A 57671-nucleotide genomic window follows, 5' to 3' on the forward strand; every position below is an offset into this window, starting at 1 on the left:
AATTTCTTGTTCCAGTTCGTGTAACTGTTTTTTCTTGCCGGCACTCATGGCGATGCGTCTTGCTAACGAGCCTTGCAGCGAGCGCACAATATCGATATTGCTCGGCACGCCTTCTGAGCGATATCCCGCACGGACATTTTTGTATTGCACCAGCTTATCCAGCTGATTTTTCTTCAGATTTGGCAGTTCCAAATCTTCAAACAGCAGATCTAAATATTCATCTTTGGAAATCGAAAATACAAATTCATCTTCGCCTTCACCATCCTGGCTGGCTTCGCCCTGACCAGAGCCGCCGCCTTGTCCACCCAAAGGACGTTTGATCCGATCACCCGGGCTGAACTGATCGTTGCCAGGATGGATCATTTCGCGATGGCCGCCTTTGCCCTGATGAAAAAATGGCTCAGTGATATCACGGCCAGGAATCGTCACCGACTCGCCACTGTCGATATCGGTGACGCTGCGTTTACTGATCGCATCGGAAACCGCTTGTTTAATCTGATGCTTATAACGCCGGATGAACCGTTGCCGGTTCACCGCGCTTTTGTTTTTGCCGTTCAGGCGTCGATCGATAAAATGCGCCATAAAACCTCCGGCTGACCCTTAGCATCACTGCGATTTCCGTACCCGCAAGTACCACTCAGACAACAAGCGGACCTGTTTGCGCGTATAGCCTTTTTCCATCATCCGATCGACAAAATCATCATGTTTTTTCTGATCGTCGGTCGAGGTTTTGGCATTAAACGAAATCACCGGCAGCAACTCTTCGGTACTGGAGAACATCTTTTTCTCGATCACAGTGCGCAGTTTTTCGTAGCTGGTCCAGGTTGGGTTTTTGCCATTGTTTTTGGCTTTGGCCCGCAGCACAAAATTCACAATTTCATTGCGAAAATCTTTCGGATTGCTGATGCCGGCTGGTTTTTCGATTTTCTCCAGTTCTGCATTAAGTGCGGAGCGGTCAAACAACTGACCGGTTTCCGGATCGCGGTATTCCTGATCCTGGATCCAAAAATCGGCATAAATTACATAGCGATCAAAGATGTTCTGGCCATATTCAGAGTAAGATTCAAGATAAGCGGTCTGAATTTCCTTGCCGATAAACTCGACATATTTCGGAATGAGATAACCTTTTAAGTGCTCCAGATACCTCTCGGCGACATCGGCGGCGAATTGTTCGCGTTCAATTTGTTGCTCCAGCACATAAAATAAATGCACCGGGTTGGCCGCAACTTCCGTGCTGTCGAAGTTAAACACCCGCGATAAAATTTTAAAGGCAAAACGGGTGGAGAGTCCGGTCATGCCTTCGTCGACGCCAGCGTAATCACGATATTCCTGATAGGATTTCGCTTTGGGGTCGGTGTCTTTTAAGCTCTCGCCGTCATAGACCCGCATTTTTGAATACAGACTGGAGTTTTCCGGTAGTTTCAACCGCGACAGCACCGCAAATTGCGCCAACGAGGTTAAAGTACCAGGAGCGCAAGGGGATACTTTTAACTCACTGTGTTCCAGTAGTTTTTCGTAAATTTTTACTTCTTCCGACACGCGCAGGCAATAAGGCACTTTTACGATATAAACCCGGTCTAAAAAGGCTTCATTGTTTTTGTTGTTGCGAAAGGTTTGCCATTCCGATTCATTGCTGTGCGCCAGAATAATGCCTTCAAACGGCAGCGCCGCCAGGCCTTCAGTGCCGTTGTAGTTGCCTTCCTGCGTTGCAGTCAGCAGTGGATGCAGCACTTTAATCGGTGCTTTAAACATTTCCACGAATTCCATCATGCCCTGATTGGCACGGCATAACGCGCCGGAATAGCTATAGGCATCGGGGTCATTCTGGGCGAAATGTTCGAGCTGCCGGATATCGACTTTACCCACCAGCGAGGCAATATCCTGATTGTTTTCATCACCAGGTTCGGTTTTGGCAATGGCAATCTGATCCAGAATGGATGGATATTTTTTGACCACTTTAAATGCGCTGATATCGCCGTTAAATTCATGCAACCGTTTGCTGGCCCAAGGCGACATAATGGTTTTTAAGTAGCGTTTTGGAATGCCGTATTCTTGCTCCAGAATATTGCCATCTTCATTTAAGTCAAACAGGCACAGTGGGCTGTCATACACCGGTGAGCCTTTGAGATAATAGATCGGCACTTGCTGCATCAGCGATTTCAGCTTTTCTGCCAGTGATGATTTACCACCACCGACCGGCCCCAGCAAATAGAGGATTTGTTTGCGCTCTTCCAGGCCTTGTGCCGAATGTTTTAGGTAGGCGACAATTTGTTCAATGGCGTCTTCCATGCCATAAAACTCAGAAAATGCCGGATAACGGGCAATCACCCGATTGGAGAATAAACGACTTTGTTTTGGATCCTGAGCGGTATCAATAAACTCGGGAGAACCAATCGCCATCAATAGCCGCTCGGCCGCGCTGGCGTAACAACTTTTGTCACCTTTACACAGCGTCAGGAATTCAGAAATACTGTATTCCTCTTCCCGCGCGGCTTCGTAACGTGACTTGTAGTGCTCAAAAATACCCATATGCACCTCCGCAACCTTGTCATAAAAACATGAGACTGAACCGGTGTTATGTTTAAAGGTTAGACAGTAAAATCTGGCTTCGCCCAGCTAATTGACAGAATTTTATGAAATTTTCGACAAACGGCGATCTGAGACAGCCTGAAGCGCAAGTGGCTTCGTCGACAGCGCAACAAGCTTAGTTGAAGCGAGGGCAAGGGGAGTAAAAACAACAAACCCGGCATAGGGCCGGGTTTGCAAAGCTGGCAACTAAAAGTTACTCAGCCAACAACGACTTTAAAGTCGCCAATTACTTGGCAAAGTTTGCCGCAGCAAAGTTCCAGTTTACCAGCGCCCAGAAGGCGTTCAGGTACGTTGGACGGGCATTACGGAAATCGATGTAATAAGCGTGTTCCCACAGATCCACAGTCAGGACTGGTGTCACTGAACTGTCGGTCAACGGTGTACCGGCGTTGCTGGTGTTGACGATGTCTAAAGTACCATCGGCTTTTTTCACTAACCAGGTCCAGCTTGAACCGAAGTTGTTGACTGCTTTGTCGTTAAAAGCGGTCTGGAACGCCGCGAAAGAACCCCACTTGGCGTTGATAGCTTCTGCTAAAGCACCCGTTGGTTCGCCACCGGCATTGGGTGCCAGGCAGTGCCAGTAAAAAGTGTGGTTCCAGATTTGCGCGGCATTGTTGAATACCGGGCCTTCTGATGCTTTGATAATATCTTCCAGCGATTTGCCAGCGTGCGCAGTGCCTTCAATCAAAGAATTCAGTTTCACGACGTAAGCGTTGTGGTGCTTGCCATGGTGGTAGTCCAGAGTTTCTGGGGAGATATGTGGTAATAACGCATCTTTTGCGAACGGTAATGCTGGTAATTCAAAGGCCATTTCTAATTCTCCACTGACGTTGTTTATGGTGTCTGCATCGCGTAGCCTACAAAACCTGACTAAAATACTCAAGTTATACCTGAGTACCAAACCGGCTTTAACGCCCGTGATGTTGGTTTTATGCTAGGTTTTATTTTTGGGGCAGATCTTGAAAACTCAAGTGGCTGACCTCAAATCCTCTGGTAAAATGATTTAACTTTTTTTGTGCTGTAAGGCAGAGGCTCACCATGGAAACGATCGACAAAATTAAACAACAACTGACAGATAACCCAATTATTCTGTTTATGAAAGGTTCACCAAAATTTCCAAGCTGTGGTTTTTCAGCGCAGGCTTCACAAGCGCTGATCGCTTGTGGTGAACAATTCGCTTATGTCGACATTCTGCAAAACCCGGATATTCGTGCTGAACTGCCAAAATACGCCAACTGGCCAACCTTTCCACAATTGTGGGTAGAAGGTGAATTGGTCGGTGGTTGTGACATTATGCTGGAAATGTTTCAACGTGGTGAATTGCAGCCGCTGATTAAAGAAACTGCTGCGAAATTCAAAAAACCTGAAGATACGCAGCCTGCTGAATAAATCACGCAGTGGTACGCAACAAATGAAAAAAGCAGCCAAGGCTGCTTTTTTGCTATTTAAATCATGTATTTGATCTTCATAAAGCGAGTAAACCGACAGTGCTGATCATTCCGCAGCGATGTCTTCCGGCTCATCATTGACGGTGCCAAGGAAGGGCGGAGGCCAGCCGCCTAAATTTTGCCAGCGATTGACGATATGGCAAAACAGTTCTGCAGTGCGTTCGGTATCATATAAGGCGCTGTGGGCTTCTTTGTTGTCAAAAGCAATACCAGCCGCCTGACAAGCTTTTGCCAGCACGGTTTGACCTAACGCCAGCGCTGCCAACGTGGTGGTATCAAAAGATACAAAAGCATGAAAAGGCGAACGTTTAATGCTGTTACGCTCAACGGCAGCGTTTAAAAAACCTTGGTCAAAAGCCGAATTGTGCGCCACCATCACCGCGCGTTGACAGCCGGCATCTTTTTGCGCTTTTCGCACTGCTTTAAAAATCTCGGTCAGTGCTTCGCGTTCAGACACGGCACCCCGCAGTGGATTAAATGGGTCAATGCCGTTAAAAGCTAATGAGCTAGGATTTAATATTGCGCCTTCAAAGGGCTCAACATGGAAGTGCAGGGTTTGGGCGATCTGCAGTTGACCTGAATCATCCATCGTCAGCAAGGTAGCGGCAATTTCTAATAAGGCGTCGGTTTGAGCGTTAAATCCGGCAGTTTCGACGTCGATGACGACGGGATAATAACCACGGAACCGTTGAGAAAGTAATGTTGACGCTTGAGTCATGGGTAAACCTGCAGGCCAGTCGGGCGGGCAGTATGCCAAAAAAAAACAGTTTCGTCTTGTCGCGGCACAGCCTTTGCAAGAAAAAATAATCAGAGTCTGCAGCCGACATTTATGTCAAGTTCCCGACCGATAAGTCCTAAAGACTGCCAGAATAGTTAGATAGCGTCAGCACTCCCCTGGTTGCGACGCAGGAGGCCCAATGAAATTTAAGCAAACTCTGTTATTGGGTTTAGTGCTGGTGGCAACAGCCAGCCAGGCGCGCATGAATATCCGGCAATATGCTGCCACGATCGAACAGGCGAATTGGGCCGTGACCAATGCCAGCGCCTTAAAATGTGAACTCAGTCACAACATTCCAAATTTTGGCGAAGCGCGATTTAGTAGCCTCGCCAACAAAGAACTGAATCTGTTATTTGAATTAAAAATGACGCGGTTACCAGACGATTATGGCCTGGCCAAAGTGATGTCGGTACCGCCGCAGTGGCGTGCTGGTGAAATTGCCAAACCCATTGCAGACTTGGCCATCCTGAAACAATTTGACGGTGGATTACCAAAAAAAGAAGCCTGGACTTTGTTAACCGAGCTGGAACAAGGATTTAGTCCAACCTTTTATTTTTCCGACTGGCACAGCCCCTTTGATCAGGTGGCGGCGGCCATCAATCCACTGCGTTTTTCCGAGCCATTCCAGAAATTTAATCAATGTATGACGGGGTTGTTGCGGTTTACCTTTGAAGATATTGCGATGACGGTGCTGAACTATCAATCCAACAGCGACGAGTTAACCCGCGAGTCGCAAGCCAGATTGGATCAAATTGCTGAATATCTGAAACACGATAAAGCGCTGGCTGGAGTAACGATTGATACGTTTACCGACAGCTATGGCGGGCGTTGGATTAACGAAGAGTTGTCACGCAAGCGTGCTGCAACTTTAAAAGCGTTTTTTGTCAGCGCCGGGGTGGATGAAAAACTGGTCAAAACCGAAGGCTTCGGCGAAAAACGCCACGTCGCGCCGAATGAAACCAGCCGTGGTCGTGGCACCAACCGCCGCGCTGTGGTGCAACTGGCGAAGTTGTAAATCGCCTTGGCGCGTTATGATTGCTCGAATCGTCGAGGTGACACCAAGGCTGCTAATTCCACCGGTAGCGGTGTTGGTTCACCACAAAGCTCAGCGGCGAGCTGTTCGGCAAGTATAGGCGCGAACAATAAACCGCGGGCACCAAGTCCGCCAAATACCACGGCTTTATTGGCAAGGGAGCCAGCCAGCGGTAAATGATCGGGGATGGTTGCCCGCACGCCGGCTTTGGCGGATATGACTTCGGCATCGTTAAACCAGGCCGGTTGCTGCAAAACCTTATTCACCAGCGCCAAATTAGCTGCGTTATCTTCTTCCAGTTCAATCGCTTGCTGACGACTACGGTCAAAAGTCGCACCCACACAATGTTCGGCTTGTCCGCTAAAGGCTACTGCCGCAGGTGTGATATAGCCTTGATGACAGATAACCGTTTGTAGTCCCGCCATACCTTCGCTGTGCAGATGACTGACTTGTCCGCGCACCAGATTCACCGGCAGCTTTGAGGCCATCGGTAGTGTTGCGAGTGCCGCACCGGTTGCCAGGCAAAGCTGCTTGCTTTGATGTAAACCTTGGCTGGTCTTGAGTTGCCACAAGCCGCTGCTCTGTTCAAAGGCTGCATCGTGCAGTTCACAATCAAAACTCACCGTAAAACCAGCTTGTTGCAGTAAGTACGTTAATGCCGACTGACAAAACAGCTGCGGTGCAATCCAGCCGCCTTGCGGAAAAAACAATCCTGGAAATGGCAGCGTCACGCCTGCAACTTCGCTGGCTTGCTGTTGGGTCAAAGGTTGCAGCAACGTTTCGGTAAAGACCGGTTGCTGGCTGATTTTCTGCTGCCGTAAGGCAAGTTGATCGGTGCAGGCTAAGGTCAACACACCACAGAAATCATGTGGAAATTCAAAGTTTTGCTTATGTAGGCGTTGGTAAAAACGACGTGCAAAACCAAAAGCATGGGCATGCAATGCCGACACCGCACTAAAAGTACTTTGTAATTGCGGGTATAAGGCGCCCTGGCGGTTGTGCGAAGCGCCGTTGGCGATCTCTTTATCTTTACAAATCAAATGCACTTTTTGACCGCGGTTGACCAGCGCCAATGCCAGGCAAATTGAAGCCAGGCCACCACCGGCGATGAAAATATCTGCGGCTGTTCCCGTGGCTGGCACGGCTGCAGCTGCTGACGCTGGCGCGGCGAAAGTCCCGACACTCATTTCGCGCTTGCGACCATAACCTTTGATTTTTTTGACCTGAAAACCAACTTCACTCAAACCACGGCGCACCAAACCGGCACTGGTAAAAGTGGCTACAGTACAGCCTGGTTTACTCAAGCGCGCCATTTGGCTGAACAATTCCGGTTGCCACATTTGTGGGTTTTTACTGGGCGCAAAGCCATCGAGGAACCAGGCATCTGCCTGATTGCGCAACGACAATTGCGGCATTGAGTCATGCACATCACCCAACCACAAGTCGAGGATCACTTTGCCGTCGTTAAGCTGTAATCGATGGCAACCCGGCAGCGCGGACGGGTATTGCGCCAATAGTTCTGCTGCCAGTGGCGCCAGGGTTGGCCATTGTGTTAACGCCAAAGTTAAATCGGCATGGGTAATTGGATATTTTTCAAAGCTGCTGAAATACAAACGCTGGCAGCGCATGGCGGGAGAGGCGGCCAAAGCTTGTCGAAAATTGTGCCAGGCCAGTAAAAAATTTAGACCGGTGCCAAAACCGGTTTCAATAATATGGAAAAATTCGGCAGGATGTTGCAACCAGCGTTCGGGCAAGCCATTTTGCCGTAAAAACACATATTGGGTTTCTTCCAGGCCACTTTCATTGGAAAAATAGACATCACCAAACAAGTCGGAAACCGGCGTGCCTTGGTCGTTGTAGTGAATTTGCGCGGATTGAATGGCTTGCATGAAATGGCTCTGGCGAAAAAAAATCGGCACAGTTTAACCTGATTGTCATTTGGATAGATAATAGTGTACAACTGTGCGCTGAAATTGGACCAGTTGCTACGGAAAAGTCCGTACAATGGCTTTCATTAACATATAGCATCGTAGTTTGCAGATCTCAGGAGTCAGAATGAAAAGAGCAGTAATCACCGGATTGGGCATTGTATCCAGCATCGGTAACAATCAGGCTGAAGTGTTAGCCTCGTTAAAAGCTGGCCGCTCAGGTATTACCTATTCACAGGAGTTTGCTGATCTGGGATTGCGTTCGCAAGTCTGGGGCAATATCAAATTAGACCCGAGCGAACTGATTGATCGCAAAGCCTTTCGTTTTATGGCCGATGCCGCAGCCTTTTCTTACATCGCGATGCAACAAGCGATTGAAGATGCCGGTTTAACCACCGAACAAGTGTCGCATCCGCGCACCGGTCTGGTCGTTGGCTCTGGTGGTGCATCTTCCAAAGTACAGGTGGAAGCGGCCGATATTCTGCGCGAAAAAGGCGTAAAGCGCGTTGGCCCTTATGCCGTACCAAAAACCATGGCCAGTACTTGTTCCGCTTGTCTGGCAACGCCGTTCCAGATTAAAGGCGTCAACTATTCCATTAGTTCGGCCTGTGCTACCAGTGCCCATTGTATTGGCCACGCCGTAGAGCTGATTCAGCTTGGCAAACAGGACATTATTTTCGCCGGTGGTGGTGAAGAAGTGCACTGGACCTTAGCGATGGAATTTGATGCGATGGGCGCGTTATCGACCAAATACAACGAAACGCCGGAACTGGCTTCCCGCACTTATGACGCCAACCGTGATGGTTTTGTCATTTCCGGTGGTGGCGGTATTCTGGTGATTGAAGAGCTGGAACATGCTTTGGCCCGTGGCGCAAAAATCTACGGCGAAGTGGTTGGTTATGGTGCTACTTCAGACGGTTACGACATGGTGGCACCCAGTGGAGAAGGCGCAGTGCGTTGTATGCAAATGGCAATGCAGGGCGTAGGCGCGACCATTGATTACGTGAACACCCACGGTACCAGTACCCCGGTTGGCGATGTGAAAGAACTTGGCGCTATTCAACAAGTGTTTGCCGGTAAATCACCAGCGATCAGCGCGACCAAAGCGATGACCGGTCATGCCTTAGGCGCTGCCGGTGTGCACGAAGCGATTTATTCATTGCTGATGATGGAGCACGGTTTTATCGCGCCATCGATTAATATCGGTGAACTGGACGCAGCTGCTGAAGGTTTGAATATCATCACAAAGCCAACAGAAGCTAAGCTGGAAACTGTAATGTCAAACAGCTTTGGTTTTGGCGGCACCAATGCCACTTTAGTGATGCAAAAGTATAAAAAAGCATAATAAAAAAGTATAAAAAGTATTGCGGTTAATTTTAACCGATACGAGTTGCACTTTAACAATGCCACCAAGCGGTGGCTTTGTTATTTCTGGCAGTCTAGAATGCGGTCACTTTTGGCGAACAGGGCCTGAAATGAAAATTTACGCTGATGAAAATATGCCGTACGTGCAACAGTTTTTCGCTGATTTGGGCACTGTGCAGTTGGTCGATGGCCGGCAGCTCACTGCAGCACAGGTTGCCGATGCTGATGTGTTGCTGGTGCGCTCAGTCACCCAGGTAAACGCCAAATTATTGTCGCAAAACAATTGCTTAAAATTTGTTGGAACTGCAACTATTGGTGTTGATCATATTGATCAGGCTTATTTAACCAGTCGTGAAATCAGCTTTAGCAGCGCACCAGGTTGCAACGCCCAGTCAGTGGTGGAGTATGTGCTCAGCAGCTTGTTTTTACTGGCCGAGCAACAGCAAAAACCATTACAGCAATGGACGGTGGGTGTGATTGGCGTGGGTCAGATTGGCTCGCGGTTGGTCAAAACATTGCAGGCGCTTGAAGTGAAAGTGTTGCAATCTGATCCGCTACGCGCTGCCAATGAGCCTGATTTTCCACATCTGGATGTTGCCGATTTACTGACGCAAGTCGACGCCGTTAGTTTCCATGTGCCTTTGGTCAAATCAGGCGATTACCCAACATTAAAACTGATCAATCAGCAAAATCTGCAGCAGCTGCCTGCCCATGTCGCCATTATCAACGCCTCGCGCGGTGAAGTGACCTGCAATCAGGCGCTCTTGAACGAAGCAAAAAACGGCATCAAACGACCTTTGGTGCTGGATGTCTGGGACAACGAGCCGAATGTACTGCTGGAGCTGGTTCCTTATACCCGGATCGCCACGGCGCATATCGCCGGTCATAGCATTGAAGGTAAAGCGCGCGGAACGGAAATGTTGTATCAGGCGCTGTGTAAAACACTGAAAATGGAGCCAAAACATCAGTTGCATGATTTTTGCCCGGTTCCAGTGATGGAAAAGCTGCAAATTTCTGCAAATTTTAGACTTTCAGATGTCCAAAATGTCTGCCGTATGTTATATGATGTTCGCCGTGATGACGCTTTATTCAGATTTCATCTGCAAGGTCATGGCTTTGACTGGCTCAGAAAACATTATCCGCCACGGCGGGAATTTAGTTCGTTGCAAGTGCAGCTGGATAATCCAGCTGTCGCAATACCAGAATTTTTAAATAACTTAGGTTTTAGGTTTTAGGTTTTAGCAGCCAGCATTAGGGGAAACAAACTATGGCGCAGCAATTCGACGTCGCAATTTTAGGTGCAACTGGTTTAGTCGGTCAGCATCTGATTGAAATTCTTGAACAACGTGATTTTCCGGTAAAACGGTTAATCCCTTTAGCAAGTAGTCGTTCTGCTGGCGGGTTTGTCACCTTTAAGGGAAAAAAAGTCGAAGTGCTGGATGCCGATAAGTTTGATTGGTCCGAAGCGCAAATTGGTTTGTTTTCCGCCGGTGGCAGTATTTCTGCTATTTATGCACCAAAAGCCGCTGAAGCTGGTTGTGTGGTGATCGACAACACCTCGCATTATCGCTACGAAGCCGATATTCCATTGGTAGTACCGGAAGTGAATCCACAGGCGATTGCCGACTACCGCAACCGCAATATCATTGCCAATCCAAATTGTTCGACCATCCAGATGCTGGTGGCGTTAAAGCCTATTCACGACGCTGTTGGCATTAGCCGGATCAACGTTTGTACATATCAATCGGTAAGCGGTGCCGGGCAGCAAGGCATCGAAGCACTGGCCAAAGAAACGGCGCAGTTACTCAATGGCCGGCCGGTGGAAGGCGACGGCAAGTTCAGCCGTCAGATCGCGTTTAACGTGATCCCGCAAATTGATGTGTTTATGGACAACGGCTACACCAAAGAAGAAATGAAAATGCACTGGGAAACCCAGAAAATCATGGGCGACGACAGTATTAGCGTCAACGCCACTGCGGTGCGGGTACCGGTGTTTTATGGTCATGCCGAAGCGGTGCATCTGGAAACCCGTCATCCAATCAGCGTTGAGCAAGTCAAAGCGCTGCTGGCCAATGCGCCAGGTGTAGTATTGCTGGAAGATAACGCCGATTTCCCAACTCAGGTTGGTAATGCGCAAGGTCAGGACGATGTGTTTGTTGGCCGTATTCGCCAGGATATTTCGCACGAAAACGGCATCAACCTGTGGGTGGTGGCTGATAACGTGCGTAAAGGCGCCGCGACCAACAGTATTCAGATCGCTGAACATTTAATCCGCGATTATCTGTAAATTACATCTGCGAAGTTACTGCGGTAAGTCACACCACAACTGAACAAGAAAGGCTCCTGCGGGAGCCTTTTTACTTACGGTTCTTTTCTCGTATGATCCTCATCCATATCGTTTTCCTCCATCGGGCCGCTTAAGATTCGCGCAAAGTCGCAGATAACCAGTGAAATAGCGGGCTTTCTGCGGGCGGTTCGTCGCATTGACTGCTGATCTGGTTTAGAATTCAGAACAAAGTGACTGTGCAATGTGGAACATTGTTTGCAGGAGCACCTTATCAAAAGTGTAAAAGTGATGGCACCGCAGTTTACTGGTGACCAATTGACACCAAAGCGGTTAGGGAATTTTGAATGCATCAACTGCGATTATTAATCCTGTTGCTGATTGTCAATTTTATGACGGTTGCAGTGGCGGATACCACCGCCAAATTGCGTGGACCGAAAGAGTTTGACGCGCCAGCAGTCACCCGGCTGGGTCCGTTGTCGGCCCGCGACACTTTATGGCGTTTGGCCGAACAAGCAAGGCCCGATCCCCGGCTGAATATGTATCAAGTGATGCATGCGCTTTACTTAAAAAATCCTGATGCCTTCCTCGAACAAAATTTTAATCATCTTAAACCAGGCTCTTACCTGGAAATCCCGACGATCCGCGAAATTCTTGCGATCAATGCGGTAGAAGCACAACGCAAATCTGAAAACGACGACCGGGTCTGGGCGGAGAAAATTCGTGGTGTTGCCAATGCCAAACCGGATGAAAAAGCTGCCCGTCAGCAAGATGTCGCCAAAGCCACCAAACAGATCACCGAAGAATTAAGTCGGGTTGAATCACAGCAAACCGAGCAAATGAGCGACATTCGCAATCGACTTGGCGCATCGATGGCCAATGTTGAAACCATCGTCGTCGAAAATACGCAGCTGAAAAAACAACTGGATACCGTGGTTGAAGAACTGACGCTGGTGAAAAGTAAACTGGATAAAGACAGCGAAATTCAAACCCAGTTGCAGCAGCTATTGTTACAACAAACCGAACTTTTAGAGCAACAGCGCGAACAAATCAGAAAAGCCGAAGAAGGGTTTAATTTTGCCGAAACCTGGCAAAAACTTGCCTCTAGTCCGGTCGGCTGGGCGATTGCGGCCTCGTTGCCTGCCATTATGTTACTGCTGATTATCGTGTCCTTTATTCGTCGCCGTGGCCAAAAAGCCGCCGCTGTGGTGTCTGCTGCGACAGCATCGCCAACCGTTGATCCGAACTATCGCTCACCGTTGCCGCCACTCGATGACAGTCTGGACTTTGATGAAAGCAGCCTGATTAACCTCGACGATTCATTACTGAATGACAGTTTAAATTCCGGCATTCGGCTGGATGACGACAACTTTGTGCCCAAACCAGCCAAATCGATGGCGGCGACCGACTTTGCTGACGATTTACTGGATGATAATTTTGATCCGCCAAGCCGCAAAGCCAGTTCTGAATTTGATCTGGATGATTTACTTGATGATCCGCTGGATGAGCCGGTTGCCACACCACGCACCGAATTTGATGCCAATAACATCCTGTCCGGTGACGATTTATCATCGTTGTTTGATAATCTGGAAGAAGAACCGGCCTTTACTGCCAAAGAAGATTTTGATCCGAAAAATATACTGTCTGACAATGACTTAAGTTCGTTGTTCGACAACTTGGATGAAGCTGAAGATCCGGATGACATTTTCGCTCAGGCGCTGGCTGCGCAGCAGAGCGAAGCTGCTGACATTGAAAAAGCCAATGATGCCGATGACTTACAATCTAATCAGCCACTGGCCGCTGATGCATTGCAAAACGCCGCAGCACAAGCCGACGAATTTGATGAATTGCTGGAAGAAATCGAATTAGATATTCCAGCCGATGCCGACGATATGATGTCGTTGGACGAAGAGTTTGATATCGATGCGTTAATGGCTTCGACCCAAGCGGTACAGCAAAGCACGGCAGCGCCGGTTGCTGCACCAACAACAACGTCAACAGCAGCACCCATGCAAATGGACGACGATGATTTTGATATTGATTCGTTGTTGGCGGCGAATGCCGAACCCACTAAGGTGCAAAAAGTGGCGGCGATGGAGAGTGCTGAGCCAAATCTGACTGCTGCCGACTTTGTTGCCGATATGCCTGAAAGCGAACCGGCCAGTACCTTTGACAGCTCAGAGTTGGATGCTTTTGCTGAATCGCTGGCCGAAGAAACGCTGGCTGAATCTGAAGTGACCGAACTTAGTGATGACGATTTGGCGTTAGTTGCTGCCGAGTTTGCACTGGAAGATGAACATATCACCGAAGCGGTTGAGCCGGATGAAGCGGATCTGGCCAGCGAACTTGACGATATTCTGTCGGAAGTGGCTGAAATCCGCGCGCAGAGCCAGTTACATGCTGCGACATTGGCTGAGCTATCGTTGCCGGGATCTGCGCTGGCGCAAGCCGCTGAAGATTTCGAAGAAGCACAAATTTCGGTGGCTGATGTCAGTTCAATGTTGCAAGACAATGATGATGACGAGCCAGATTTTGTAGCATCAGCATCAGAACTGCAGACGCCGGCAGAGTTTTCGGAATTGACCGACAATGACGAAATTCTGCTGGATGATTTTGAACCTACTGCGTCGAAAACTGCCTCTGCCGGGCCTGAAGATCTGAGTGAGTTTGTCACCCTTGATGACCACGACGCCGCTAAAACTCCGATGCCGGATTTAGAAGAGCTGGACGACAATTCGGTCAGTCGGCTCTATGAATCATTGTCGTCGGTAGAAAGACCGAGCAAAGTATTGGATGAATATCCGGAACTTGAATTGTCGGATGATCTGCTGAGTGATAGTGATGCCGATATTATTTTCCCGGACGATGATCTGACGGACGAAGCGGCTTTACTTGATACCGCCTTTGCCAGCGTTGTTGACGCAGATAGCGCTGTGGTCGGCAATGCACTGGCGACCGACCCAACGATATTATCTGAGCTTCATGCACTGGAACATACCAATTTTGATGAAATGTTATCTGAACTGGACCAGTTTGAAACAGCCTCGGTAGCGCCGGAGCAAGATCTGCAGTCAGCAAAACGCGTGCTGGCAGAGCTTGATGCGTCGCAGTATACGCAACAAAATACCGAGGTTGCCGCTGCCGATCATGATATTCCGGATTATGTGCATATCGACAAGTTGCTAGCGGCTTCGGAAGATGACGAACTGGAACCGGTCAATAAAGGTGTGCTTAATATTGATGTCGGGCTGGCTGATTTTGAAGATTTAATTTCCGCCGACGAAATGGGTGATGTTGATCACGCCGATGCTGGTTACGCCGGACGACTCGATTTAGTCAGGGCCTATAACGAAATTGGTGATGCCGACAGCGCCGGGCAACTAATTAAAGAGATCCTGGCATCCGATGCGCCCGCGCACGTGAAGCAAGAAGCGTTAACGCTGCAGCAAAGCTAGTCAGCTGTTGCGATAGATGAGCTTGTTAAGCTTGTCGCGGTGGATCAGCGCGGCACAGTCACAGCTTGAAAAACAGCACGGTCTTGCTGCACCCGTTGGGATTTGCCAGCTGCTTTGTTATACTCGCGCCGGTTTAACGAGGAGTGGGCATGCGCATCGCATTGGGAATTGAATATGACGGCACCGGTTTTTTTGGCTGGCAGCGTCAGCGGGAAGTGAACAGCATTCAGGGCGAGCTGGAAAAAGCGCTGAGCCAGGTCGCCAACGAACCCATCGAAATTTTCTGTGCCGGTCGCACTGACGCCGGCGTGCATGGCACAGGCCAGGTCATTCATTTTGACAGCAGCGCCGTGCGGGATATGCGTGGCTGGATCATGGGTGCTAATTCCAATCTGCCGACCGGCATTGCCGTGCGCTGGGCCAAACCGGTCAGCGAAGAGTTCCATGCCCGTTTTTCTGCGACGGCTCGCCGTTATCGTTATGTCATTTACAACCGCAAATACCGTCCGGCCATTTTGGGCCAGGGCTTAAGTCATTATCATCAGGATTTAGACGTCAGCCTGATGCAACAGGCCGCGCCTTTGCTATTGGGTGAACATGATTTTTCGTCATTCCGCGCTATTCAGTGTCAATCCAACACGCCATTTCGCAATCTGATGCATTTACAAATTGAACGCTATCAGGACTTTATTGTCATTGATATCAAGGCTAATGCCTTTTTACATCATATGGTGCGCAACATTACCGGTAGTTTGCTGGAAATCGGCATGAAAAAACGTCCGCCACAGTGGCTGGGTGAATTGCTGGCGGCCAAAGATCGGACTTTAGCAGCGGCGACGGCCAAAGCGGAAGGGCTGTATTTGGTGGCTGTTGATTATCCGGCGCAGTTTGAAATTCCGACCTCGCCTATGGGGCCGTTGTTTTTGCCGGATTAAACCCGTCATCCTTGAGGATTCGGGGTTGTTGGCCGCCTTCACTCGCCCCAGTCACATAGACTGCTATGCTCCTGGGGTCTCGCTCAGTTGCCGCCTACCCGAATCTTCAATGATTTTGGGTATAAACCCTGGTCGTATGCTCTGGACTGACCTGTTTCAAGGCGACAGCTAAGACCAGTTTTTTATGTTCGGCTGCGCACCTTTATGTTTTAATAACCGCCGTTTGGCATGTTTTCGCTGAATTTTGCCTAAGTTCAGGCTATTTGTGCGCGAAAATCGTCCAGTGTAGACAAAGGAATCCTTATGAGTTGGTTAGAAAAAATCCTGCCCAGAACCTCGTCGTCAGCGCGTCGTAATATCCCGGAAGGGGTCTGGACTAAATGTACGTCCTGTGAAGCGGTGTTGTACAAAGCAGATCTGGATCGCCAGCTTGGCGTTTGCCCAAAATGCGATAACCATATGCGCATCAACGCCCGCGAGCGTCTGGCCAGTTTTCTTGATACCAATACCGGTGTTGAACTGGCTGCCGAGCTCGAGCCGCAGGATATTCTGAAATTTAAAGACAGTAAAAAATATAAAGACCGGATTGTCGCAGCACAAAAAGAAACCGGCGAAAAAGATGCCATGGTGGTGATGCGCGGTTCTCTCAAAGGCATGCCGATTGTGGTCGCCAGCTTTGAATTTAATTTTATGGGTGGCTCAATGGCGTCCGTCGTGGGTGCCAAATTTGTCAAAGGCGTTGAGTTTGCGCTGGAACACAAAGTGCCCTTCGTTTGTTTCTCCGCTTCTGGCGGCGCGCGGATGCAAGAAGCCTTGTTGTCCTTGATGCAAATGGCCAAAACCAGTGCCGCTTTGGCCAAACTGAGTGAAGCCGGTCTGCCGTATATTTCGGTGTTGACGGATCCGACCATGGGTGGTGTTTCAGCCAGTTTAGCCATGTTGGGTGATGTAAATATCGGCGAGCCAAATGCGCTGATTGGTTTTGCCGGTCCGCGAGTGATTGAACAAACCGTGCGGGAAAAACTGCCGGAAGGTTTCCAGCGCAGCGAATTCCTGCTGGATCATGGTGCCATTGATATGATTGTTGACCGCCGCCAAATGCGCGATACAATTGCGCGATTAGTTGCAAAATTCATGCGACTGCCTTCTCCGGTGTCGGAGAATCGCGTCGCCTAAGGCGTTATGAACTCTTCTGCGTTAACAACAAGCCAATCGTGTCAGACCCTGACCGATTGGCTTGCGTTTATTGAACAAAGCCGTCCTATTGATCAAATTGAACTGGGCCTGACGCGGGTGCAAACCGTCGCAGCGCGCGGTGCATTACAGCAGTTACCCGGCATCAAAATTCTGCTGGCCGGCACCAACGGCAAAGGCTCCAGCGCCCGTTGTCTGGAACAACTGTTGCTGGCGCAAGGTTATTCGGTTGGCGTGTACACTTCCCCGCATTTACTGCAATTTAATGAACGGCTGCGCCTGAATGGCGTCGATGCTGCCGATGCGTTATGGGTGGCCGGACTGCGTGAAGTCGACCAACTGCGCGCTGAGGTGCCGCTGACTTATTTTGAATTCACTACACTTGCGGCTTTTGCCATGCTCAAGCAGCAACAGCCGGATGTTTGCATTATTGAAGTCGGTCTGGGCGGGCGTTTAGACGCCACCAACATTATTGAACCGGATGCCTGTGTCATTACGACCATCGACTTAGATCATCAGGATTGGCTTGGCAACGATCGCGAAAGTATCGGCCGCGAAAAAGCCGGTATTTTCCGCCAAGAGCGCTTGGCCATAGTTGGTGATTTAGATGTACCGCAGTCGATATTGGCCGAAGCTGTACGGCTATCGGTGCCGCTGCGTCTGGTCAATCGTGATTATCAGTATCAGCTGGCCGAAGATGGCTTGTCATGGCAGTGGCAGGGGAAAAGCACCCGGCTGACCGATTTACCGCTGGTAAAGTTGCCGCTGCAGAATATCGCCACCTGCCTGGCATGTCTGGAAGCGCTGCAGTTATTGCCGCCGCCAGCCAAGATTGCTACAGTGTTGGCTGAGCTAACTTTAGCCGGACGGATGCAATGGCTGCAACAGCAACCGGCTATTTTACTGGATGTGGCGCATAATCCGCAGTCGGCGGCTTACCTCGCATCACAACTTGCTTTGCTTGCACCCCGTTATCAGCGCATTCATGTGTTGGTGGGCATGCTCAAAGATAAAGACATGCGACAAAGTCTGGCCGATTTTGCCGGACTGGTTAGTACCTGGCATTGCGCCGGTTTACCGCCGCCGCGTGGTGCCACTGGTGAATTACTGGCAGCTCAGTTACCGGATGGGGCAAATGTTGTTTGCTACCCCGATGTAGCAACAGCCTGGGCTACTTTGAGTACAGATCTTCACGACACTGATTTAGTGTTGATTTTTGGTTCATTTGTCACTGTGTCGCAGTTTTTAGCACACTGGCAACAGGGAAACGTATGACCGAAGTATTTAAAAACCGGCTGATTGGCAGTGCCATTTTGATTGTAGCTGCCATTGTGTTTTTACCGGATTTATTAGATGGCCAGAAACAAGTGGTCAAAGATGATTTTAAAGCAGTGCCGGAGCGTCCTGAATTTGCCGCTGTCGCGCAGCAACAGGTGTTTGCACAGGATCAGCATGATGCCAGTCGTCAACAGGCGATGACGGTACCAACCGACACCAGCCCGGCCTTAGACGACCCGTCAGCTGCCGGCAGTACGACTGATCCACAACCCGGGGCTGTGACTGATCCAACTGTAACCGATCCAGCTTTGATTGATAAAGAAGCGATCGATAAAGCAGCGACCGATCCTGCACCAACCGACACATTGCCGGATCAAACTTATGCTTCTGTCGATACCGACAGTGCTGCGGCGAAACCTGTAACCACAACTGCAACAGCCAGTCCCGCTGTGACGGAAGCCAAGCCTGTCGCCGAGAAAGTGGTGGTTCCGCCAAAGCCGTTAACAGAAGCGGCCTGGGTGGTGAAAGTGGGGTCATTTGGTAAAGAGCAAAATGCCAATGCGTTAGTCAGCAAATTACGGCAGGCTGGTTTTGCCACCTTCAGCCGGAAAATCACCAATGGTCAGGGCCAAACCATGATTAGCGTGCTGGTGGGGCCGGATCTGAAAAAAGAGCAACTTGAACGTAGCCTGCCACAACTACAACAACTGGCTGCGGTGAAGAACTTAAAGGTGATGGCCTTTTCACCGGTTGAAAATAATTAGCCTAACCGGCGCGCCTTTTGGTAGAATGCGCGCCGTCATCGAGCAGCCTTTGGAAGCACATGGTCTGGGTTGATTATGCCATTCTGGCAATAATTGGATTATCGACTGTCATCAGTCTGGTCCGCGGTTTTGTAAAAGAAGCCATTTCACTGATCGTCTGGATCACAGCGTTTTTCGTTGCCAGTCATTATTATCCCTATCTCGCCCCCTTTTTCTCCAATATTGAAAATTTACTGATCAGAAATGCAGTCGCCATTGGCTTGCTGTTTGTCAGCGCGCTATTGCTTGGCGGACTGATTAACTATCTGGTTGGCAAGCTGGTTCACTCCACGGGGTTAAGCGGCACCGACCGTTTGCTTGGTGTGTTGTTTGGCGCCTTGCGTGGGGTGTTGGTGGTCAGCGCTGTGTTGTTTTTTCTGGACGCTTTTACGCCTTCAGCTGGATCAGACTGGTGGAAAGCCTCAGTTCTGATCCCCGAATTCGACTTTATTATTGAATGGTTTTTCAGTTACCTGAAAGACAACTCGAGTTTTATGCAACAGGCATCCGTGCTGACGAGGTAAGGTTCCATGTGTGGTATTGTTGGTATCGTAGGTAAATATCCGGTCAATCAGGCCTTGTACGACGGTTTAACCGTGTTACAACATCGTGGTCAGGATGCGGCAGGGATCGTCACCGTCGACCAGGACCGGCTGCGGCTGCGCAAGGCGAATGGCCTGGTGAAAGATGTATTTGAAGAGCGCCATATGGAGCGGTTGTCGGGCAATATTGGCATCGGCCATGTCCGTTATCCAACGGCGGGTTCTTCCAGCACCGCTGAAGCTCAACCGTTTTATGTCAACAGTCCTTTTGGTCTGGCACTGGCGCACAATGGTAATTTAACCAACGCCGAACAAGTCAAAGCAGAATTGTTTAAAGTGGCTCGTCGTCACGTTAATACCAGTTCTGATTCTGAAGTATTACTCAATGCCCTGGCGCACGAACTACAGGGTGACGGCTCGATGCAATTGATGCCGGAAGCAATTTTCCGCGCCGTGACCAATTTGCACCGCAAAGTGCGTGGTGGTTATGCCGTGGTCGCGCTGATTATCGGCCATGGTTTAGTGGCTTTTCGCGACCCGCATGGCATTCGGCCACTGGTGATGGGGAAACGTGAAACGGCACTGGGCACCGAATATATGGTGGCTTCAGAAAGCGTGGCACTTGATGCTGACGGTTTCACCGTGCTGCGGGACGTGTCCCCGGGCGAAGCAGTGTATATCACCGAAAATGGTGAGTTATACAGCCAGCAATGTGCGGAAAACCCAACCTACACCCCATGTATTTTTGAATACGTTTATTTTGCCCGCCCTGATTCGACCATTGATAACGTGTCGGTGTATGCATCACGGGTCGCGATGGGTAAAAAACTGGGCGAAAAAATCAAAAAAGAATGGGCACATCTGGATATCGATGTGGTTATTCCAATTCCTGAAACCAGTAACGACGCGGCGCTGCAAATTGCCACCGAACTGGGTTTACCTTATCGCCAGGGTTATGTGAAAAACCGTTACATCGGCCGGACCTTTATTATGCCGGGCCAGGGCGAGCGGAAAAAGTCGGTGAAGCGTAAACTCAATGCCATCTGGCAAGAGTTTAAAGGCAAAAACGTGTTGCTGGTGGACGATTCAATCGTGCGCGGCACCACCTCAGAGCAAATCATTGATATGGCGCGTGAAGCTGGCGCCAATAAAGTGTATTTCGCTTCTGCGGCGCCGGAAATCCGCTTCCCGAACGTGTATGGTATTGATATGCCGTCGGCCAACGAGCTGATTGCGCATGGTCATGATGTGGAAAGCATTTGTAAAATCATTGGCGCTGACGGTTTGATTTTCCAATCGTTGCCAGATTTAGTCGAAGCCGTACGCAGTCAGAATCCCGATATCAAAAAGTTTGAAACTTCAGTGTTCGACGGCGTTTATGTCACCAATGACATTACCCAGGAATACCTGAATAAACTGGATGCTTCGCGTAACGATGCCAAAAAAGGCAATAAAACAGCGTTAATGGCCGGAAATCTGGAAACCTATAACGAAGGGAACTGAGTTCTGGCAAGATACTTCAGATCAAACATCAGATAAAACATCAGATAAAACAAGGGGAGCTGCTGCTCCCTTTGCTATTTTTAACACAGACCTTCTGCTGATCCAGGCAAGACTGTCGTCAGTGCGTAAACACCGGCTGGAACCCTGAGCTCCATAAAATAGCGGTAGACGCTAATACACACACCAATAAAATCAGGCCACAAGTGACGACCGAGCTGGCGTAAATAAAACCCCGCTCTTCCGGGATGTGCATCAAAATTGGCACACCGACGTACAGCAGATAGACCGAATAAGACAAACCCGCCAGCCCAACCAGCATCACAAACCACAGTTCCGGATACAAGGCGGCGATCCCCACCATAAATAATGGCGTGGACGTATAGGAAGCCAGTTCCAGGGTTTGGGTGTACGTTGGTTCCGAGCCAAAGGTATGTGCCATCCAGTGCGCTAAATAACCCAGCGCAAACACACCGAGGATCAGCGCAAAATACATGGCGGTACCGAGCATCAACGCGCTGTCGGACGTTAAGTGAATGGGTTCACCCACGCCAATGCTCCAGCCAATATGAACGGCAGAGACGTAAGCGCAAATGGAAGGGATAAGAGCAACGAGCATGATGTGAATTAAACTGTAGCGTAAACTTTCGTGACGAGCGTCAATGGTATGCCATTCTTCTTTCGGGTGGGCATACAGCCCCCATAAATGGTTTAGTATCATTTTTATTATCCTTGTCGACTGCTGTACTGATGGTGTCTGAGCGACAACGTAACACTCATGATTAAGTTATGACCAACAGAACAGCACTCGTCAAGTATTGACTGAGTTCAGGGCTAAATAGCCAGCTTTAAACCGGGCATCCGCTGTTTACACCGGACAGCCGCTATGAAATTTAAAGTCCTCATCGGCCGTGGAAATCAGCTCTGCTTCCAGCTTGCCAAAGAAGTCCACTCTGGGTTTGATATCAGTTTTGGACATCACCTGCGCTAGCTCCAGATAATCGGCAAAATGGCGGGCTTCGGAGCGCAGCAACGAGACGTAAAAAGCGCCGAGTTCAACATCCACCAGCTCGGCCAGTTTGGCAAAACGTTCGCAAGAACGGGCTTCAATATAGGCGCCACAAATCAGCTTATCGATCAGGATTTGCGGCTCATGGGTTTTGCAGCTTTGGACCAATGTTTTGGCATAACGACTGGCGGTGATATTTTCATAAGGAATGCCCCGTTGCTGCATGATTTCCAGCACCTGGCAAAAATGATGTAACTCTTCGCGGATCAGTAATACCATCCGGTCAATGATCAGATTGGAATGGGCAAAATCAGAACGGCCAATAATGCTTTTATTTAGTTTCTCTGCTTGTTTTAAGCTTTGCACATCACCGTTAAACCGATATGCGAAATCTTCAAAGGGTTTCAGCCAGTGCAACAACGTGGCGGAGCTTTCCTGATCGCAGGCATACCGGCGTAGCAAGTACATCGCCGTTTGTGCTGCTTTTAGCTCACAAATCAGATGGTCCTGCAGCAGAACGGCCAAACGTTCCGCTTTTACTGCTTCTTCCAGCCAGCGGGATGGGGTTTCGCATTGTAAAAAGCCGAGGATTGGCGTCAGTAGGTCATTGTTTTTCATCAGTTACTCCATACTGCAATGCGGAATTTGTTGCTAAACTGGCAAGGTGTTAAAGCTGTGGCTCGGTGGCCAATGCGCAAAAATGCAGAGTCCACTCATGTTCGGTAATCGCGAGATAAGAGCTTTGTTGATACCAATCACCGACCACATAACGATAAGCTGGCTGGCCATCGAGCCCCTGAAATTCGTGGACTGCTGGTCTATGTGTGTGGCCATGAATTAAATACTGCACCTGGTATTCATGCATCACTTTGGGCACTTCATCCGGTGTGACATCCATGATCATGGCAGTTTTTTGCTGTTTATCCTGCTTGCTGATGCGCCGTGCTTTACGCGCCAGATGCTGGCGATACCACAAAGGTGTGGATAAAATCAGCCATTGCCACCAGGGCTGGTCCCACCAGGATCGGAATTTCTGATACTGAAAGTCCAGCGTGCAGAGGCTGTCGCCATGCATCAACAGCGCTTTTTTACCATACAAATCAGCGATGTGATAAGGCGGTAATAACTCGAATCCGGCGCGCTTGGCAAAGGTTTTTTTCAGCAGGAAATCGCGGTTGCCGTGACAGAAGTACAGCAGTACGCCTTGGGATTTTAAAGCGCTCAACGCATCCGCGACCTGAGTCAGTAGGGGGGCAGGGTTGTCATCACCAATCCAGACTTCAAATAAATCGCCGAGAATATACAAGGCATCGGCGTTAACGGCTGTGTTGTTCAGAAAATCGAGAAACGCCGCGGTAATATCCGGGCGTTCCTGACTTAAATGCAAATCCGCGATAACAAGGGTTAAGCCCTTAGCCATGCAGTTCTGCTTTTTCGATCACCACGTTTTCTACCGGCACATCGGCGTGGCCAAATTTACGACCGGTAGCAACTGCGCGGATTTTATCGACCACGTCCATGCCTTCAACGACTTCAGCAAACACACAGTAGCCCCAGCCTGAAGAATTTTCTGAGGTGAAGTTCAGGAAGCTGTTGTCAGCGATATTGATAAAAAATTGGCAGGTTGCAGAATGTGGGTCATTGGTGCGGGCCATTGCCACTGTGCCTTTTTTGTTTGGCACTTTGTTGTTGGCTTCGTTTTTAATCTGACCTTTGGTTTCTTTTTGTTCCATGTCTGGGGTAAAACCGCCGCCCTGGATCATAAAACCGTCAATCACCCGGTGAAAAATGGTGTTGTCGTAAAAACCGTCTTTGACATAACTTTTGAAGTTTTCCACGGTAAGCGGGGCTTTGTCGGCAAATAACTGTAATTTAATCACGCCGAAATTGGTGTGTAAGCTGACCATCATTCAATCCTTCTGTAGGGGCTATAAAATTTGGCGCTAGTTTAGCGCAACCGTGGCTGAACACAAAGCCAGATCGAGCGCCAACAGACCGTAGCCGCGCTTAAACACCGGTGTTACACTATCGCTTTTTCGCTGTCAGCGTTTATCCGAGGAAATCATGTTACAGATTTACAATACCCTGAGCCGTCAAAAAGAGACGTTTGTGCCAATGCAACCAGGCAAAGTCGGCCTTTATGTCTGTGGTATTACAATTTATGATTTCTGTCACGTTGGCCATGCCCGTACTTATGTGGCTTTTGACGTTATCAACCGCTATTTGCGCTTTTCCGGTTATGACGTCACTTATGTGCGCAATATCACCGATGTTGACGACAAAATTATCCGCCGCGCCAATGAAAATGGTGAAAGCTGTGATGCATTAACGGCCCGCTACACCGAAGCCATGCATGCTGATTTTAACGCGCTGAGTTTATTACCTGCCGATATCGAGCCACGGGTCACCACCCATATGGCTGAAATCATTGAATTAATTCAAACGCTGCTTGAGAAAAAGCATGCCTATGTCGCCGTCGATGGTGATGTGCTGTTTGATGTAAGCACCTATGAGAAATACGGTCAGTTGAGCCAACAAAATCTGGATATGCTGCAAGCAGGCGCCCGGGTGGAAGTGGATCAAAGCAAAGACGATCCGCTGGATTTTGTGTTGTGGAAAATGGCCAAACCAGGCGAGCCGAGCTGGGAATCGCCATGGGGCGCGGGTCGTCCGGGCTGGCATATCGAATGTTCGGCGATGAGTGCCAAGCATTTAGGTGCGCATTTTGATATTCATGGCGGTGGTTCTGACCTGCAGTTCCCGCATCATGAAAACGAAATTGCCCAGTCATGCTGCGCGCATGGAACCAAGTACGTCAATACCTGGATCCACACCGGTATGGTGCAGGTCGACAAAGAAAAAATGTCCAAATCTTTAGGCAATTTTTTTACCGTCAAAGACGTATTGGCCGAATATAACCGCGAATCAGTGCGTTATTTCCTGATTTCCAGCCAGTATCGCAGTCAGCTCAATTACAGCGCTGAGAACCTGCAGCAAGCGCATGCGGCTTTAGGGCGTCTTTACACCGCACTGCGTGGCGTGACACCAGCAACTGAAGTTGCACTCGACAGCGTTTATGTGGCGCAGTTTAACCAAGCGATGGATGATGATTTTAATACGGCGCTGGCACTGCCGGTATTATTTGAACTGGCGCGTGAAATTAACAAAGAAAAAGAGCAGAACCCGGCGAAAGCCTCAGAACTGGCCGCTGTGCTGGTGAAACTGGGTGAAGTGCTGGGTATTTTGCAAGGCGATGCTGAAACTTTCCTGCAGGCCGGCGGTTCTGATGACGATGTGGCAGAAATTGAAGCTTTGATTGTCAAACGCAATCAAGCCAGATTAAACAAGGATTGGGCGGCTGCTGATGAAGCGCGTGCCGCACTGACTGCCAAAGGCATTGTGGTCGAAGATAAAAACGGTGTCACCAGCTGGCGTCGTGGCTAATCGACTATTGCTAACTTAGCAAAAGTAAAAAACAAAAACGCGGCTGGACCGCGTTTTTTTATGGCTGTTGTGTTTAAAACAGCCGATCACAACCAAGGCTTAGCTTAAATCGTGAAACTGCTCGCAAGCTTCCAGCGTGTTTTCAATCAAACAGGCGACGGTCATCGGGCCAACGCCACCAGGTACTGGCGTGATAAAACGAGCATGTTCAACCGCTTTAGTAAACTCGACATCACCGACTAACTTGCCGGAATCCAATCGGTTAATACCAACATCGACCACCAGCGCACCTGGTTTTACCCAATCGCCCGGAATAAATTCTGGTTTACCAACAGCCACCACTAATAAATCTGCGCGGCGCACTTGCTGCTCCAGGTTCTTGGTGAATTTGTGGCAGATGGTGGTGGTGCAACCGGCTAATAACAGCTCCAGCGCCATTGGACGGCCGACAATGTTGGAAGCGCCTACCACGACAGCGTCCATACCGCGGATTTGCACTCCGGTGCTCTGCAGCAGCTTAATAATGCCTTTGGGTGTACAAGGACGTAGTGCCGGCATCCTTTGTGCTAAACGGCCAATATTGTAAGGGTGGAAACCGTCGACGTCTTTCAACGGATTAATCCGTTCCAGGATGGCGGAAGCGTCTAAACCAGCTGGTAACGGCAATTGCACCAGAATACCATCGATGCTGGTATCGGCATTAAGCTCGTCAATCAAATCGAAGAGTTGCTGTTGTTTGGTGTCAGCAGGTAGGTCATAAGAAAAGGAAGCAAAACCGACTTCTTCACAGGCTTTGCGTTTGCTGCCAACATACACTTGCGACGCCGGATCGGCACCGACTAACACGACCGCTAGGCCAGGTGCCCGTTTTCCTGCTGCCAGTCGTTGCTGAACTCGCAGTGCCACTTGTCCGCGGGTCGCCTGAGCAACTGCTTTACCGTCAATAATTTGTGCTGCCATCAAGCGCCTCTGATCCAAATCTGAAAAGTTGCCGTATTTTCTCACAGCAGGCCACAATGCGCCAAGTACAATGGTTGGCGCGGCGGAAATTTCTGTAAAATCAGTGAAATTGCATGCTTTTGCAGCGGAAAACCGCCAGAAGGTTCAAATTATAGGCAAACAGTTTTTTTCACTAAAAAAACGTTTGACGCATACGGGGTCGGGTTGTAATATTGCGCCCCGTTGCACTAGTGTAACGTAGTCGGTGATTAGCGCAGCTTGGTAGCGCACTTGGTTTGGGTCCAAGGGGTCGCAAGTTCGAATCTTGCATCACCGACCATCTTTAAGTTGGTATGCGCTCTGTGACTGCACTTGTTGCGTCCGTAGCTCAGCTGGATAGAGCAACGGCCTTCTAAGCCGTGGGTCATAGGTTCGAGTCCTATCGGACGCGCCACTCACTTAAAGATATGTTTGAATTGAGACCGTGGTGGCTGTAGCTCAGTTGGTAGAGCCCCGGATTGTGATTCCGGTTGTCGTGGGTTCGAGCCCCATCAGCCACCCCATTCAATTCAGGACTTCGGTCCAAATAAGTTCTACGAAATCAAAGAGTTCATAGTCGGTGATTAGCGCAGCTTGGTAGCGCACTTGGTTTGGGTCCAAGGGGTCGCAAGTTCGAATCTTGCATCACCGACCATTCTCCCTCAAAAAGTTTCTGTTCAAATTTACGCTCAACTCATCGTTCTATCCTAATTACAGCTATTTTCTTAGTACTTCTTCAATTCGATGCAACTGCCGAAACAAATTGCTTTATCGCCGCTAAACCCTGGCTGGTGCCTGATCCCGGCTCGTGCTCATCGTCACTGAATTCGTAATAATCTCGACCCGCAGATCGGTTTTTGCAACACTGCAACAAGCGAAGATAATGCCGGAGTTCAGTTCTGTTGCAGTTAGCTTTGCAGTATTTTCAATGATCTGTTCGACCTTGCCGCTAATCAGACGGCATTTGCACATGCCACAGCCACCGGCCTTACACCCATGCGGAATGTTCACACCGTGCAGCAGCGCGCTTTGCAGCACCGTCTGGTTAGGTGAAATATCGATGATTTGATGGGCTAATTGCATGCGATAGCGGGGTGCGGGCGCGAACCAAGACTTGAACATTGTTGTGACATCCTGTCCCGAATTTATTAATTAGCATAGTCGACAAAAAAGGAAAAACCAGTGTTTTGGTAACGCCGACAGTCGGGCATAACAAAAGCCGGCGCTATGGCCGGCTAGTCATCTTAAACGCTTTGATATTGCTAGGGCTATAGATCCCGCTTAAGCAGCTTGTTCAGTCTTGCTTGCTGGTTTGGCATCAAACAGCGACTTATCAGCAGCCAGATCGATTGGATCAAAATCATCAACATTAATCACATGCAATCGACCTGCTTCAGCAATCCGCAGTTTCTCAGCTTCAGCCTGACTCAATACACCAAGCTCCAGACCCAGATCAGCCACTTCACCTAAACGATAGAATGGCAGACGTTTATTCGCAGCATGCACCACTTTATCAAACAGCGGTTCGGCGGCCAGAATGTCAGTCAGCGCTTTTTCCAGCAGACCTAACTGATTGTTTGGCTCCTGCGTCAGATACAAGTGGCTACCAAGCCGTGTGCGGGCTTCACAAGGCGTTTGCATGATGCGTGCAACCTTGTGGTCCAGCGCGTCACTTGGACGGCGCAGCAAGCGGCCCCAAGGGAATACCACACGTTTCAGCACATTCGCCACAATCCGGTTCGGGAAGTTGTCGAACAGTTCATCCAGCGCCAGCTGTGCTTTGGCCAGATTGTCTTCACAGCCCCATTGCACCAGCGGTAAATCCTGCACCTGACGACCTTCATCGTGGTACTTTTTCAAAATGGTCGACGTTAAATACAGCATCGACAGGATATCTCCAAGGCGGGCAGAAATCCGCTCACGGCGTTTTAAGTCACCACCCATGGTCGCCATCGCAATATCTGACATCAACGCCAGAGAAGCACTGAAGCGATTCATCTGCTTGTAGTAACTGGCCGTTTCATCTTTAACCGGTGCATGCGAGAACGCGGCGTTGGTTAAAGACAACCAGAAGGTACGGAAGAAGTTACTGATGCTAAAACCGATATGGCCAAATAAAGCGCGGTCAAAGGCGGTGACTGCAGCGCGTTCGTCATCTAGCTGGGCAGCTTGCAGTTCAGCAAGTACATATGGATGACAACGAATAGCACCCTGACCGTAGATAATCATGTTGCGGGTCAGAATGTTAGCGCCTTCAACAGTAATCGCCACCGGCGCACCCTGATAACCACGGGCTAAATAGTTGTTCGGGCCCATACAGATGCCTTTACCACCATGCACGTCCATCGCATCAATCACCGCCTGACGCATCCGTTCAGTCATGTGATATTTGGTGATAGCAGAAATCACCGACGGTTTTTCGCCTAAATCAATCGAGCCAACGGACATCGTTGTTGAAGCGTCGGCCATATAAGCGTATCCGCCAATCCGCGCCATTGCTTCTTCCACGCCTTCCATTTTGCCGATTGGCAATTTGAACTGACGACGAATACGGGCATAAGCACCGGTCGCCATCGCCGCAGCTTTAATACCGCCGGTACTGTTCGAAGGCAGGGTAATAGCGCGGCCCACCGATAAACATTCCACCAGCATCCGCCAGCCTTGACCAGCCATTTTTGGACCGCCAATGATGTAATCAAGCGGCACAAAAATATCGTCGCCCTGAGTCGGACCATTCTGAAATGGTACGTTTAACGGGAAGTGACGACGGCCGATTTTCACGCCAGGTGTGCTGACCGGGATCAACGCACAGGTAATACCTAAATCGGTTTTATCACCCAGCAGATTGTCCGGATCCTGCAACTTAAACGCTAAGCCAAGCACGGTAGCAATCGGCGCCAGCGTGATATAACGTTTGTTCCAGGTCAGACGCATACCGAGAATTTCTTCACCTTGCCATTGGCCTTTACAGACAATACCAAAATCCGGGATGGCGCCGGCATCAGAACCGGCTTCCGGTGACGTCAGGGCAAAACATGGCACTTCTAAACCTTTGGCCAAACGCGGCAGGTAATGGTCCTGCTGCTCTTTGGTGCCATAGTGCTGCAGCAATTCGCCTGGGCCAAGCGAGTTAGGTACGCCAACGACGCTCGATAACACCATGCTTTTGCTGGTTAATTTTTGCAGTACACAAGATTGAGCGAAAGCTGAAAATTCCAGGCCGCCATACTGCTTTTTGATGATCATGGCAAAGAAGCCCTGATCTTTTAAATATTGATACACTTCCGGCGCTAAATCGGCGCGGTCATGCGTGGTGTGCCAGTCATCAACCATCGCCAACAGCGTTTCGACCGGGCCATCCAGGAAGGCTTGTTCTTCGGCGCTCAGGCGTGGTTTTGGAAAATTGTGCAGCTTATGCCAATCCGGGTTGCCACGAAATAAATCACCTTCCCACCAGGTGGTACCGGCATCGATGGCTTCTTTTTCCGTGGTGGACATTTCCGGCATAATTTTGCGGTACAGTTTTAACAGCGGTTTGGTGATATGTTGCTGGCGAATGCTGGCAATATTCAAAGGAATGGTGATAGCGGCAAAAATCAGCCAGCTAACAATGCCAACAGTTCCGGCGAAAGTGCCGGCGACTAATAAAGCGGCGATAGCGCCGGTAAACAAGGTAAGGCTGGCCCGGTGATAGGCCAAAATGCCGATTGCAAACAGCAACGCAGCGATAAAGATTAACACATCCATAATTATCTCCAGATAAGAGGTCTGACCACTAACGGGTTTAGCCTAAAGTGGATCGGCCGAAGATGCAAGTGATTCCTGCTTCAGTGTAGTTGATTCAGTGTCAACTTTTCTGGTTAGACCTGCGCAATGTCGGTTTTACAGGCAAAATGGCTGGTTTGGGGTTGTGGATATCCGCTGAACATTGCTAACCTCTGGATCTAATAAATAGGAATATCCAATCAAATAAATATATGTGTGAACTGCTGGGGATGTCGGCGAATGTGCCGACCGATATTTGTTTTAGCTTTAAAGGTCTGAAGGAGCGGGGCGGTAATACCGGTCCGCATAAAGACGGCTGGGGCATTGCTTTTTATCAGGGCAAAGGTGTCACCACCTTTAAAGACGCCCAGGCCAGTCATCAGTCAGAAGTCGCGAAGTTGGTCACCGATTACCCGATAAAAAGTAATGTGGTGGTCGGGCATGTACGTCAGGCCAATCGCGGCCGGGTAGCGCTGGAAAATACCCATCCGTTCACGCGGGAATTATGGGGACGTTATTGGACATACGCTCACAATGGCCAGCTAAAAGACTATAAATCCTTGCCACAAGGCCGCTTTAAAGCAGTGGGCACCACCGATAGCGAATCAGCTTTTTGTTTTATTTTGTCGGAGCTGGCCGCACGTTACCCCGATAAACCACCCGCCCGTAAGCAGCTGTTTCGCTTGATTAAAAAGCTCTCTGATCGATTAAAACAGCAGGGCGTGTTTAACTTGTTGTTATCGGATGGCGAATATTTATTTTGTTATTGCAGCACTAAATTGCACTGGATCACCCGCCGGGCGCCGTTTGGCACTGCGCAGTTATCCGATGTGGATGTCGATATCGATTTCAGTCAGGAAACCACCCCCAATGACGTGGTTACAATCGTCGCGACCTTGCCACTAACCACCAACGAGCGGTGGCAAGCAATGGCACCAGGCGAAGCTTGTTTGTTTAAGGCTGGTGAAAAGGTTGAACTGCTGTAAGTTCAACCTGTGTTGACGTGGATCTGGGTTTTGAATAGCTAAACGCAGAACTACTGCGGCTGATAGGTGCTCAGCTGCACATCAAATTGTTCAACATCATCTTCTGATTGCCACAATCGAACCAGCAGATAATCCAGCTCCGGTGCCAGCCAGGCATAGACCTGTTTATCCGGGCCCTGGCCATAACGCTCAATGCGGATGGCTTTGACCTTGCCATAAGGCAATGACAACCACTCTTCAGTCGCCACTTTGTATTTGTAAGTGCGGGTTTCACCATGACGGTTCAACACGTCGTAGACAAAATCAGTTTTACCCTGTTGGATATCCAACACAATCTGGCCGTGGAAACTGAGCATGTCCAGCCATTGCTCATTCCATGGAATTTGTTTGACGACCTGCTTTTTTTCGGTTTTTAACTGTTTCTGCGCCCAATCGAGGCTCAGTTCATAATGACGACTTGGGCCAGTGCCTGAGCGTTGCATCAGATAATGACTTGGTTTGAGCCGCCCTTGTTCAATCACAAACCGCGAACGCTCTTTGCGTTCATCTTTAAAGACTAACCAGCTGATTTTGCTGTTATAACCAAGTTCATAACCGACACCATCCCGTTTTAAATAACGTGAAGCTTCGCCATGTTTTTTACCGGATCGGAAGATTTGATAACTGGCTTCAAATGGCTTAAAGCCAACGGCTGCATCGGTGGCTACAGGGGCGATAGGTTTAGTTGTTGCTTCTGTTGCAACAGTAGTCGTTTGCGCGGCAACCATCTGCGAAATGGCAAGGCAAAAAAATGACGCCATCAGGCGCCATTTATGAATTGTCGTGATCATCATCGTCGGCATATCCATGGTCTGATAAAATCTGGCCATCCAACAATGCCTTATCTGCCTGCTGTTGTAAACGTCCCTGACAAAACCAACGTACCACTAGCGGGTAAATGCGGTGTTCCTGATCGTGTACACGCCCGGCTATTTCTGTTGCATCGTCACCGGCAAAAATAGGCACTTTGGCCTGTAATACCACAGGTCCACCATCGAGCTCTGCTGTTACAAAATGCACGCTGCAGCCATGCTGGGTGTCGCCGGCATCCAATGCGCGCTGATGCGTATGCAAACCCTGATATTTTGGCAATAACGAAGGGTGAATATTTAATAAACGTCCCTGATAATGGCCGACAAATTCAGGCGTTAAGATGCGCATAAAACCGGCCAATACCACTAAATCAGGCTGAAAACTATCGATGCTCTGCAGCAATGCCGCATCATAACTTTGCCGATCCGGGTACGCTTTATGGTCGAGTACCACAGCCGGAATATCCGCTTCTGCGGCGCGCTGCAAGCCAAAAACCCCGGTTTTATTGGAAATGACGGCGCTGATGCGACCGGCAATAAAGCCAGCCGCACAAGCATCGATGATGGCCTGCAGATTTGAGCCACTGCCTGAAATCAGTACAACGATTGATTTCATAAGGAATTAAGCATTCACGCCAGGGATCACAACCTGTGCTTCGCCTTCAGCAGCTGCTTGAATTTCACCCAGGTGCCAGGCAGTTTCGCCAGCGTCCTGCAGGAATTTCAGTGCCGGAGCCAGATTGTCAGCACTCACCACCACAATCATTCCCACGCCACAGTTAAAAGTGCGGTACATTTCGTGACGGGTGACGTTGCCTTGTTGCTGTAACCAGTCAAACACGGCTGGCCACTGGTAACTTTGTTCATTACAAACAGCTTTGGTCTGTTCAGGTAAGACCCGCGGGATATTTTCCCAGAAACCACCGCCAGTGATATGACACAGCGCGTGTACCGGAACCGCTTTAATCAGTGCCAGCAGGTTTTTCACATAAATGCGCGTCGGCGCCATTAAATGGTCGGCCAGGGTTTTGCCTTCCAGCATCACGTCTGGAGTTTGACCGCTGACTTCGATAATTTTACGAATAAGAGAGAAACCGTTGGAGTGCGGGCCTGAAGAAGCCAGCGCGATGATCTGATCACCAGCTTTGACTTTAGAACCGTCGATGATGTCGGCTTTTTCAACCACACCAACGCAGAAACCGGCGATGTCGTAGTCGCCTGCATGGTACATGCCCGGCATTTCAGCGGTTTCGCCGCCAACCAGGGCACAACCAGATTGTTCACAACCATCAGCGATGCCATTGACCACACTGGCCGCTACATCAACATCTAATTTGCCGGTGGCATAATAATCGAGGAAAAACAATGGCTCAGCACCCTGAACCACGATATCGTTGACGCACATAGCGACTAAATCGATGCCAACGCTGTCGTGGCGATTTAAGTCGATGGCCAGTCTTAACTTGGTACCGACGCCGTCAGTGCCCGATACCAGAACTGGTTCTTTATAACCGGCTGGGATTTGACACATAGCGCCAAAACCACCGAGGCCACCAATTACTTCTTTGCGGGTGGTACGTTTAACAGCACCTTTGATCCGGTCGACTAAAGCCTCACCAGCATCAATATCTACGCCTGCATCTTTGTAACTTAACGAAGTTTTTTGTTCGCTCACGGTAATCCTCGATGGCAAAATGAATACGGGTCAAAAAATCCGCCGCATTTTACCCTGTTCTGGCGTCAGACAAAAGGATTAAGGCTCGGCTGATGCAGTTTACTTTATGGTATGACCTGATCGCATGACATTATTGCATCACGTTGCTCATCGCCTGACTGATATATTCACGCACACTTAAATGGACGTCTTTGGTGATTTTGTGAAAGCACAACGATGCCAGCGGAAACTCGCGGTTGTTGTAGTTCAGACTGACATAAGGTGCAGTTTCATCGGCTTTTTGATGGATCCATTCGCCACCAACCACACTGATAAAAATCTGTCCGAGATAAGCGGCGTAAATATTACACAAGGTAAACATATGCTCGTCACTGAAGCGTTGTTGACGATTGACTTCATGTAGCCGGCTTAAAATGGTATCGACCAGCGACAAGCTTTCCAAATTGAAATCAAGGTTGATTTGGTATTCTTCTGAGGCAAACTGCACTGCATCGGCAGCACATTGCTGCATTAAATTATTAAGTTCTGGTTGAGTGCTCATAGCGGACTTCCTGTTTTGCCATGGATGGCAAGGATCAATTGACGGAGTTGCCGGCTACCCGGCCCTAATTTTTCTTCTTTAGGTGTTAACAGTGACATTGGTGCCAGTCGCTCCGAGCTTTGGGTCAGTGGCAACCGGCGCAAAACGCCTTCTGCAATCAGGTTTTTTACCAGATGTTCGGGCAACCAGCAAAAGCCAATACCACTTTTGATGATTTCAATCGCCTCATAAAAGTTACTAACGGTCCAGCGCTGCTCGGCTTTGAGCCAGCCGCCCGGGCCTTCCATTGGTTTGCTGGCGGTATCGCGGATCACAATTTGTAGATGTTGACTCAGTTCATCTAAATCCAGCTGTTTATGCTGCGCCAGTGCGTGCGCGGCACCAATCACCGGAATAAGATGAGCCACACAAATCGGCTCGCCCAAATAACCGCGTGGGATGACCCCTGTTGCGGCAATGACTAAATCAGCTTTACCTTCCAGAATGACTTCGGTGGTGCCGGTGATCACGGTGTCGATAATTTGGATCCGGCTGCCGCGACTCAGCGGATGAAATTGCGCCAAGGCCTGGTATAAAAATTCTTTTGGGTACACCAGCTCGACCGCAATGCGGATTTCCGGTTCCCAACCCATATCAATACTGGCGGCAAGTAGCTCTAAGTCTTCAATTTGCTGGGTCAGAATACGGGAGCGGCGTAGCATCACATCACCGGCTTCGGTTAAAAAGGCTTTGCGGCCAATTACCTGCAGCAGTTCGACACCAAGTTGGTTTTGCAGTTTTGCCACTGCATGATTCAGGCTGGACTGGCTTTTATTGAGTAAATCGGCCGCCTGAGAATAACCGCCGGCATCGACTACGGCCTGCAAAATGCGCCATTGCTCCAGAGTCGATTTTGGCCGGTACGGCATAATTCTCCTTCTGCCAATCAGGCAGTTGCAATAATTACCGCCCGCAATGGGGCCGGATAACCTTCGATGGTTTTACTATGATCAGTCGGGTCGAGAAAATCAACCAGACTTTCATTTTCCATCCAGTTGGTTTTACGTTGTTCATCGAGTGAAGTCTGATTTAAATCAACCACTTTGGCATCATTAAACCCAACGCGTTGCAACCAGCCCAATAAGGCGTCACAACTTGGAATAAACCAGACATTGCGCATTTTGGCATAACGTTCACCCGGCACCAGCACGGTAGTGGCATCGCCTTCGACCACCAAAGTTTCCAGTACCAGCTGGCCACCAGGGCGCAATTGGTTTTTCAGTTGCTGTAAAAAGTCGATCGGTGATTTACGGTGATAGAGCACACCCATCGAAAATACCGTGTCAAAGGCTTTTAACTCCGGCATCTCGTCGATACCAATCGGAATTAAATGCACCTTTGGATCCGGATTAAAATGCTTAATGGCTTCAAATTGGGCGTAAAACAACTGACTTGGATCAATGCCAACCACAAATTCGGCACCAGCGCCGCGCATCCGCCATAAGTGATAACCGCTGCCACAACCGACATCTAACACCAGCCGATGCTGCAATGGCGCCAAATGAGGTAACACCCGATCCCATTTCCAGTCCGAACGCCATTCGGTGTCAATCTGTAATCCGTGTAGCGTAAAAGGGCCTTTGCGCCACGGCATCAGTTGTTTCAGCAACACTTCTAATCGCTGTTTGGCGCCTGCCGACAGTTCATCGGCATGACCAAAACTAACCTGTTCGGTCAATTCGATGGCGGTGGTTTGAGTTTTTGGTAAGTGAGCCAGGACTTTTTGCCACTGCTTAAAATCGCCGTGCAGTGCTTCTTTGCGCCAGTTGGCCAATTGCGCCGGCAACACTTCTAACCATTGATGCAAAGCGTTTTGGGCGATTTCGCCGTAAAACTTATTAAATTCAAGCATCTGATGGCTCCGGTTCTTTAATCGCGACCATGGAGCAAAAATTAAAACACTGGAACCAAACCACACTGCTGCTAAAACCGGCCTGCCGGAAGCGCTGTTGATGTTCCTCAATAGTATCCGGCAACATCACATTTTCCAGCGCACTGCGTTTTTGGCTGATTTCCAGTTCACTGTAGCCATTGGCGCGTTTAAAATCATGATGTAAATCAATCAGTAATTCATGCGTTTGTGGGTTATCCAGCACAATTTTTTCTGACAGAATAAAGATACCACCCGGTTTTAATCCCTGATAAATCCGCGCCACCAGTTCATCCCGATGTTGCTTTGGCAAAAATTGCAGGGTGAAATTGCTCACCACAATAGCCGCGTTATTAATTTCCACGTCACGGATGTCAGCAAGTAACACTTCGAGTGGCACGTCCGAGCGAAATGATTGTAGGTGGCGCTGACAACGCTCAACCATCGCCGGGCTGTTATCAATCGCGATAATCCGGCTTCCGGCATCCGTCAGTTGGCGGCGCATGGCGAGACTGGCAGCGCCTAACGAACAGCCTAAGTCATAATAACGGCTTGCAGGCTGCTGGTACTTTTGCGTCAGTTTGCCGATGGTTTGCACTATGGTTTGATAACCCGGCACCGAGCGCTGGATCATGTCCGGAAAGACTTCAGCGACCGTGGCGTCAAAGCAGAAATCCTGGATCTGAGCCAAAGGCTCGGCGTAAATAAAATCTTTTTGCATAATAAAATCAGGGCTGAGCGGCAATAATGCGTTAGTTTAACCGATTTCATCGCAGCATCGTAACCCTGTCGCCTGATTATCCGTTGGGTTGGCAGCCTAAAGTTAAAATAGCTGCAGCTGTGGTTTTGGTGATGCAACGGTCGAGACAGGCCATGGAGCTAAGACTGGATGGGATATGCCGGATAGTTGTAAAAAATCAGCCGCAAACTGCCGCGCTAGTAAGGGTGCTTGCGCATTGTCCGGCGTGTGAAAAAATGCGTAAGGGGTGCAACCTTGACTGCACCACTGCTGCATTTTCTGCAACCAGGGCTGATAAAATGGCCGGTTTGCTGCGAGATCGTCCAGTCCAATAAAGCGAAACACCGGCTGAAGAGTGAGCGCTATGGCATGTACGGGTAGCCGTGGCTTTTTCTGCTGCGCATCGATCAGTGCGGCGGTATCCGCAGGCACCGAGAACAAAGCTCTGCTATCGAGACATAACCGCTCCGTGTGAGTGGCTCGAAGTTGCTGATGTAACGCCTGTTGCTGCTGTGCTTTATCGAAAAACGCCGGATGGCGCACTTCCAGAGCACAGGGGTAGTCGGCTCGTATTTGTTGCAGTAATGACGACAGATAAGGGAGCTGTGCCGGGCCAAAACTCGCCGGCAGCTGCAGATGAATAAAACCAATTTTGTGTTGTAGCGGCCGGATCAACCTCAGCCAGTTTTCCAGTTCCGCTGGTTCAGCAAACTGATGGCTGACTGACTTTGGCACTTTAAAGTTAAAGCGGAATGTTTCAGGACTTTGCTGATCCCAGCGGGCGATCATTTGTGGTGATGGCGCGGCATAAAATGTAGTGTTTCCTTCAACAGCATTGAAAAACCGACCATACTGGGATAAAAAAGTGGCAGGCTGACTGTCATTGCTAAAAAGGCTGTCGCGCCAGCGTGGATTCGCCCACATCGGGCAGCCGAGATAGTACATTGTTGTTCCTTGAAAAATTGTTCCTTGGATAGTTGCCCCCTGAAAAGGTGTCGACTGCAAGGTAGCAAATTGTGACCGCCGCTGATAGCTGGCTTTCATCCATTGCAGAAAGAGTATCACAATGAAGTTATGGCGTGTGTTGATGACCTGGTTTGTAGTGGGCTGCATGTTCTTCAGCGCTGGTTTTGTTGCCTTGGCCGCAGATCCGCAGTTGCCGCCAACAAAGCTGAAAATTGCGATTAGCAACGATACCTACCCATATACCTATTTGGACAAACAGGAACAACCCGGTGGCCTGGTGGTCGATTGGTGGCGGACTTTAGCCAAAGCGCAAAATATTGAGATTGAGTTTCAGGCCGTCGACTGGGCGAATATCATGGAATTATTGGATTCCGGCCAAGTCGACATTATCGGTGGCATGGCGGTGACTGCCGAGCGGCAGCAAAAATACCTGATGGGGAGTTTGGTGACGGATGTGCACAGTAATGTGTTTTTACATCGTGACTTAGTGCACGTCAACACGCTGGCACAGCTAGCTCCGCACATTGTCGGAGTGGTGAAAAACTCCGGCAATATTGCAGCTATCAACAGCAAACAGCCGGGTTTGACGCTGAAAACCTACGAAAATACCACCGCGATGTATGATGCAGCGCTGGCCGGTCAGATTAAAGCTTTTGTCACCATGGACCGGCTCACCCCCCGTTATCCGGAATTCGAACGGCTGAATCAGCTGTATCCGGTGTTTAAAAAGTTACCCTTGCATAAACTTGAACTCACTTATGGTTTGCGCAAATCGGACGAGCAACTTGCATCGAAACTGGCGCAGTGGGCAAAGCAATTACCTGCTGATTTAACCGACAAGCTCCAACGACGTTGGCTGAGCGGCGCCAGTACCGATGATTCTTTGCTGCTGTCATTGTCGGTGGGCAATCAGCCGCTAATGGGCGTATCCCCAAGCGGGCAGCCACAAGGGTTGTTAGTCGATTTGTGGACCTTGTGGTCGGAAAAAACCGCGACCCCAATTGCGATAGTGCCGGATATCAGTAGTTCCGGCATTAAAAGCCTCAGCCAGGGGCGGGTCGATATTCATATGGGCTATCCGCTGCAACCGTCGTCCGGCACCGATTTGCAATCGGCCTATCAGGTTTATAACTTCAGCTCGTCTTTTTATTACCCAAAAAATATGCCGGTGTCCAGCCTGGCCGATGTCAAACTACCGGTGGGGATTTTTACTTCAGCCGGCTATTATCAGCAACTGCGCAACGATTTTCCCAATCTGGTATTGCAACAGGTGAATACGCTGGATGAAATGTTGTTTGCGGTTGAGCGCAGACAAATTGCCGGATTTTTTGGCTCAGATTTAGTGATGCAGCACCGCTTGTTGCTTACCCAGAGTGACACCTATAAAGCGCTTGATTATCCAAGGTTTAATAGCCCGTTATATGCTTTGGTGCGTGAAGGGAACACCATGCTGGCCAATAAAATTGCCCAAGGTTTTGCCGCTTTGACTCAGGATCAACTGGAGGCCGTTGAAAAACGCTGGATTAACCAAAGTGACTTTGCCTATTTTGCCAAGTTTCGGCAGCAAGTTCCTTTAACCACCGCCGAAAAAGATTGGCTAAGCCAGCACCCGCAATTAAAAGTAGGGGTACTCGCCGATTGGGCGCCAATGGAATTTATTGATGAGAATGGCCAGTTCAGCGGCGTCACGCAGGATGTACTACATAAGTTAAATCAACGGCTGGGAACCAATTTTGTCGCGGTGCCGTTTCAGCATTGGGATGATTTGCAACAAGCCTTTCGTGATGGGCAACTGGACGTCGTTGCCAATATGTCGGATCTGCCGGAGCGACGTAAATATGCCGCATTTAGCATTAATTTTTGGCCATTACAGTGGACGCTGATTAGCCACAACAGCACCGCTGAAATCAGTCAGCTGAAACAACTTCAGGGAAAAAAGATTGCAGTGCTGAAAGAGTATCAAATTGCGAAGTATTTCGAACTGAATTTTCCAACTATTGCGTTATTACATGTGGAAAGCCTGGATGAAGGTCTCAAAGCGCTGCAACGGGGGGAAGCGGATTTTGTGGTGGACACCGTGGTATCGTCCGGCCGGGCATTGCGCCAAACCGAAAACCGCAATCTACGGATGCACTTACCCACCGATATGCCAACTTATCCTTCGCTCTTTGCCGTGCGTAAAGACTGGCCGGAACTGTTGAAAATCCTCGATAAAGGTTTAAAAACCCTGACCGAAGCCGATCGCTCGGAAATTCTCGATCGCTGGTTTACAGTTGAAATCCGCCAGGGTGTCGATGAAGGCAAAGTGGCTGATTTGATTCTGCAAATTGTCGGAATCGGGGTGTTTTTGCTGGCGCTGGTGTTTTTCTGGAATATGTCGTTGCGCCGGGAAATAGGTTTACGCCGCGATATGGAGCAAAAAATGAGGTTTATGGCGACCCATGATGATTTAACCAAACTGGCCAACCGCAATTTACTGGAAGAACGGCTGACGCAGGCGCTGCATCAGCATGCCAGGCATCATGAAAAACTGGCGTTATTGTTTTTAGATTTAGATGGTTTTAAAGAGGTAAACGACCGCTTTGGCCATCATGTTGGCGATGAGTTACTGATTAAAGTGGCCGATGTATTGAATCATTGTGTGCGTAAAAGTGACACCGTGGCGCGTTTTGGTGGTGATGAGTTTGTGATATTGCTCACAGCCATGCTCGATAAAGATGATGCGGCCATTGTGGCCGAGAAAATTCTGCTGCATTTATCCACGCCACTGCAGTTGTCGGCCTGTTCGGCGCAGGTTGGCGCCAGTATTGGCATCGCCTTGTATCCGGATAATGGCACTGATAGCCAGCAAATGATGAAAGCCGCCGACAGTCTGATGTATCAGGCAAAACAACAGGGCAAAGGCTGTTACCGCTTTAGTCAGGGCGCAACATCTGCGCTTTGATGATGAAGGGCAGTGACTTTAACCATCTTTTCTATATAATTGGCGCTCATTTTCAGTGTCAAGTTTCAGTACCGGTAGAAAGGATCAGTGCATGCGTAGTCATTATTGCGGTTTGTTGAACGCACAACACGTCGGGCAACAAGTTTCTCTGTGCGGTTGGATCAACCGTCGTCGTGACCTCGGAGGTCTGATTTTTGTGGACTTGCGCGACCGTGAAGGTCTGGTGCAGGTGTTTTTTGATCCAGATTTAACCGACATGTTCGCTGCGGCTGCAGAACTACGCAACGAATTTTGCGTGCAGATCAAAGGCGAAGTGCGGGCCCGTCCTGATTCTCAAATTAATAAAGATATGGCCACCGGTGAAGTGGAAATTTACGCTTCAGCTTTAACCATTCTGAACAAAGCCCCAGCGTTACCGCTGGATTTTAATCAGAACAACAGCGAAGAGCAGCGCTTAAAATACCGCTATTTAGATATCCGCCGTCCGCTGATGAGCGACCGCTTAAAATTCCGCGCTAAAGTCACCAGCTTTGTCCGTAACTTTATGGACAGCAACGGCTTTTTAGATATCGAAACGCCAATCCTGACCAAAGCAACCCCTGAAGGCGCGCGTGATTATTTAGTACCAAGCCGCACTCATAAAGGCCAGTTTTTCGCATTACCACAATCACCACAGCTGTTTAAGCAGTTGCTGATGATGGGCGGCATGGACCGTTATTATCAGATCGTCAAATGTTTTCGCGACGAAGACTTACGCGCCGATCGTCAGCCTGAATTCACCCAAATCGATATCGAAACCAGCTTTATGACCGCTCCTCAGGTGATGCAGGTCACCGAAGAAATGGTGGTGTCGATGTTTAAATCGATGCTGGACGTTGATTTGGGCACCTTGCCACAAATGACCTATTTAGAAGCGATGCGCTTATACGGCTCAGACAAACCGGATTTACGCAATCCGATGCAGTTTGTCGACGTAGCTGATTTATTAAAAGAAGTCGACTTTAAAGTATTCTCAGGCCCGGCCAACGATCCAAAAGGTCGTGTTGTGGCGCTGAAAGTGCCAGGCGCCGCTGAAAAAGTATCGCGTAAAGACATCGACACCTACACCGCTTTTGTTGGCATTTATGGTGCCAAAGGCTTGGCCTGGCTCAAAGTAAATGACGTGACGCAAAGCCTGGAAGGCATTCAATCACCGGTCGCTAAGTTCTTAACTGCCGATATCGTCAGCGAAATTTTAAGCCGCACCAGCGCACAAAATGGCGACCTGATTTTCTTTGGTGCCGATCGCGCCAAAGTGGTGTGTGAAGCGATGGGCGCACTGCGCTTAAAAATCGGTGAAGATTTAGGTATTACGCAACCAGGCTGGAAACCGCTGTGGGTCATTGATTTCCCGATGTTCGAAGAAAACGATGATGGCAGTTTTTCTGCGGTGCACCATCCGTTTACTTCACCACTGGATACAGCTGCGTTTTTAGCCACGGAAACCGGTGCATTGGAATTGGGCTCGTTACTCTCTAACGCCTACGATATGGTGTTAAATGGCACTGAATTAGGCGGTGGCTCGGTGCGTATTCATACGCCAGAAGTACAAGCCAAAGTATTCCAGTTGCTGGGGATCAGCGATGAAGAAGCGGCTGAAAAATTTGGTTTCTTATTAGAAGCCTTACGTTACGGCGCGCCACCGCATGCTGGTCTGGCGTTCGGTCTGGATCGTTTAGTGATGTTGATGACCGGTGCCACGTCTATTCGTGACGTGATGGCGTTTCCAAAAACGGCGACTGCCGCTTGCCCGCTGACTGATGCTCCAGGTTTTGCCAACCCGCAACAACTCGCGGATTTAGGCATTGCTGTAGTGGTAAAAGCTGACGCTGCGCACTAAAACTAACACAGCACTGCCGCTGCGGTGGTGCTGGTGGTGCTGAAGTATGCACTGCCATTTTAGCTTTCAGGCGGCGACATCATAGTCGCCGTTTTTATCTGCGGGTTCAGGCATTTTCACCGATACCGTAGTGTTTCGAATTTTGATGGAGTACAACATGGCAGGTCATAGTAAATGGGCCAATATGAAGCACCGCAAGGCGCGTCAGGATGCCAAAAAAGTGAAGATATTCACTAAGTTAATTCGTGAATTGACAGTTTCAGCCAAGCAGGGGCCGGATCCGGATGGCAACCCGCGTCTAAGAACGGCGATAGCCAAAGCGCTGGTCAACAACTTGTCGCGTGATGTGATTGAGCGGGCGGTCAAACGTGGTGCTGGTGACAGCGGCGGCGAGAATTTCGAAGAGCTGGTCTACGAAGGTTATGGCCCAAATGGCGTGGCGATTATTGTCGAAACCCTGACTGACAACCATAAAAGAACCGTGGCCGATGTGCGCAGCGCCTTTACCAAATATGGTGGCAACCTAGGCACCAATGGCTCGGTATCCTATATGTTCGCCCGCCAGGGATTATTAAGTTTTGCGCCAGGGGTCAGCGAAGATCTGCTGATGGAACAAGCGCTGGAAGCGGGCGCCGATGATGTTGTCACACATGACGATGGCTCCTTTGAAGTGGTAACCACGCCTGAGGCTTTTGTTGATGTACAAGAGGCGTTAGCTCGGGCAGGGTTACAGGCCGAACATGCTGAAGTCAGTTTAGTTCCTGCGACCAAAGCTGAAATCGGCGCAGATACTGTGGTTAAATTCTTTAAACTCATTGATATGTTAGAAGATTTTGACGATGTGCAAAACGTCTATCACAATGCTGATATCGCCGACGATGTCATGGCGCTGGTTGAATAAGGGTTGAACATAATTCTTGGTATTGACCCTGGTAGCCGGTTGACCGGTTATGGTGTGATCCGCCAGCAAGGTTCGAAGTTTGAATATGTCGCCAGCGGCTGTATCCGGATGACGCTTGGCGAAATGCCGGATCGGCTGAAGCAAATTTTTGATGGCGTGAGTCAGATCATCGAACAAACGCAACCCACGGTATTTGCGATTGAGCAGGTGTTTATGGCGCGCAATCCAGACTCAGCGCTGAAACTCGGTCAGGCACGTGGCGCAGCCATCGTTGCGGCAAAGGTCGGTGGACTGGATGTTTACGAGTATTCAGCGCGTCAGGTGAAACAATCGGTGGTCGGCACCGGCGCAGCCGATAAAACTCAGGTGCAGCATATGGTGCGTACCTTGTTGAAATTACAGGCCAACCCGCAGGCCGATGCCGCAGATGCATTGGCCGTTGCTTTGTGCCATGGTCATACCCAACAAAGTTTGATCAGCATGGCCGGGCAGGCTAGTAAAACGGTACGTGGCCGTTTAAGGTAAAACTGCTTCGACACTGCTGGAACATCACCACCCAAATGCAACTAATTCGCATGAATATGCAGGTAGAAAAATAATGATTGGTCGACTCCGTGGCATTATTGCCGAAAAACAAGCGCCAGATCTGCTGATTGAAGTCGGTGGCGTCGGTTATGAAGTGCAATTACCGCTGACCAGCTTTTACACTTTGCCAGCGGTTGGTCAGGAAACTACCCTCTATACCCATTTTGTCGTGCGCGAAGATGCACAATTACTTTATGGCTTTGCCAATCCGACCGAACGCAGTTTGTTCCGCCAGCTGATTAAAGCCAACGGCATTGGCCCCAAAATGGCGCTGACGATTTTATCCGGTTTAACTGCCAGCCAGTTTGTGCGTTGTGTACAACACGACGATATCAGCACCTTGGTAAAACTTCCTGGTGTCGGTAAAAAAACTGCCGAGCGGTTGTTAGTTGAAATGCGCGACCGTCTAAAAGACTGGGGCTTGTCAATTGCAACACCTGTGACTGACCACTTAGTCTTGGGTGATGACGAAGTGCAGAGCTTTCAACTTAAAGAAACGCCTGAATCCGATGCTATCAGTGCGTTAGTTTCATTAGGCTATAGCCAGGCGCAAGCCGCTTTGGCGGTGAAAAAGGTGTATCATGCTGGCTTAACCAGCGAGCAACTAATTAAAGCATCATTAAAATCAATGATTTAATCAGTGATTTAATTTACAGATAACTTGGCAACACCAGCCTGATAGTGTTCAGTTTAGTTTTCAGAGCATCGACTCCAGAGAGTAGCCCATGATTGAAGCGGATCGTTTAATTGCCCCCGGCGCCAGCCGTGAAGATGAAGTGATCGATAGGGCGATCCGGCCAAAATCGTTGGCGGATTACACCGGGCAGACCCATGTCCGCGAGCAAATGGCGATTTTTATCGAAGCGGCACGGGGGCGGGGTGAGCCGCTGGATCATTTATTGATCTTCGGACCGCCTGGTTTGGGTAAAACCACCCTGGCGATGATTGTTGCCAATGAAATGGGCGTCAATATCAAACAAACGTCCGGGCCAGTGCTGGAAAAAGCCGGTGATTTAGCGGCGCTTTTAACCAATCTTGAACCCAACGATGTACTCTTTATCGATGAAATTCATCGACTAAGCCCAGTGGTTGAAGAGATCCTCTATCCGGCGATGGAAGACTATCAACTGGATATTATGATTGGCGAAGGTCCGGCCGCGCGTTCGATTAAACTGGATTTACCACCATTTACCTTAGTCGGTGCGACCACCCGAGCCGGCGCCTTAACGTCGCCATTGCGGGATCGGTTTGGCATTGTACAGCGGCTGGAATTTTACAAAGTAGAAGAGCTGGCGCAAATCATTCTACGCTCGGCGCATTTCCTGAATCTACAGCTTGAATTACCTGCTGCGACTGAAATTGCCCGACGTTCGCGGGGTACACCACGGATCGCCAATCGGCTGTTGCGCCGGGTGCGCGATTTTGCCCAGGTTAAATCCAATGGTGAAGTGTCGATGGACGTCGCCAATCAGGCGCTGTTGATGGTCGATGTCGATGCGCAGGGTTTTGATTACATGGATCGCAAGTTATTGCTGACCATTATCGAAAAATTTATGGGTGGACCGGTCGGACTTGATAACCTGGCGGCGGCGATTGGCGAAGAAAAAGATACTATTGAAGATGTGATAGAACCCTTTTTAATTCAGCAAGGTTTTATCCAGCGCACCCCAAGAGGGCGGATCGCCTCACCGCACGCTTACAAGCATTTTGGTTTCGATTTGCCGGCAACCAAAGAAGATTAATCAGCTTTGAACTTTGCTATGACAGGCAGCTCAGGCTGCCTTTTTGTTGTATTTCAGTTTGTTACAGGCAAAAAAAAGCCCGCTTAAGCAGCGGGCGAATGCAACAAGTTGAAGTAGAACTTCAAAAATCCAGGGAACATGTTTGACTAGCCCGACTCAATCCGAAGACAAATCCAACTAATCTGTGATCTTTACTACAGTGAAACACCCTCGGGTCACACCGTTGCGCTAGCTCAGAACACGGGCGCATTCTAGGGAATTAGACTATTTACTTCAAACGAGAAAAATTGACCAAATTCATTAGAAAAAATAATGCGAATATTAATTCATCTTTAGTGAATATCAAGTGGCATCTTAATGTAAGCCAATATTTTAAAGGCTCCTAGCCTCTCAAGATGAACATATTATGAATATTTGAGATTATTTTTTTCATGATTAACATGCGCAAGTGCGGCTTTTGACTCTTTGTCGTTGAATCTCGGTGATTCATCGTAAAAAGTGAACTTTTACCGAGTGTAGGTCTCCATTCATTGGGTTTGGCATCAGATCCGCGCACATTTGGAACTATTTTTGCAATTGCGGATGATGCGCTGTTGAGTTAGTCAGCTTGCTCCAATATCATAGCGCCCAAATAGGTAGTTTTATTTCAGCTTTTTTTCAGAGGTACGTGCAGGTGACTGGTCAACTTTCAATTTTACACCTTATTCTTGGCGCCAGTATTCCGGTGATGTGCGTGATGCTCATCCTCAGCGCCGCATCCATTGTGTCCTGGGCCATGATCATCCAGCGCAGCAAAGCGTTAAAAGAAGCCACTGAAGATACCCGCAAGTTTGAAGATCGGTTCTGGTCTGGTGTTGATTTATCTAAGCTGTACAACGAAGTCAGTGCCCGTGCCAACGTCAGCGGCATGGAATCGTTATTTAAAGCAGGTTTTAAAGAATTCGCCCGTCTGCACAAAACCAACGCCCGTCAGCCAAGCGCGGTGATGGAAGGCACCCAAAGAGCAATGCGGGTGTGTCTGTCGCGTGAAGTTGAACGACTTGAAATGCATTTACCTTTTCTGGCAACTGTTGGGTCTATCAGCCCATACATCGGCTTGTTTGGTACCGTTTGGGGCATCATGACCTCATTTATTGCATTGGGTGCGGTGCAACAAGCCACATTAGCGATGGTCGCGCCTGGTATTGCCGAAGCGCTGATCGCAACGGCCATTGGTTTATTCGCAGCAATTCCAGCTGTTATCGCCTACAACAGATTTTCGCACCGGGTTGAACAACTCGAAAATGCTTATGCCAACTTTGTCGAAGAGTTTTCGAACATTCTGCATCGTCAGGCAGTTAGCGGTGGAGACGGTCAATAATGTACGTGCGCAAAAAACGCCGGATGGTCGCTGAAATTAACGTCGTACCTTATATCGACGTGATGTTGGTGCTGTTGATTATCTTTATGGTGACCACACCGATCATTACTCAGGGCGTTAAAGTTGAGTTACCTAAATCCAAAGCAGAACCTATTGAGCAAGTCAAAGACGGCAAAACGCCGATCGTTGCGACCGTCGATGAAGCTGGTTTGTATTATTTTGAAAAAGACGGCGTCAACAAAGGCCCGTTTAATGCCGAGCAATTGCAGGCTGAAGTCACTGATTCGCTGACCATCGAGCCTGGTACTCAGGTGATTATTAAAGGTGATGGTCGGGTGACTTATGATTCAATCATCTTATTGCTGAATTTATTAAAAGAAGCCGGAGCGCCGGCGGTTGGTCTGATGACAGAAGACGTGGAGTCCAAATAAATGGATCCAGCGTTTAAAAAAGCGCTGCAACTCTCTGGTGGTGCGCATGTACTGCTGATTGTAGCGATGTTAGTCAATTTCAGTTTTTTTGATGACAACGAAGTGATCATTGTCCCGCTGTATGCTGCGAGCAATGCGCCGTTGATGGCCAGTGTGGTTGAAAATCCGGAGTTAAAAGAAGCGGAAAAAGCAACCAAGAAAAAACCTGAGCCGAAAAAAGAAGAACCGGTGAAAGAACCGCCTGAAAAGGAAGAACCAAAAGAAGATTTGCAGAAAAAGCAGGAAGAAGTAAAAAAACTGCAGGCTGAAAAAGAAGCGGAAGTGAAAAAGAAGCGCGAAGCCGATGTTGCGCTGAAAAAGAAAAAAGAAACGGAAAAGAAGAAAGAATTAGAGAAGAAAAAGGCTGACGACAAAGCCAAACAGGAAAAGAAAAAGAAAGATGAGTTAGCGAAGAAGAAAAAAGCTGACGAATTAAAAAAGAAAAAAGCCGATGAGCTGAAAAAGAAAAAAGCTGACGAGTTAAAGAAAAAGAAAGCTGAAGATAAAAAGCGACAGCAAGAACTTGAGCGCCAGGCCGAAGAACAGTTGATGGAAGACGAGTTGGCTGAAGAAGCGGACGAAGCTCGTCGGGCAGCACGGCAAGGGCAACAACTGACTGAAAAGCAGCGACATGTTGCCATGATTGTTGAACGAGTTCGCCAAAACTGGTTTACTGATGACACAATGAACGGTAAAGAGTGTGTCATTTCGCTGAGTCTGGCCAGTAATGGGTTTGTAATTAATATGAATGTTGTAGGTGGCGATGCCGGTGTGTGTAATGCCGCGGTCAATGCAATCAACAGGGTAGGGCGTTTTCCAATGCCTGAAGATCCGGATTTAAATGCCGAATTCAGACAATTGACGTTACCATTTAAAAAATAAACAGAGACCTGATGACAATGATATTGAAGTGGATCGGAAAAACAGCAATTTTCGCCTTGGCAGTGGTTGCGTTACAAGCAAAAGCCTCGCTCGAAATTGTGATTACTGAAGGTGTGGATTCGGCGCGGCCGATCGCAATTGTTCCATTTACTTTTGTCGGCCAGAATCAACCGACACAAAACATAAGCCAGATTGTCGCTGCCGACTTAATGCGTAGCGGTAAATTTAATCCGGTGAATGTGATGCGGATGCCGCAACAGCCACAAAACAGCAGCCAATTTAATGCGGCTGCCTGGGCAAAAACCGGTATTGAAGCAGTTGTTATGGGGACAGTGAAAGAAGTTGGCCTTGATCGTTACACGATTAATTATGAGCTGGTCGACGTAGTAAAAGCCAATGGCGGTGTTGGTCAGCCAATGATGAATTCTGCTGGCCGTATGGTCGCAGGGGCAAATCATATTCTGCATTCCAGTGAAATTACCATCGCTGGTAAATTGTTCCGGCAATATGCGCATCGGGTCAGCGATGTTATTTATGAAAAATTAACTGGCGAACGTGGTGCTTTTTCAACCAAAATAGCTTATGTATTAGTAAGAGATAAACAAGAGTATCGTTATCAGTTAGTTGTTGCCGATTATGATGGTGAAAATGAGCAAGTTCTGCTGCGTTCAAAAGAACCTTTAATGTCGCCAACCTGGTCGCCGGATGGTACCAAACTGGCTTACGTGACATTTGAACGTAAACAATCGCAGATTTATATTCAGGATGTTTATACCGCTCGCCGTAGTATTCTGACCTCATTTAAAGGTATTAACAGTGCACCGGTCTGGTCACCAGATGGTCGGAAAATGGCGATGACATTGTCAAAAGATGGCAATACTGAAATATACGTGATGGATATTGCGTCAAAATCACTGAATAAACTGACGAATCATCGCGCAATTGATACCGAACCGAATTGGGCACCAGATAGTCAGACAGTACTTTTTACATCTGAACGTGGCGGAAATCCGCAACTTTATACTGTAGATATCAACACAAAAGCAACAACTCGTGTTACTTTTGATGGTGAACAGAATTTAGCGGGTAAATTTACTCCTAACGGGCAAGCAATTGTTATGGTAAACCGGACCAACGGTCAGTATAATATTGCGCGCATGGATAGGACTACCCGTCAAATGCAAGTGCTGACTCGCACTTATTTGGATGAGTCACCAAGCATTGCGCCTAACGGCTCAATGATAATTTATAGTACTTTGCACGGTTCGTCACAAGTACTGGCACTGGTGTCCATGGATGGTCGCTTTAAAGCTAGGTTACCAGCAGTGAATGGTCGGGTAAAATCGCCAGCCTGGTCGCCGTTTTTATAAAATACAAAAATTTGGTTAATCGTTTTACTAAGGAAAAATCATGAACTTAAATAAAGTTTTAAAAGGTTTGTTAGTAGCAGTGCCAGTGCTGACTTTAGCTGCATGTAGCTCTAACAATGACACTGACGCCGGTGCTTCTAACGAAGTAGCAAACCAGCCAGTACAAGCTGTTGACCAAGGCATGAGCGATGCAGAACAACTGCGTCAGCAATTAGAAGCCCTGCGTCAGCAAAACACTATTTACTTCGACTTCGACAAGTCAACAATCCGTTCTGAATTCGCTTCAGTTCTGGATGCTCACGCTGCTTTCCTGCGTGCTCGCACGACTATCTCTGTAACTGTTGAAGGTCACACTGACGCTCGCGGTACTCCAGAGTACAACATTGCACTGGGCGAGCGTCGTGCTCAATCAGTTCAAAGCTACCTGGCAAACCTGGGTGTTGCTGCTGGTCAGCTGTCTGTAGTTAGCTACGGCGAAGAAAAACCAGTTGACGCTGGTAACACTGAAGATGCGTTTGCTAAAAACCGTCGTGCAGTTTTAGTATACTAATCTGATTTTGTGAGTGTGCATGGACGTTAAGAAGTCACTGATTACAGCATTATCGCTGATCAGCATTGCAGTATTAGCGAATCCGGCGCCAGTCGCCGATTTAAGCCGTAGCAGCAATAAAACTTTCGGTGCACAAAACAGTGCGCGGGCCGGTTCTGTCGAAGAACGGCTCGCTGCATTGGAACGTGTCGTGGAAGCCAGGGCATCTGCCCAGCTTGAGATGCAGCAGCAATTGCAGACTTTACTTGATGAAGTCAGCGAATTGCGCGGTACCACAGAAGTGCACAATCACAAATTAGAAGAGATATTGCAGCAACAGCGCGATATCTATCAGGAAATTGACCGCCGGTTAGGTGGCCAGAGTTCTACAGGTGGTGCAGTGCAGTCAAATGCGCCAGCATCTGTTGAACCTCAAGCTTCTGTTCCTGCGGGCAATCCCGCCGCCGTAGTTGCAGCCGATCAGGTTGCAGCTTCGGAAGCGGCTGCTACACAAGCTGGTGCTTCGGCGACATCGACGATGAGCGAAGGCCAAGCGTACGAGCAAGCAATCAACTTCGTGATTAAAGATAATAACTACGCCGCAGCTATCCCAGCGTTTGAAAGTTTTATCGAAAATTACCCAAATTCAGAATACACGTCAAATTCGCACTATTGGTTGGGACAGCTTTATTATCAAAAGTCTGATTTTCCAAAGGCGCAAACTCACTTTGAACGTGTCGTCAAACAGTATCCAAATTCTTCTCGTGTACCTGATGCTTTAGAAAAGCTCGGTATGGTCGCTGAGAAACAAAACGATTTAGTTGCAGCGAAGCGTTTTTACAATCAACTCATTAAAAGCTTCCCTAAATCAAAACCTGCAGCAAAAGCCCGGAAAAAGCTGGAAACAATGTGATTGTTGTTTTCGAAAGAAACCGCCGAAAGGCGGTTTTTTTTGCCTAGATTTTATGGCCGTCCTTAAGTTGGCTGCAGCAAATTTTTAGTTCAGATATGCAGCGCAAGCCTCGAGGTTGTCGAAATTTTCTATATCGGGGAAACTTATAGGGCTGATTGCTTTGTCCTCACGACAGTTCATTATTGTTCGATTAAGCAACAACTTGATTTTTTTTGCTGGCATTTTAAGCAGTCAGCAGTGCTAAATGGCGTTTTTGGCAGATTTTGGTTGCACTGGGCGTGTAAATAAGTAAGATATGCCTCCGCGACAGGGGCCATTAGCTCAGCTGGTAGAGCAGCGGACTTTTAATCCGTTGGTCGATGATTCGAATTCATCATGGCCCACCACTTTCGCGCAAACAATAGATTGAACTGGGTCATTAGCTCAGCTGGTAGAGCAGCGGACTTTTAATCCGTTGGTCGATGATTCGAATTCATCATGACCCACCAGTTCAGTCCTATCGTTTGGGTCATTAGCTCAGCTGGTAGAGCAGCGGACTTTTAATCCGTTGGTCGATGGTTCAAATCCATCATGACCCACCACTTTCTCGACATCCCGTTTGGGGTCATTAGCTCAGCTGGTAGAGCAGCGGACTTTTAATCCGTTGGTCGATGGTTCAAATCCATCATGACCCACCACTTTCTCCGATAGTTTTTCTCCTTCGAAAACCCGTGTATAATGCGCCACCCCTAGATTGTTGGATGGTCAGCATGAATCAAGCAATGCAGTTTAATGAACTTGAATATGTCTTCCCGAAAAAGCCGTTGCCATTAAGCGCTGACGACAAACAAGCCTATAGAACCCGTATTAAACAATTATTAAAGCAACAAGATGCGGTGTTGGTCGCCCACTATTATACCGATCCGGAAATTCAGGCCTTGGCTGAAGAAACCGGCGGTTGTGTCTCTGACTCGCTGGAAATGGCCCGTTTTGGCAACCAGCACTCCGCCAAGACGCTGATTGTCGCCGGTGTGAAATTCATGGGCGAAACGGCAAAGATCCTGACTCCTGAAAAAACTGTGCTGATGCCGACGCTGGAAGCGACATGTTCGCTGGATTTAGGCTGTCCGGCTGATGAGTTTACAGCCTTCTGTGACGCGCATCCAGACCGCGTGGTCGTCGTTTATGCTAATACCTCAGCCGCAGTAAAAGCGCGTGCCGATTGGGTCGTGACGTCGTCAATTGCGTTAGATGTGATTGAGCACTTAGACAGCGAAGGCAAAAAGATTCTGTGGGGCCCGGATCGCCATTTAGGCGCTTATGTGCAAAAGCAAACCGGTGCCGACATGTTGTTATGGCAGGGCGCCTGTATCGTCCACGACGAGTTTAAAGCCAGTGCGCTGATCGAGCTTAAAAAGCAGTACCCACAAGCTGCTGTGCTGGTGCATCCGGAATCGCCGGCCGCAGTTGTCGATTTAGCGGATGCGGTTGGCTCAACCAGTCAACTGATTAAAGCCAGCCAGACCATGCCGAACGAGATGTTTATTGTGGCGACCGACAAAGGCATTTTCTACAAGATGCAACAAGCGATGCCCGATAAGACCTTTATCGAGGCTCCAACCGGCGGTAACGGCGCAACGTGCCGCAGCTGTGCTCATTGCCCGTGGATGGCGATGAACGGTCTGAAGGCGATTGAAGAAGCGTTAACGGATGCCAGCGGCCACGAGATTTTTGTCGACGGCGCTTTGCGCGAGCGGGCGTTATTGCCACTGGATCGGATGCTCAGTTTTGCCAAAACCAACAGAGTTGCGGTCAAAGGTAACGCTTAATTGTTAAAATAGCGGCTTTGCTGAAAATAGCAGCGAAAAGCCACGTTATTGCAATTTGTTGTTGCGTGGTGCGGTGAATTTACCTAGTATAGCCGCGCTTGCGCAAGCAAGTTCCGGAGAGATGGCTGAGTGGCTGAAGGCGCACGCCTGGAAAGTGTGTTTAGGTTAATCCCTAACGAGGGTTCGAATCCCTCTCTCTCCGCCACATACATCAACAAAGCCCCGCACGAAAGTGTGGGGCTTTGTTGTTTCAGGCGATAGCATGTGGCTGATTAGGCATTCAAGTAAGGCCAACTTTGCCGAACTATTACGCCTGGACATGGCTATTTGCTAGAATCTGAGTGTTGTTTTTACCAATCTGGATATCCGATGCTGTGTCAATATTTCGCTGCTGATCAATGCCGCTCCTGTCAGTTACTCGCTACTCCCTACAGCGCGCAGCTTGATGAGAAACAGCAGCAATTGCTCAGATTGCTTCCATCGTTGCAAGATACCGTGGTGCTGCCGCCAGAAGCCAGTGCTGAAATGCATTTTCGCAATAAAGCCAAAATGGTGGTGATGGGCACGGCGGCAAACCCGGTGCTCGGGATTGTGAATCATCAGCAGCAATCCATCGATTTAACCGCTTGTCCGCTTTATCCCACAGAGTTTATCCAGGCTTTTGCCCAGATCACGGCCTTTATTCAGCTGGCTGGCTTGCAGCCCTATGATGTGACCACGAAAAAAGGTGAGCTCAAGTTTGTGCTGCTGACCCGTAGCAGCGCCACCGGTCAGTGGATGCTACGTTTTGTGATGCGATCGCAAAACTGTGTGGCCGCGATGCGCAAGCATTTACCGTCCTTATTGCAACAATGGCCACAACTTTTTGTTTGCTCGGTCAATCTGCAGCCTGAGCATAAAGCCGTGCTTGAAGGCGATGTTGAAATTTTGCTGACCCGTCAATCGATGTTGCCGGAAATGCTGAACGATGTACCGATGTATATTCAGCCGCAAAGTTTCTTCCAAACCAACCCGGTATTGGCAGCCAAGTTATATCAGACCGCCAGAGACTGGACCGCTGAATTACCTTTGGTACAGATTTGGGATTTGTTCTGCGGTGTTGGCGGTTTTGCCTTACATCTGGCGGCACCGGGCAGAACGCTCACGGGGATCGAAATCTCTGAGTCTGCCATCGCCTGTGCTAGCTTGTCGGCGGCAGAGCTGGGTCTGGACAATTTTCAATTTCAGGCGCTCGATGCTGCAGCTTTTGCCAAAGCCCAGCAGCAGCGACCTGATTTGTTAGTCGTCAACCCGCCAAGAAGGGGCTTGGGGCCGGAATTATGCGCCACTGTTGCCAGGCTTCAACCTGGCTGGTTACTCTATTCCAGCTGCAACCCACAAACTTTAAGTAGCGATTTAGCCTTGCTTACGGAATATCAACTTCGAAAAGTACAGCTTTTTGATTTGTTTCCGCATACAACCCATGCCGAAGTGCTGTGTCTGCTCCAACTTTCTCCTTCTGCCAAAATCTGATTTGTTCGGTGCCTTGTCTATAAAAGTGCAACAGCTTTCATGCTGAAGTCTGATCTGCGCCAATTTAATGCACGACTATTAAAAAATGAGCGCGCTGTTATTCGTTGCAACTTTATAGCGCATCACAATACCCCATTTGGTGCATAGGAGGTTGGCTGCTGTTTCAATTATTTAGTCAGATATCATCGTTGTTTCTACATCAATTTCACGGATCTATGTAACATTTTGTTACTTATGTGCAACACCTTGATATCTTTCGATTGGTTTCGATTTTTCTGTTGATGACATCTGCCTGTATCGCTGTTTCCCGCGCCTTTTCGCATTTAATCTATATTTTTCATGCTTATGAATATTTTTTTTGGATGAATTTTTTTGGTTATAACAAAAAAACGAAAATTTTTTATATCCTATTCCAATATGGGATAGGAAATATTTTGTGATCTGCTGTGGTTTTGTGTAACTGTATGTTTCGTGCACGGTCGGTGTTTTTTAGCGTAATTCACCGTGGTGTAACAATAAGGCCATTGATCGGAACTTTGCGGCGAGACAGAAACAAAGTCAGATTGATGAGACATAAAAGCAACTAAAAAATCCAGGAATCAATATGCACAAGAATCTTCCAGTAAAGCTCTCCGCCATTGCGCTGGCGGTTGGCTTTTGTTTTGCTACCCCAGCTTTTGCCGACAACTCTTCAGGTTCGGTTTATGGTCAGGCGAAAGCCGGCTCGACGGTAACCGTGGTCAGTGCTGATACCGGCCTGACACGTCAGGTGACTGTTGACAGCAGCGGTCGTTACCGTTTTGCTACTTTGCCGACCGGTAAATACAAAGTGACCAGCGATGGTCAGACCCGCGATATCACCGTTGCTATCGGTACCGGTTCAGCTGTTTCTTTTGATGATGGCAGTACTGAAGTCATTACCGTGACTGGTAACCGTATTTCGGCAATCGACGTCACTTCGGTGGAATCGACCACTGTATTTACTGCTGATCAGCTGGAAATGTTACCGGTTGGCCGTAACCTGACCGCTGTTGCATTGTTAGCTCCTGGTACTGTTGCCGGTGATTCTGGTTTTGGTAATCTGGCGTCATTTGGTGGCGCGTCCGTTGCTGAAAACGGTTATTACCTGAACGGTTTTGATATTACCAACACCCGTACATTGACGGAATTTGCTGCCCTGCCATTTGATGCGATTGCCCAGCAACAGGTCAAAACCGGTGGTTATGGTGCTGAATATGGCCGTTCTTTGGGCGGTGTAGTTAACGTTGTTAGTAAAAAAGGTACGAATAACTGGGAATTTGGTAGTTCACTTTATCTGAAGCCAAAATCATTGCGCGCGTCAGCTAAAGATTCATATTCTTATGACCCTGCGGTTAAAGCTTATCAGACCTTCCGTTCGTCGGACGATCGCGACAACCGCTCACTAGTGGTACAAGGTGGTGGTCCGCTGATCGAAGATACGTTGTTTATCTACGGGATGATCGAAGCGAATGATAACGAAGAAAACGATTATGACAATGGTAACAGCGGCCGCAATACCTTTAATGAAACTATGGATTCACCCATAGCGTTGTTGAAAATTGACTGGAATATCAATGAGCATCACATCGTTGAATTTACTGGTTTACGTAATAAAACTGAAGAAAATCGGATCGACTACATTAAACCTGTCAACGAATCACATACCGGTTATCACGGTACAGTGACCAACGACCGGATTTTCCATAAGGGTGGTAATATTCTCATCGGTAAATATACCGGTATTATCACTGACGAATTTAATATCTCGGCCACTGTTGGCTCGATTAAAAACGAAATTTATACCACACCAGACCGTTTAGACGGTTGGGAATGTCCACGGGTGTGGGACGGCCGGACCAACCCGTCCTTGGATTACAAAGGTTGCTGGAACCAACAACAGGCGACTCTTCGTGATACCACTTTTGGTCCGGATACCGATGAACGTTTGGCCTATCGGTTAGATGCTGAATATCGTTTAGGTGACCATACCATCCGTGCCGGTCTGGATTTGGATACCTGGACTTCAGGGAAAGCGGGTACCGTGTATACCGGCGTTGGCCACAATAACTATTACTACCGCTATTACCGGGTGGGCGCTTCGGGTTCAACAGTCAATGGTGTGCGCTTAACGCCAGGCACTGAGTTTGTCCGGACCTGGGATGCCGGTTCTGGTTCTGCTGAATATGAAGTAGAACAAGAAGCTTTTTATATCGAAGATAGCTGGCAGATCACTGACAATGTGATGCTCTACGGCGGTTTACGTTCAGAAGGTTTCAGCAATACCAACGCCAGCGGCGAGAAGTTTGTCGAAGCGAAAAACAACGTGGCACCACGCTTAGGCTTCTCGTGGGATGTCAATGGCGATTCCAGTCAAAAAGTGTACGGTACTGTAGGCCGTTATTATATTCCGGTACCGGCAAATACCAACATTCGTGCTGCGGGTCTGGAGTGGTTTGACACCCGTTATTGGCTGTTTGATGGTCAGATGGATCCGAAAACCGGTGCGCCAGTGAAGTTAGGCACTGAAATTGGCTCCTTTACGGCAGCGCCGCGGGTCGCCGCCAATCCTGGTACCATCGCTGTGACCGACTTAAAACCAATGCACCAGGATGAATTAATTCTTGGTTACCAAACCGATTTAATCGACGCCTGGAGCGGTGGTGTGAAGTTTGTCACCCGGAAAGTTCAGGACGGGATGGACGACTACTGTTCGCACCAACCGTTTATCGACTGGGCTGAAGATCAGGGTTATGACAACTT

49 protein-coding genes and 9 tRNA genes (2 of these 58 cut by a window edge) are annotated in these 57671 nt (G+C 48.8%); 38 read left to right on the forward strand and 20 right to left on the reverse strand.

Translation table 11 applies throughout. From position 1 onward, the window contains the following. The 3 genes from EOE67_RS05600 to EOE67_RS05610 form a co-directional block, all read right to left on the reverse strand. Positions 1–582: the 5' end (the start) of a YeaH/YhbH family protein gene (locus EOE67_RS05600; RefSeq protein WP_127698066.1), read on the reverse strand. It extends 687 nt beyond the left edge of the window; 582 of the gene's 1269 nt are visible here — the first part of the coding sequence; the start codon lies at positions 580–582; the stop codon falls past the left edge of the window. 24 nt (positions 583–606) lie between these two features. Next, on the reverse strand, positions 607–2529 hold the full coding sequence (locus EOE67_RS05605) for a PrkA family serine protein kinase (RefSeq protein WP_127698067.1): 1923 nt from the start codon (positions 2527–2529) through the stop codon (positions 607–609). Positions 2530–2815: 286 nt separating this feature from the next. Beyond that, positions 2816–3400 (reverse strand): Fe-Mn family superoxide dismutase, encoded by a 585-nt coding sequence (locus EOE67_RS05610; RefSeq protein ID WP_127698068.1) that lies wholly within the window; start codon positions 3398–3400, stop codon positions 2816–2818. A 227-nt stretch (positions 3401–3627) separates the two neighbouring features. On the opposite strand from EOE67_RS05610, the gene EOE67_RS05615 reads away from it, so the two are divergent. Further along, positions 3628–3978 carry a Grx4 family monothiol glutaredoxin gene (locus EOE67_RS05615; RefSeq protein WP_127698069.1) on the forward strand — a complete coding sequence of 117 codons (351 nt, stop codon included), beginning with the start codon at positions 3628–3630 and terminating at the stop codon, positions 3976–3978. Positions 3979–4083: 105 nt separating this feature from the next. On the opposite strand, the gene rnt is transcribed toward EOE67_RS05615, so the two are convergent. Beyond that, positions 4084–4755: a ribonuclease T gene (gene rnt / locus EOE67_RS05620; RefSeq protein ID WP_127698070.1), complete on the reverse strand. Its 672-nt coding sequence runs from the start codon at positions 4753–4755 to the stop codon at positions 4084–4086. Between the two features lie 199 nt (positions 4756–4954). Between rnt and EOE67_RS05625 the strand changes: the two genes are divergently transcribed. Then, complete coding sequence (locus tag EOE67_RS05625; protein ID WP_127698071.1) at positions 4955–5830, forward strand: flagellar protein MotY; 876 nt, start codon at positions 4955–4957, stop codon at positions 5828–5830. Between the two features lie 14 nt (positions 5831–5844). Here EOE67_RS05625 and mnmC read toward each other — a convergent pair whose 3' ends face one another. Further along, positions 5845–7737 (reverse strand): bifunctional tRNA (5-methylaminomethyl-2-thiouridine)(34)-methyltransferase MnmC2/FAD-dependent 5-carboxymethylaminomethyl-2-thiouridine(34) oxidoreductase MnmC1, encoded by a 1893-nt coding sequence (gene mnmC, locus EOE67_RS05630; RefSeq protein WP_127698072.1) that lies wholly within the window; start codon positions 7735–7737, stop codon positions 5845–5847. Between the two features lie 166 nt (positions 7738–7903). Between mnmC and fabB the strand changes: the two genes are divergently transcribed. The 10 genes from fabB to purF all read left to right on the forward strand — a co-directional run bounded on the left by fabB (position 7904) and on the right by purF (position 21135). After that, the gene (fabB, locus tag EOE67_RS05635; RefSeq protein WP_127698073.1) at positions 7904–9121 is read left to right on the forward strand and encodes a beta-ketoacyl-ACP synthase I; all 1218 of its coding nucleotides are present in this window, start codon (positions 7904–7906) and stop codon (positions 9119–9121) included. 130 nt (positions 9122–9251) lie between these two features. Further along, positions 9252–10376 (forward strand): 4-phosphoerythronate dehydrogenase, encoded by a 1125-nt coding sequence (locus EOE67_RS05640; protein WP_127698074.1) that lies wholly within the window; start codon positions 9252–9254, stop codon positions 10374–10376. A 32-nt stretch (positions 10377–10408) separates the two neighbouring features. After that, positions 10409–11428, forward strand: a complete 1020-nt coding sequence (locus EOE67_RS05645) for an aspartate-semialdehyde dehydrogenase (RefSeq protein WP_127698075.1) — start codon at positions 10409–10411, stop codon at positions 11426–11428. 344 nt (positions 11429–11772) lie between these two features. Continuing rightward, positions 11773–14880, forward strand: coding sequence for a FimV/HubP family polar landmark protein (locus EOE67_RS05650; RefSeq protein WP_127698076.1), 3108 nt, complete (start codon positions 11773–11775; stop codon positions 14878–14880). A gap of 149 nt (positions 14881–15029) precedes the next feature. Beyond that, positions 15030–15815, forward strand: a complete 786-nt coding sequence (truA, locus tag EOE67_RS05655) for a tRNA pseudouridine(38-40) synthase TruA (RefSeq protein WP_127698077.1) — start codon at positions 15030–15032, stop codon at positions 15813–15815. A 303-nt stretch (positions 15816–16118) separates the two neighbouring features. Further along, positions 16119–16991 carry an acetyl-CoA carboxylase, carboxyltransferase subunit beta gene (gene accD / locus EOE67_RS05660; RefSeq protein WP_068064279.1) on the forward strand — a complete coding sequence of 291 codons (873 nt, stop codon included), beginning with the start codon at positions 16119–16121 and terminating at the stop codon, positions 16989–16991. A 6-nt stretch (positions 16992–16997) separates the two neighbouring features. After that, complete coding sequence (gene folC / locus EOE67_RS05665; protein WP_127698078.1) at positions 16998–18284, forward strand: bifunctional tetrahydrofolate synthase/dihydrofolate synthase; 1287 nt, start codon at positions 16998–17000, stop codon at positions 18282–18284. Continuing rightward, positions 18281–19051 carry an SPOR domain-containing protein gene (locus EOE67_RS05670; RefSeq protein ID WP_127698079.1) on the forward strand — a complete coding sequence of 257 codons (771 nt, stop codon included), beginning with the start codon at positions 18281–18283 and terminating at the stop codon, positions 19049–19051. The genes folC and EOE67_RS05670 overlap by 4 nt, the downstream gene beginning before the upstream one ends. Before the next feature lie 59 nt (positions 19052–19110). Then, the gene (locus EOE67_RS05675; protein ID WP_127698080.1) at positions 19111–19614 is read left to right on the forward strand and encodes a CvpA family protein; all 504 of its coding nucleotides are present in this window, start codon (positions 19111–19113) and stop codon (positions 19612–19614) included. A 6-nt stretch (positions 19615–19620) separates the two neighbouring features. Continuing rightward, positions 19621–21135 carry an amidophosphoribosyltransferase gene (gene purF, locus EOE67_RS05680; protein ID WP_127698081.1) on the forward strand — a complete coding sequence of 505 codons (1515 nt, stop codon included), beginning with the start codon at positions 19621–19623 and terminating at the stop codon, positions 21133–21135. Positions 21136–21253: 118 nt separating this feature from the next. Here purF and EOE67_RS05685 read toward each other — a convergent pair whose 3' ends face one another. The 4 genes from EOE67_RS05685 to EOE67_RS05700 form a co-directional block, all read right to left on the reverse strand. After that, positions 21254–21853 carry a Yip1 family protein gene (locus EOE67_RS05685; protein WP_068064272.1) on the reverse strand — a complete coding sequence of 200 codons (600 nt, stop codon included), beginning with the start codon at positions 21851–21853 and terminating at the stop codon, positions 21254–21256. Between the two features lie 147 nt (positions 21854–22000). Continuing rightward, positions 22001–22759: a tRNA isopentenyl-2-thiomethyl-A-37 hydroxylase MiaE gene (gene miaE / locus EOE67_RS05690; RefSeq protein ID WP_127698082.1), complete on the reverse strand. Its 759-nt coding sequence runs from the start codon at positions 22757–22759 to the stop codon at positions 22001–22003. A gap of 49 nt (positions 22760–22808) precedes the next feature. After that, entirely contained in the window at positions 22809–23561 is a 753-nt protein-coding gene (lpxH, locus tag EOE67_RS05695; protein WP_127698083.1) for a UDP-2,3-diacylglucosamine diphosphatase, read from the reverse strand. Then, positions 23554–24048, reverse strand: a complete 495-nt coding sequence (locus EOE67_RS05700; protein WP_068064266.1) for a peptidylprolyl isomerase — start codon at positions 24046–24048, stop codon at positions 23554–23556. Before EOE67_RS05700 ends, lpxH begins: the two co-directional genes overlap by 8 nt. Positions 24049–24205: 157 nt before the next feature. Between EOE67_RS05700 and cysS the strand changes: the two genes are divergently transcribed. Beyond that, positions 24206–25585, forward strand: coding sequence for a cysteine--tRNA ligase (gene cysS / locus EOE67_RS05705; RefSeq protein WP_127698084.1), 1380 nt, complete (start codon positions 24206–24208; stop codon positions 25583–25585). 99 nt (positions 25586–25684) lie between these two features. Here cysS and folD read toward each other — a convergent pair whose 3' ends face one another. After that, complete coding sequence (folD, locus tag EOE67_RS05710) at positions 25685–26545, reverse strand: bifunctional methylenetetrahydrofolate dehydrogenase/methenyltetrahydrofolate cyclohydrolase FolD (RefSeq protein WP_127698085.1); 861 nt, start codon at positions 26543–26545, stop codon at positions 25685–25687. Between the two features lie 242 nt (positions 26546–26787). Here folD and EOE67_RS05715 point away from each other — a divergent pair. From EOE67_RS05715 to EOE67_RS05730, 4 genes are all read left to right on the forward strand, one after another. Continuing rightward, positions 26788–26864 (forward strand) — tRNA-Pro (locus tag EOE67_RS05715). Positions 26865–26901: 37 nt separating this feature from the next. Then, positions 26902–26978: transfer RNA gene (locus tag EOE67_RS05720), tRNA-Arg, on the forward strand. A 33-nt stretch (positions 26979–27011) separates the two neighbouring features. After that, a tRNA-His gene (locus EOE67_RS05725) sits at positions 27012–27087 on the forward strand. A 54-nt stretch (positions 27088–27141) separates the two neighbouring features. After that, positions 27142–27218 (forward strand) — tRNA-Pro (locus EOE67_RS05730). Between the two features lie 122 nt (positions 27219–27340). On the opposite strand, the gene EOE67_RS05735 is transcribed toward EOE67_RS05730, so the two are convergent. Further along, entirely contained in the window at positions 27341–27685 is a 345-nt protein-coding gene (locus EOE67_RS05735; RefSeq protein WP_127698086.1) for a 2Fe-2S iron-sulfur cluster-binding protein, read from the reverse strand. A 159-nt stretch (positions 27686–27844) separates the two neighbouring features. Then, positions 27845–30310, reverse strand: a complete 2466-nt coding sequence (gene fadE, locus EOE67_RS05740) for an acyl-CoA dehydrogenase FadE (protein WP_127698087.1) — start codon at positions 30308–30310, stop codon at positions 27845–27847. 230 nt (positions 30311–30540) lie between these two features. Between fadE and EOE67_RS05745 the strand changes: the two genes are divergently transcribed. Next, positions 30541–31314 (forward strand): class II glutamine amidotransferase, encoded by a 774-nt coding sequence (locus EOE67_RS05745; RefSeq protein WP_127698088.1) that lies wholly within the window; start codon positions 30541–30543, stop codon positions 31312–31314. A gap of 50 nt (positions 31315–31364) precedes the next feature. Here the strand turns inward: EOE67_RS05745 and EOE67_RS05750 are convergent, their stop codons facing one another. From EOE67_RS05750 to EOE67_RS05785, 8 genes are all read right to left on the reverse strand, one after another. Continuing rightward, entirely contained in the window at positions 31365–32183 is an 819-nt protein-coding gene (locus EOE67_RS05750; RefSeq protein WP_127698089.1) for a DUF3108 domain-containing protein, read from the reverse strand. Then, positions 32125–32781, reverse strand: coding sequence for a phosphoribosylglycinamide formyltransferase (purN, locus tag EOE67_RS05755; RefSeq protein ID WP_127698090.1), 657 nt, complete (start codon positions 32779–32781; stop codon positions 32125–32127). The genes EOE67_RS05750 and purN overlap by 59 nt, the downstream gene beginning before the upstream one ends. 6 nt (positions 32782–32787) lie before the next feature. Continuing rightward, complete coding sequence (purM, locus tag EOE67_RS05760; RefSeq protein WP_127698091.1) at positions 32788–33840, reverse strand: phosphoribosylformylglycinamidine cyclo-ligase; 1053 nt, start codon at positions 33838–33840, stop codon at positions 32788–32790. Positions 33841–33970: 130 nt separating this feature from the next. Next, complete coding sequence (locus EOE67_RS05765; protein ID WP_127698092.1) at positions 33971–34381, reverse strand: hypothetical protein; 411 nt, start codon at positions 34379–34381, stop codon at positions 33971–33973. Then, positions 34378–35289, reverse strand: a complete 912-nt coding sequence (locus EOE67_RS05770) for a LysR family transcriptional regulator (RefSeq protein ID WP_127698093.1) — start codon at positions 35287–35289, stop codon at positions 34378–34380. Before EOE67_RS05770 ends, EOE67_RS05765 begins: the two co-directional genes overlap by 4 nt. A gap of 17 nt (positions 35290–35306) precedes the next feature. Then, positions 35307–36272, reverse strand: a complete 966-nt coding sequence (gene cmoB, locus EOE67_RS05775) for a tRNA 5-methoxyuridine(34)/uridine 5-oxyacetic acid(34) synthase CmoB (protein WP_127698094.1) — start codon at positions 36270–36272, stop codon at positions 35307–35309. Then, positions 36265–37011 (reverse strand): carboxy-S-adenosyl-L-methionine synthase CmoA, encoded by a 747-nt coding sequence (gene cmoA / locus EOE67_RS05780; protein ID WP_127698095.1) that lies wholly within the window; start codon positions 37009–37011, stop codon positions 36265–36267. Before cmoA ends, cmoB begins: the two co-directional genes overlap by 8 nt. 102 nt (positions 37012–37113) lie before the next feature. Then, the gene (locus tag EOE67_RS05785; RefSeq protein WP_127698096.1) at positions 37114–37974 is read right to left on the reverse strand and encodes a DUF72 domain-containing protein; all 861 of its coding nucleotides are present in this window, start codon (positions 37972–37974) and stop codon (positions 37114–37116) included. Between the two features lie 121 nt (positions 37975–38095). Between EOE67_RS05785 and EOE67_RS05790 the strand changes: the two genes are divergently transcribed. From EOE67_RS05790 to EOE67_RS05890, 20 genes are all read left to right on the forward strand, one after another. Beyond that, positions 38096–40939, forward strand: coding sequence for a transporter substrate-binding domain-containing protein (locus EOE67_RS05790; protein WP_127698097.1), 2844 nt, complete (start codon positions 38096–38098; stop codon positions 40937–40939). A 91-nt stretch (positions 40940–41030) separates the two neighbouring features. Beyond that, entirely contained in the window at positions 41031–42818 is a 1788-nt protein-coding gene (gene aspS / locus EOE67_RS05795; protein WP_127698098.1) for an aspartate--tRNA ligase, read from the forward strand. A gap of 157 nt (positions 42819–42975) precedes the next feature. Then, positions 42976–43719 (forward strand): YebC/PmpR family DNA-binding transcriptional regulator, encoded by a 744-nt coding sequence (locus EOE67_RS05800; RefSeq protein WP_127698099.1) that lies wholly within the window; start codon positions 42976–42978, stop codon positions 43717–43719. A gap of 3 nt (positions 43720–43722) precedes the next feature. Next, the gene (gene ruvC / locus EOE67_RS05805) at positions 43723–44244 is read left to right on the forward strand and encodes a crossover junction endodeoxyribonuclease RuvC (RefSeq protein ID WP_127698100.1); all 522 of its coding nucleotides are present in this window, start codon (positions 43723–43725) and stop codon (positions 44242–44244) included. Between the two features lie 73 nt (positions 44245–44317). Further along, the gene (gene ruvA / locus EOE67_RS05810) at positions 44318–44941 is read left to right on the forward strand and encodes a Holliday junction branch migration protein RuvA (RefSeq protein WP_127698101.1); all 624 of its coding nucleotides are present in this window, start codon (positions 44318–44320) and stop codon (positions 44939–44941) included. An 88-nt stretch (positions 44942–45029) separates the two neighbouring features. Next, positions 45030–46046: a Holliday junction branch migration DNA helicase RuvB gene (gene ruvB, locus EOE67_RS05815; protein ID WP_127698102.1), complete on the forward strand. Its 1017-nt coding sequence runs from the start codon at positions 45030–45032 to the stop codon at positions 46044–46046. Between the two features lie 673 nt (positions 46047–46719). Next, complete coding sequence (gene tolQ / locus EOE67_RS05820; RefSeq protein ID WP_164852229.1) at positions 46720–47406, forward strand: protein TolQ; 687 nt, start codon at positions 46720–46722, stop codon at positions 47404–47406. Further along, positions 47406–47837 carry a protein TolR gene (gene tolR, locus EOE67_RS05825; RefSeq protein WP_127698104.1) on the forward strand — a complete coding sequence of 144 codons (432 nt, stop codon included), beginning with the start codon at positions 47406–47408 and terminating at the stop codon, positions 47835–47837. The genes tolQ and tolR overlap by 1 nt, the downstream gene beginning before the upstream one ends. Continuing rightward, positions 47838–48758, forward strand: coding sequence for a cell envelope integrity protein TolA (gene tolA / locus EOE67_RS05830; RefSeq protein ID WP_127698105.1), 921 nt, complete (start codon positions 47838–47840; stop codon positions 48756–48758). It abuts the gene before it with no gap. An 11-nt stretch (positions 48759–48769) separates the two neighbouring features. Further along, positions 48770–50128, forward strand: coding sequence for a Tol-Pal system beta propeller repeat protein TolB (tolB, locus tag EOE67_RS05835; RefSeq protein ID WP_240652725.1), 1359 nt, complete (start codon positions 48770–48772; stop codon positions 50126–50128). Between the two features lie 40 nt (positions 50129–50168). Further along, entirely contained in the window at positions 50169–50678 is a 510-nt protein-coding gene (gene pal, locus EOE67_RS05840; RefSeq protein ID WP_127698106.1) for a peptidoglycan-associated lipoprotein Pal, read from the forward strand. A 19-nt stretch (positions 50679–50697) separates the two neighbouring features. Then, positions 50698–51570 (forward strand): tol-pal system protein YbgF, encoded by an 873-nt coding sequence (gene ybgF / locus EOE67_RS05845; RefSeq protein ID WP_127698107.1) that lies wholly within the window; start codon positions 50698–50700, stop codon positions 51568–51570. 310 nt (positions 51571–51880) lie between these two features. Further along, positions 51881–51956, forward strand: a tRNA-Lys gene (locus tag EOE67_RS05850). 26 nt (positions 51957–51982) lie between these two features. Continuing rightward, a tRNA-Lys gene (locus tag EOE67_RS05855) sits at positions 51983–52058 on the forward strand. Positions 52059–52075: 17 nt separating this feature from the next. After that, a tRNA-Lys gene (locus EOE67_RS05860) sits at positions 52076–52151 on the forward strand. A 20-nt stretch (positions 52152–52171) separates the two neighbouring features. Continuing rightward, positions 52172–52247, forward strand: a tRNA-Lys gene (locus EOE67_RS05865). A 72-nt stretch (positions 52248–52319) separates the two neighbouring features. Continuing rightward, entirely contained in the window at positions 52320–53378 is a 1059-nt protein-coding gene (gene nadA, locus EOE67_RS05870; protein ID WP_127698108.1) for a quinolinate synthase NadA, read from the forward strand. A gap of 115 nt (positions 53379–53493) precedes the next feature. Then, positions 53494–53583: transfer RNA gene (locus tag EOE67_RS05875), tRNA-Ser, on the forward strand. Between the two features lie 164 nt (positions 53584–53747). Next, a complete protein-coding gene (rlmC, locus tag EOE67_RS05885; RefSeq protein WP_127698109.1) occupies positions 53748–54890 on the forward strand; it encodes a 23S rRNA (uracil(747)-C(5))-methyltransferase RlmC in 1143 nt (380 codons plus the stop codon). Positions 54891–55494: 604 nt separating this feature from the next. Continuing rightward, positions 55495–57671, forward strand: partial view of a TonB-dependent receptor gene (locus EOE67_RS05890; protein WP_127698110.1) — the 5' portion only. The gene runs 802 nt beyond the window's last position; the window shows 2177 of its 2979 coding nt (coding positions 1–2177); its start codon is at positions 55495–55497; its stop codon lies off the right edge, out of view.

It is taken from the genome of Rheinheimera riviphila (genome assembly GCF_004005945.1).
In the GTDB taxonomy this organism is placed as follows: Bacteria; Pseudomonadota; Gammaproteobacteria; order Enterobacterales; family Alteromonadaceae; genus Pararheinheimera; species Pararheinheimera riviphila.

What these genes read in the sequence shown, in the direction of transcription:
- mnmC (WP_127698072.1), bottom strand. Translation starts at nt 7,737, where the DNA reads ATGCAAGCCATTCAATCCGCGCAAATTCACTACAACGACCAAGGCACG.
- cmoA (WP_127698095.1), bottom strand. Translation starts at nt 37,011, where the DNA reads ATGCAAAAAGATTTTATTTACGCCGAGCCTTTGGCTCAGATCCAGGAT.
- EOE67_RS05615 (WP_127698069.1), top strand. Translation starts at nt 3,628, where the DNA reads ATGGAAACGATCGACAAAATTAAACAACAACTGACAGATAACCCAATT.
- EOE67_RS05790 (WP_127698097.1), top strand. Translation starts at nt 38,096, where the DNA reads ATGAAGTTATGGCGTGTGTTGATGACCTGGTTTGTAGTGGGCTGCATG.
- ruvB (WP_127698102.1), top strand. Translation starts at nt 45,030, where the DNA reads ATGATTGAAGCGGATCGTTTAATTGCCCCCGGCGCCAGCCGTGAAGAT.
- tolR (WP_127698104.1), top strand. Translation starts at nt 47,406, where the DNA reads ATGTACGTGCGCAAAAAACGCCGGATGGTCGCTGAAATTAACGTCGTA.
- purN (WP_127698090.1), bottom strand. Translation starts at nt 32,781, where the DNA reads ATGAAATCAATCGTTGTACTGATTTCAGGCAGTGGCTCAAATCTGCAG.
- folC (WP_127698078.1), top strand. Translation starts at nt 16,998, where the DNA reads ATGAACTCTTCTGCGTTAACAACAAGCCAATCGTGTCAGACCCTGACC.
- aspS (WP_127698098.1), top strand. Translation starts at nt 41,031, where the DNA reads ATGCGTAGTCATTATTGCGGTTTGTTGAACGCACAACACGTCGGGCAA.
- EOE67_RS05745 (WP_127698088.1), top strand. Translation starts at nt 30,541, where the DNA reads ATGTGTGAACTGCTGGGGATGTCGGCGAATGTGCCGACCGATATTTGT.
- ruvA (WP_127698101.1), top strand. Translation starts at nt 44,318, where the DNA reads ATGATTGGTCGACTCCGTGGCATTATTGCCGAAAAACAAGCGCCAGAT.
- cmoB (WP_127698094.1), bottom strand. Translation starts at nt 36,272, where the DNA reads ATGCTTGAATTTAATAAGTTTTACGGCGAAATCGCCCAAAACGCTTTG.
- rlmC (WP_127698109.1), top strand. Translation starts at nt 53,748, where the DNA reads ATGCTGTGTCAATATTTCGCTGCTGATCAATGCCGCTCCTGTCAGTTA.
- EOE67_RS05800 (WP_127698099.1), top strand. Translation starts at nt 42,976, where the DNA reads ATGGCAGGTCATAGTAAATGGGCCAATATGAAGCACCGCAAGGCGCGT.
- cysS (WP_127698084.1), top strand. Translation starts at nt 24,206, where the DNA reads ATGTTACAGATTTACAATACCCTGAGCCGTCAAAAAGAGACGTTTGTG.
- EOE67_RS05645 (WP_127698075.1), top strand. Translation starts at nt 10,409, where the DNA reads ATGGCGCAGCAATTCGACGTCGCAATTTTAGGTGCAACTGGTTTAGTC.
- EOE67_RS05650 (WP_127698076.1), top strand. Translation starts at nt 11,773, where the DNA reads ATGCATCAACTGCGATTATTAATCCTGTTGCTGATTGTCAATTTTATG.
- accD (WP_068064279.1), top strand. Translation starts at nt 16,119, where the DNA reads ATGAGTTGGTTAGAAAAAATCCTGCCCAGAACCTCGTCGTCAGCGCGT.
- truA (WP_127698077.1), top strand. Translation starts at nt 15,030, where the DNA reads ATGCGCATCGCATTGGGAATTGAATATGACGGCACCGGTTTTTTTGGC.
- rnt (WP_127698070.1), bottom strand. Translation starts at nt 4,755, where the DNA reads ATGACTCAAGCGTCAACATTACTTTCTCAACGGTTCCGTGGTTATTAT.
- EOE67_RS05785 (WP_127698096.1), bottom strand. Translation starts at nt 37,974, where the DNA reads ATGTACTATCTCGGCTGCCCGATGTGGGCGAATCCACGCTGGCGCGAC.
- tolB (WP_240652725.1), top strand. Translation starts at nt 48,770, where the DNA reads ATGACAATGATATTGAAGTGGATCGGAAAAACAGCAATTTTCGCCTTG.
- fabB (WP_127698073.1), top strand. Translation starts at nt 7,904, where the DNA reads ATGAAAAGAGCAGTAATCACCGGATTGGGCATTGTATCCAGCATCGGT.
- EOE67_RS05670 (WP_127698079.1), top strand. Translation starts at nt 18,281, where the DNA reads ATGACCGAAGTATTTAAAAACCGGCTGATTGGCAGTGCCATTTTGATT.
- EOE67_RS05685 (WP_068064272.1), bottom strand. Translation starts at nt 21,853, where the DNA reads ATGATACTAAACCATTTATGGGGGCTGTATGCCCACCCGAAAGAAGAA.
- miaE (WP_127698082.1), bottom strand. Translation starts at nt 22,759, where the DNA reads ATGAAAAACAATGACCTACTGACGCCAATCCTCGGCTTTTTACAATGC.
- purF (WP_127698081.1), top strand. Translation starts at nt 19,621, where the DNA reads ATGTGTGGTATTGTTGGTATCGTAGGTAAATATCCGGTCAATCAGGCC.
- EOE67_RS05700 (WP_068064266.1), bottom strand. Translation starts at nt 24,048, where the DNA reads ATGGTCAGCTTACACACCAATTTCGGCGTGATTAAATTACAGTTATTT.
- lpxH (WP_127698083.1), bottom strand. Translation starts at nt 23,561, where the DNA reads ATGGCTAAGGGCTTAACCCTTGTTATCGCGGATTTGCATTTAAGTCAG.
- fadE (WP_127698087.1), bottom strand. Translation starts at nt 30,310, where the DNA reads ATGGATGTGTTAATCTTTATCGCTGCGTTGCTGTTTGCAATCGGCATT.
- EOE67_RS05735 (WP_127698086.1), bottom strand. Translation starts at nt 27,685, where the DNA reads ATGTTCAAGTCTTGGTTCGCGCCCGCACCCCGCTATCGCATGCAATTA.
- ybgF (WP_127698107.1), top strand. Translation starts at nt 50,698, where the DNA reads ATGGACGTTAAGAAGTCACTGATTACAGCATTATCGCTGATCAGCATT.
- EOE67_RS05765 (WP_127698092.1), bottom strand. Translation starts at nt 34,381, where the DNA reads ATGAGCACTCAACCAGAACTTAATAATTTAATGCAGCAATGTGCTGCC.
- folD (WP_127698085.1), bottom strand. Translation starts at nt 26,545, where the DNA reads ATGGCAGCACAAATTATTGACGGTAAAGCAGTTGCTCAGGCGACCCGC.
- EOE67_RS05625 (WP_127698071.1), top strand. Translation starts at nt 4,955, where the DNA reads ATGAAATTTAAGCAAACTCTGTTATTGGGTTTAGTGCTGGTGGCAACA.
- EOE67_RS05675 (WP_127698080.1), top strand. Translation starts at nt 19,111, where the DNA reads ATGGTCTGGGTTGATTATGCCATTCTGGCAATAATTGGATTATCGACT.
- EOE67_RS05605 (WP_127698067.1), bottom strand. Translation starts at nt 2,529, where the DNA reads ATGGGTATTTTTGAGCACTACAAGTCACGTTACGAAGCCGCGCGGGAA.
- EOE67_RS05640 (WP_127698074.1), top strand. Translation starts at nt 9,252, where the DNA reads ATGAAAATTTACGCTGATGAAAATATGCCGTACGTGCAACAGTTTTTC.
- pal (WP_127698106.1), top strand. Translation starts at nt 50,169, where the DNA reads ATGAACTTAAATAAAGTTTTAAAAGGTTTGTTAGTAGCAGTGCCAGTG.
- EOE67_RS05770 (WP_127698093.1), bottom strand. Translation starts at nt 35,289, where the DNA reads ATGCCGTACCGGCCAAAATCGACTCTGGAGCAATGGCGCATTTTGCAG.
- tolA (WP_127698105.1), top strand. Translation starts at nt 47,838, where the DNA reads ATGGATCCAGCGTTTAAAAAAGCGCTGCAACTCTCTGGTGGTGCGCAT.
- EOE67_RS05750 (WP_127698089.1), bottom strand. Translation starts at nt 32,183, where the DNA reads ATGGCCAGATTTTATCAGACCATGGATATGCCGACGATGATGATCACG.
- EOE67_RS05610 (WP_127698068.1), bottom strand. Translation starts at nt 3,400, where the DNA reads ATGGCCTTTGAATTACCAGCATTACCGTTCGCAAAAGATGCGTTATTA.
- nadA (WP_127698108.1), top strand. Translation starts at nt 52,320, where the DNA reads ATGAATCAAGCAATGCAGTTTAATGAACTTGAATATGTCTTCCCGAAA.